Below are 54,184 nucleotides of genomic sequence, written 5' to 3'. Positions count from 1 at the left end.
CTGGGTGATGCGCAACACGCTGCACGAGCCGCAAGCGTTCGCGCGGCGCGCGACGCAGCCGAAGTCCAACGCGTTCCGCATGCTCGTCGCCGACGGCCGCACCGCGCGCACGAGCGTCGGCATTGCGATCCTGTGTTCGGTCCAGAATTTCGGCTACTACGGAATCATGATCTGGCTGCCGACCTTCCTGTCGAAGCAGATGGGTTTCTCGCTGACGAAATCGGGCGTGTGGACGGCGGCGACCGTCGTCGGGATGATGATCGGCGTCTGGGTGTTCGGCCAACTGGCCGACCGCATCGGTCGCAAGCCGACGTTCCTGCTGTACCAGCTCGGCTCGGTCGTGACGGTCATCGCGTATGCGCGGCTGTCGGACCCGACGGCGATGCTGTGGGCCGGCGCGCTGATGGGGATGTTCGTCAACGGGATGGTCGGCGGCTACGGGACGCTGATGTCGGAAGGCTATCCGACGGCCGCACGCGCGACCGCGCAGAACGTGCTGTGGAACATCGGCCGCGCGGTCGGCGGCTTCGGCCCCGTCGCGGTCGGCGCGCTCGCCGCGCACTACTCGTTCCAGACGGCCATCGCGCTGCTCGCCGGCCTCTACGTGCTCGACATGGTCGCGACGGTGTTCCTGATTCCCGAGCTCAAGGGCGTCGAGCTCGAATGAGCGCGGGACGCGCGCATGCCGCCACGATTTCACCGGAAACCACGATGCAACGGAACAACAGGACGATCGGCGTGATGGGCTCGGGCAAGGAGCCGTGGCTCGCGTTTTCGGAACCGCTCGGCGCGTGGCTCGCGCAGGCCGGGTTCAACCTGCTGACGGGCGGCGGGCAGGGCGTGATGCTGGCGGTCGCGCGCGCGTTCGCCGGCGTGCCCGGTCGGGCCGGCCGATCGATCGGCATCCTGCCGACACGGGCCGATCCGGTCGCGGGCTTCGTGCCGCTCGACGGCTATCCGCATCCGTTCGTCGACGTTCCGATCCTCACGCCGCTGCCGCGGCGCGAACCGGGCGCCGCGCCGGACGCGATCAATCGCAACTATGTGAACGTGCTGAGCAGCGACCTGATCGTCGCGCTGCCGGGCGGGCACGGGACGGCCGAGGAGATCGCGCTCGCGCAGCGCTGGCGCAAGCCGCTCGTCTGCTTCGGGCCGGATGGCGCGTTTCGGTCGCTTGCCCCGGACGCCACGTGCACGTCGTCGCTCGACGACGTGATCCGGTTCATCGACGATGCGTTCGCGGCGGAGCACGCGCTGCGATAGGGCGATCGATCCATTCGGCGACCGTCGGCGGCAACGTACGTCGGCTCGAACCGCCGCAGGCACGGTTCAGCTCCGTCGCCCTCCGTTCGACGCACTGTCTTCACCGCGCCAACAGCCGGTTCCGATTGGCGAATCCCGGTCGGCATCGGCTTACAGCAGCGTCACGTTGCTCGATGCCTCGTCGGATGGATACGCCGATGGACCGCGCGCGTTCGCCGCGTCGTGTCCCCGTTCTGTAGCGGGCGTCATGAAGTCCGCCGGATCGACGACGGTCCATTGAACCTCAGCCGCCCGCCGGCCCCGGCCCCGGTCCCGGCCGGCTGAAGCGCTGCTCGACCACCTCCGTCCCCCACTGCGTGCCCGCGGATTCGCTCGTCAGCGCGAAGCCGAACGACTCGTACAGATGGCGCGCGGCATCGAGCCCCTTGAACGTCCACAGGTACGTCTCGCGAAACCGGTGTGCGTCGACGAATTGCATCGCGAGCGTCATCAACCGGCGCCCGACGCCCGAGCCGCGCAACGCGTCGTTGACGATGAACCAGCGCAGGTGCGCGACGCCCGTTGCCGGGTCGCCGTCGATCGCGAGCGACGCGAGCGTGCGCCCGTCTTCCTGGCACAGCCACAGCGCCTTGCCGTCGGCAGGCAGCGCGCCCGCGAAGGCGGCCAGCTCGGTCGCCACGCGCTGTTCGAAGAAGGCGCCGAACCCCCAGTGTTCCGCGTAGAAGCGCGCATGCAGGCTCGCGATGTCGCCGATGCAGCCCGGCTGATAGCCGTCGCGAATCGAAGGCGCCTCGGCGGGTGCAACGGGCGCCCTGGCCGCATTGTCCTGGGCGAGCGCATCGGCATACAGCGCGAGCGAACGCAGCAGCGCCTGCTGGTCGGCCGGCATCATCCGGCGCAGCGCGTTCGACACTTGATCGGTCGCGAACGTGTCGATTCGTTTGCGGAGTTTCTTGCCTTCGGAGGTCAGGTACAGCTCGATCGCGCGCGCGTCCTCGCTCGACACGCGCCGCTCCACGACCCCGGCCGCTTCGAGCCGCGCGAGTTGCCGGCTCGTGTTCGACTTGTCGAGCCGGAGGATCGCGCCGAGATCCTTCGCGTTGATGCCGGGCGTCATCCCGATCTCGAGGATCGCGTGCACGGCCGACGGCGCCCAGTCGCTGTCGGCCAGCGTCGCACGCATGAAGCCGAGCTCGCGCACCAGCTTGCGCGAGAAGTCGCGCAGCTCGAGGATGGTCGCGTCGCGCGGCTTGGCCGGCACGTCGATGAGGTCCATGGTTTGTCCGTGGAAAGTTGCGGATCGCAATCAACAATAGTTGCGGGTCGCAACTTATGCAAGGCGGATTTTTCACGCGGATCGGTTGTTTCGCAGGCGCCGCCGCCGTGCGACCCGGCGGTCAGGCGGATCGACGCGCGAGGACCAGCGCGGCACGGCGGGGTACCAAAGCCGATGGCCCGGCGTGCGGAAGTGGCCGCATACTGGCGGAGCGGGCCGACTTGCGAGCCGGAGCGTCGACCGACCCCCGATCGACGACCGCGGACCACGGAGATCACGATGAACAAGCTGTTGCCGATGACGATCGCGTTGCTTGCCGGCAGTGGCATCGGCGCGGCGCCGCTTCATGCCGCCGGCGCGATGGACGCGCCGCCGTGCAGCGCCGCGCATGCGGCGGATCGGGGCGGCGGAAACGCCGCGATGGCGGGCGCGTCGGTCCGCAGCTTTTCGACGGCCGGTTGTTCGGGCGCGGTATTGCAGGGCGACAGCGCCGTCGCGACGGTCAACGGCGACCGGGTCGAGTTGCACGACGGCGTCGTCTACGTCAACGGCCGATCCTATGGCGCGGTCGCGCCCGCGCAGACGGTCGAGTACGAGGTCGCGCGCGACCGGCGCACGTTGAAGGTCGACGGGAAAATCCGCACGCCGCCGCGCTGACGCGTGCCGCCCCGGTACGCCGCCGCGCCGCGGGCATGGGGTTCCCGATCAGCGTGCGGCGCGAACCGTTTCGCGCGACGGGCATTGCCGGCCGGTGTTCGTGCCGATTTCGTCCGCGCTGCTCGAATGCGACAGCCGCGGCGTGACCGGCTCGGACTTCGGGCCGTTCCGCTACGAGCGGCTCGCGCGGCCGGTGTATCCGCACGACGACATCGTCGAGTGGCCGTCGGGCACGCGACGCACGGATTGACGGAACGGAACCGGGAACGAGACGCCGGGCGCGCGTGCTTTCGGGCATCATCCGATAGCGCCGGCCCGTCGGGCAGCAGGGTCGGGCAATTCATTGCGTCCGCAACCGATCCGGAGAACCGACCGCCATGCATTCGAATCCTTTCCGCCCGCGCGGCGCGCGCCTGCTCGCCGCGCTGACCCTCGCCACGACGGCCGTCGCCGCGCACGCCGCCGACTGGATCGTGTCCGGCAACGACGGCAAGTACCAGCGTGTCGAGGGCCGCGACACCTTTCTGCCGTCCCCGCCCGCCGACACGCTGACGCTGCTCGACGCCAGCACGTTCCCGCCGAAGGTCGCGGCGCAGATCGACGTCGAGAACGGCATCCAGGGGCCGCCGCAGGCCGTCGCGATCACGCCGGACGCGAAGCTCGCGCTGGTCGGCGCGCCGACGCGCTATGACACGGCCGCGAAGCAGCTCGTGTTCGACACGTTCCTGCAGATCGTGAATCTCGACACCGCGCCGCCCGCGATCACGCGCGTCGAGCTCGGCACGCATCCGCAAGGGATCGCGATCGACCGCTCGGGCCGGCTCGCGCTCGTCGCGAACGTCGACGGCAGCGTGTCGATCCTGCGCATCGACGGCACGCAGGTGACGCTCGACGGCACCCTGAAAATCGGCAAGAAGCGGCTGGCCGGAATCAGCTTCACGCACGACGGCAAGCATGCGCTCGTGTCGCTGCGCGACGAGCAGGGCATCGCGGTGCTGAACGTCGACGACGGCAAGGTGACCGACAGCGGCACGCGGCTGAGCACGGGCGTCGCGCCTTACACGATCGACGTGTCGAGCGACAACCGCTGGGCCGTCGTCAGCAACGTCGGGCTCGCCGGGCTGCCCGGTTACACCGGCACGCTCGCGGGCGATGCCGATTCGGTCGCGCTGATCGACGTGTCGCGCGTGCCGTTTCGCACGGTGCAGTACCTGACGGTGCCGTCGCTGCCGGAAGGCGTCGCGATTTCGCCGAACGGGAGGTGGATCGCGGTGCAGGCGATGGACGGCTCGAACCTGACGGCCGACAACCCCGGCCGCCGCAAGCTCGGCAAGGTGCTGCTGTTCGAGATCCGCGACGGGCAGGCCGTGAAGGTGAGCGAGGTGCCGGGCGGCGAAGCGGCGCAGGGCATCGTGTTTACCGCCGACAGCCGGCACGTGATCGTGCAGTTCAACGTCGAACGGCAGCTTGCGCTGTATGCGGTCGAAGGCGGCAAGCTGCGCGATACGGGCAAACGGATCGCGCTGACGGGCGGGCCGTCTTCGTTGAGGACGTTGCCGCGCTGAACGGGCTTTGTTCACGGCTCGTGGCGACGGAGCCTGAGCGGGCCGTTCGGCCGTGAACGGCACGCGCCCCTTCAACGGATGAAGGAGCGGGCGAACCGGCGACGCGCACGCGAGGATGCGTGCGGAAAGAAGCGCCCGATGCGCTTGCACCGGACGGTACGGCCGTGCCGTTACGGACGCAGCAGATCGAACCCGCCGAATACCACGACACCGCTGAGCACGATCATCGCGACCGAGTGCTGGCCGAAGTAGAGAATCGCGGCGGCGAGCCACGTCGTGATGCAGAAGGCGCCGATGCGGGCCATCGTGTGTTCCTCGAATGCGTGATGAGGTGAATGCGTGCCGCACGGCGTTCGCCGCTCGGGCGGTGAGCGGGGCACGCGTGCAGGCGGACGGAAAAGGCAACCCGGGAAGCCGCGAGGGCGTCGTCGGCGACGTTGCGTGCCGCGCCTCGACAGGCCGGAGTCGAAGCCGGCGGCATCGCGCGATCGGCCCGAACGAGCGTCCGACGTGCGTCTCCAGCCGGCGAAGCGGCGATTTTACCAGCGACGCCATGCCGCGAATCTGGCCCTTTCGCGATCAATTTCGGTCATCGTGCAGTAATCCACCCGACCCCCGATATTCAAGTTTCGTGTGACGAATGCCGTAAACGAACTGGAAGGCGATTTCCGCCATGTCACTTCGTCAACCGACACACGGACCGACACGATGCAGATCGATTTCTCCACGACCGCGCGATCCCCGCTCGCGGACAGCGCCATGACCGCGAACCCGCCCGCCGCGAGATCGTTGACCGGCGGCGCGACGGATGCCGCGAGTACGACGGGCGCAACGGGCGCGACAGGTTCCGCCGCAGCGAGTGACACGTCGAGCACCGCCGCGACGAAGGATGCCACCGGCGCCGCCGGCGAAACGCCCGGCGCGGCCGGTGCATCGTCGGAAGACCCGGCGGTCGCCCAGTTGAAGGCGCTGATCGAGCGGCTGCAGAAGCAACTCGCGACATTGGAGCGGCAGATGGCCGCCGCGGCGCAGCGGGCGAAGGACGACCCGTCCGCGGCCGTCGAACAGCAGTCGCTGAGCGCGGAAGCCAGCACGATCTCGGCCGCGCTCGCGACGGCGATCGCGCAACTTGCCGCGGCGCTCGCGAAATCCGGCGGCTCGCAGGCGGGCGGGCTGGTGTCGACGCAGGCCTGAGCGGCCACGGCGGCATCGGCCGCACGCATTACAATCGCAAGCGCGTCTCCTTCTCAAGGACGGCTGAACGATGAATGCGGAACTCGACGACGACGAACTCGTCCGCTTCGACGCGCACGGCGGCACGCCGCTGCCGGCGGCCGATGCCGAAGGATGGCTCGACCACGACGGCGCGCGCATCTGGCACGCGTCGTACGGCCAGGGGCCGGCGGTCGTGCTGCTGCACGGCGGCCTCGGCCACGGCGGCAACTGGGGCAACCAGGTGCCGGCGCTGCTCGCGGCCGGCTACCGCGCGATCGTGATCGACAGCCGCGGCCACGGCCGCAGCACGCGCGACGACGGCCCCTATTCGTACGAACGCATGGCATCGGACGTGCTGGCCGTGCTCGACGCGCTACGCGTCGACCGTGCACGCTTCGTCGGCTGGAGCGACGGCGCATGCATCGCGCTCGTGCTGGCCGCTCGCGCACCGGAACGCGCGGCCGGCGTGTTCTTCTTCGCGTGCAACATGGATCCGGGCGGCACGAAGGAGATGGCGCCGAGCCCGCTGATCGACCGCTGTTTCGCGCGGCATCGCAAGGACTATGTGCGATTGTCGGCGACACCGGATCAGTTCGACGCGTTCGTCGCGGCCGTCAGTGAAATGATGCGCACGCAACCGGATTACACCGCGCAGGATCTCGCGGCGATCGCCGTGCCGGTTGCGATCGTGCAGGGCGAGCACGACGAATTCATCCGGCCCGAGCATGCGGCGTACTTGGCGCACACGATCCCGGGCGCGACGCTGACGATCCTGCCCGGCGTGAGCCATTTCGCGCCGCTGCAGCGGCCCGCGCGGTTCAATGCGGCGATGCTCGCGTTTCTCGACCGGCTGCCGGGGTGATCTGCAGGCGCGGCGCGCGGCCCGCTGCCGGGCGCGTTCAAACCATCAAGCTGTCGGCGGAATCCACGGCACGCGCTGCATGATTTGCCACGTGGGCAGGTCCGCCCGCAGGCCGAGTTCGACCTCGATCCGGGCGGGTGAATCAATCGCACGGCAGGCCAGCGCTTGCAGATCTGACGAGGCTTATCTCTTTTCCGTCGATTTTCGACAAGGTGCCATTCGCCGTACCTCATAAGTTTTTCTTTCGGCTCGCGCAACATATCGTCGATTGTTGGCGGCCGGGCGATAACGGATAGTCCTGCTTCGACAGGCCGGTGGCGCCGCCCTCTATGCGCGGCGCCGCCGTATCCGTTGCTCATGCAACCATCGGAAATCGAAAGGAACCGCACTCATGCGATTCAACGCGACACGCTTCGCCGCGACCCTGTTCGTCGCCGCATGCGCGACCGCCACCGCCGGTCGCGCGGCCGCCGTCACGCAGGACGACCTCCACGACACCGTCACGCGCCATATCGCGCCGCTGATGAAGCAGTACGCGATTCCCGGCATGGCGATCGGCGTCGTCGCCGACGGCAAGCCCTACGTGTTCGACTACGGCGTGATGTCGAAGCAGACCGGCAAGCCGGTGACGGGCGACACGCTGTTCGAGATCGGCTCGGTCAGCAAGACGCTGACCGCGACGCTCGCCGCGGACGCGCAGGAGAGCGGCGAACTGTCGCTCGCGGACCCCGCGGCCAGGTATCTGCCCGAGCTGCAGGGCAAGCCGTTCGGCGTCGTGACGCTGCTTCAGCTCGGCACGCACACGCCCGGCGGAACGCCGCTGCAGGTGCCGGACAGCATTCGCGACGACGCGGGCCTGATCCGCTATCTCCGCGCATGGCGGCCCGAGTATGCGCCGGGCACGCACCGCAAGTATTCGAACGTCTCGATCGGCATGCTCGGCTGGCTCACCGCGAAGGCGATGCACCAGGATTTCGCGACGCTGATGGAGCAGCGGCTCTTTCCCGCGCTCGGGATGACGCACACATACATCGACGTGCCCGCCGCGCGGATGGCCGACTATGCGCAGGGCTACACGAAGGACGGCAAGCCCGTGCGGATGACGGAGGGCATGCTGTGGCAGCCGGCGTACGGCGTGCGGACCACGGCGGCCGACCTGCTGCGTTTCGTGCAGGCGAACATGGGAATGATCCAGACCGCGCCGCGCCTGCAGCGCGCGATCGACCGCACGCACACCGGCTATTTCCGCGCGGGGCTGCTGACGCAGGATCTGATCTGGGAACAGTATCCGTACCCGGTCACGCTGCCGACGCTGCTCGCGGGCAATGCGCCGAAGATGCTGTTCGACGCGGTGCCGGCCAGCGCGATCCAGCCGCCGCTCGCCCCGAGCGCCGCGACGTGGATCAACAAGACGGGCTCGACCGCGGGCTTCAGCACGTACGTCGCGTTCGTTCCCGCGAAGCGGATCGCGATCGTGATGCTCGCGAACGGGAACGTGCCGATCGAGGATCGCGTGAAGGTTGCCTACCGGATCCTCGGGGCGCTCGGCGACAGGCGGTAACCCTCCCGCTTCACGCCGATTGTCCGGACACTATTCGGCGGGAATTATTGAATCGAAATCAACTGTCATTCGCGCGTGCGCCCGCTTATCAAACGGGTGCGTGGGCACTATCGTGACGGTCCCTGATACCGCTGACGAGTGCCGACCATGAAGACGACCCTCGACGAGATGCTCGCGTTCGTGACCATCGCCGATACCGGTTCGTTGACGGGGGCGGCCGACAAACTGCACCAGCCGACCTCGGTGATGAGCCGGATCCTGCGGCGCCTCGAGGAAAAGCTCGACACCACGCTGATTCGCCGCACGACGCGCCGCCTCGAACTGACCGAGGAGGGCAAGCTCTTTCTCGACTACGTGCGCGAGATCATCGCGTCGGTCGAATTCGCCGAGGAACAGATCGTCAGCCAGCGCGAGGCACCGGCCGGGCGGTTGCGGATCAATGCGGCGATGCCGTTCATGCAGCACGTGATCGCGCCGATGATGCCGGGCTTTCGCGAAGCGTATCCGGCGATCGAGGTCGAACTCCATACGAGCGATGAAATCATCGACCTGCTCGAACAGCGCACCGACGTCGCGATCCGGATCGGCGAGCTGCGCGATTCGACGCTGCATGCGCGCCGGCTCGGCAGCAGCCGGCTGCGCATTCTGGCGAGCCCGGCCTATCTGGAGAAAGCCGGCGTGCCGGCGAGCGTCGCCGATCTCGTGAGCCATACGCTGCTCGGTTTCGTGCAGCCGGAAACGCTGAACCAATGGCCGCTGCGCGCCGCGGACGGTAGCGTGTACCGCATTCATCCGGCGCTGCAGGCGTCGAGCGGCGAGACGCTGCTGACGCTCGCGCTTGCCGGCGGGGGCATCGTGTGCCTCGCCGACTACATGACGGGCACGCATCGCCGCGACGGCAGCCTCGTCGAACTGCTCGTCGACGACACGGTCGAGTTCCGCCAGCCGATTCACGCGGTGTTTTATCGCAATGCGACGCTGTCGTCGCGCATCGTCAGCTTTCTCGACTATGTGGGCGCGCAATTGAAGGCAGGCGGCGACATCGACTGAACCGGCACGGCACGTCACCGGCCATGCAGTGAACAGGGCGACGGGTTCGAATGACATCGAACCCGTCGCCCTTCGCGCATCGGTCGAACCCGAACCGCGCGCCTACTCTCCCAGCGCGCTCATCAGCCTGACCTGGCTCAGCATTTCATCGGTGCGTGCCTGCGCGAGCGAATCCTCGGCCGCGAGGCGCGCCATCTCGGCCTTCACTTCGGCGCGGGTCAGCGGGTGGTCGGCCGGTTGCGCGAACGACAGCGCCGGTGCGGAAAGGATCAGTGCGGCAAGCGTGGAAGTAACGAGCGTTTTCATCATGGGTACCTGTCTGGTCGAGTGAACCGCAACCAACGTCGACGACGTCGATGTCGTTGCGTGTGCAGCCAATATAGGTACGGCGGCGTCGCGGAAAAACGACTGTCGGGCTAAATCATTTTTGATCCCGAGTCACGAATCGAACGTGAATTCGGTCGACAGCGTTGCCGGCCGGGCGTCTCGCCCGAACAGGCGCCGCGGCTCGCGATCGAAACGCGCCGCGAATCGGCCTATCAGACCTTGAGCGACTCAACCGTGTCGAATTCCGTCTTGGACAGACTTAACCCGCTTCCCTAGACTGAACCCGCTTTCCCTCGTTCCCTGGAGAAAATCATGAGTCTCGCGCTGCCCGGCAACAAGATCCTCGGTTTCGGTACCGCCCCGCTCGGCAACATGTTCCGCAACATCCCCGACGCGGAAGCCGCGGCCACCGTCGAAGCCGCGTGGCAACACGGCATCCGCTATTTCGATTCGGCCCCGTTCTACGGCGCCGGCCTCGCGGAAATCCGCCTCGGCGACGCGCTGGCGAACCATCCGCGCGACGAATACGTGCTGAGCACGAAGGTCGGCCGCGTGATTCTCGACGAAATCGAAGACGTGTCGGCGCGCGACCTCGGCGAAAAGGGCGGCCTGTTCGAACACGGCCGGCCGAACCGCATCGTCAACGACTACTCGGCTGACGCGACGCTGCGCTCGATCGAGGACAGCCTGAAACGCCTGCGCACCGACCGCCTCGATATCGTGTGGGTGCACGACATCGCGCAGGACTTCTACGGCGACGAATGGCTCGCGCAATTCGAAGTGGCGCGCAAGGGCGCATTCCGCGTGCTGAGCAAGCTGCGCGAAGAAGGCGTGATCAACGCATGGGGCCTCGGCGTGAACCGCGTCGAACCGATCGAGCTGGTGCTCGACCTCGCCGAGCCGCAACCGGACGGCATGCTGCTGGCTGGCCGCTACACGCTGCTCGATCACGAGCGCGCGCTGCAGCGCGTGATGCCGGCGGCGGCCGCGCGCGGCGTCGGGATCGTCGTCGGCGGCCCGTACAGCTCGGGCGTGCTCGCGGGCGGCACGCACTTCGAATACCAGAAGGCTTCGCCGGAAATCCTCGCGAAGGTGGAGCGGATCAAGGCGATCGCCGCGCGCTACGACGTGCCGATCAAGGCCGCCGCGCTGCAGTTCTCGATGTCGCATCCGGCCACCGTCGCGGTGATCCCGGGCGCGAGCCGCCCGGAACGGATCGCGGAAGACCAGGCGGCGCTGAACGCGGCGATTCCGGCCGACTTCTGGCGCGAGATGCGCGAACAAGGTCTGATCGCGGCCAATGCGCCGCTGCCAGCCGATCGTCGATCCTGAAAGGCGATGACCGGAAGCGGAAGCCGCGAGGCGCGAGGAAGGTCAGGGTTGCGAAGCGATCGCGACACTCGCGACAGGCGCGTAAGGCGCCGTGATGCAACGACGCCCCGCGCGTTCGCGCATTTATTTCGCCGCTGTCTCGACGACTTCCTCGCCGGTCAAGATCTCGCGGAAGATTCCGACCAGCGGCCGCAGATTGACCTTGTGCCATGCGGCCCACAGCGGCGTGCGGTAGCTGAACCACGGCAGCGCGCGCAGCACGACGCCTTCCGGCACCTGGTGACGCAGGCTCTGCTGGATCATCGTCACGCCGAGCCCGGCCGCGACGAGGCCGAGCGCGGCGAGCGGCTCGGTCGCTTCCACTGAAATGTCCGGCGAAAAACCGGCCTTCGCACAGGCCGCGACGAACGCGCCGTGACGCGGCGCACTGTCCTGCTGCGTGACGCCGATCCACGCCTGCGCGGCGAGATCGTCGGCGACGAGCGTCTTTTTCTTCGCGAGCGGATGCCCGTCGGGCATCGCGAGCAGCATCGGATCGTCCAGCACCTTCGTCGAATCGAGTTCGGGATCGTCCGGCGCGGGCGGCTCGGTGACGAGCGCGATGTCGAGGCTGCGCTCGCGCAAGCCTTCGAGCTGCGCGGCCGATTGATAGTTGTACAAAGCGATGTGAACGGACGGGCGCCCGGCGCGCAGCGTTTTCAACGCGCGCGGCAGCACGCCCGAGTGCGTGGCCGTTTCGAGGTAGCCGATGCAGAGGCCGCCTTCGTCGCCGCGACCGAGCCGGCGCGCGAGCGATTCGAGCCGGTTCGCATGGCGCAGGAACGCGCGCGTTTCGCCGAGAAACGTGCGCCCGTCGCGCGTCAGACGAATGCGCTGCTGGCTGCGTTCGAACAGCGTGAGGCCGAGCTTTTCCTCCAACTGCGCGATCTGGCGGCTGAGCGGTGATTGCGAGATGTGCAGGCGCTCGGCGGCGCGGCCGACGTGTTCCTCTTCCGCGACCGCGATGAAATATTGAAGCTGGCGGATGTCGAGCATGTCAGACCTTATCGGACTCAAGATTGGAAGATTGTGTCCTAAAGGGACTGGTCCATGCAATCCGGACCGGATCCACTTGCCTGCGCACGACGCGGCGCGCGCACGCGTGTCGTCAATTCCCGTACATGTCGAAGTCGAAATATTTCGACTGGATCGTGTCGTAGGTGCCGTCGCTGCGAATCTGCGCGATCGCGCGGTTCAGCGCGTCGCGCAGGTCGGTGTCGGCCTTGCGCACGCCGGCCGCATCGCCGTTGCCCATGATCTTCGCGTCGTACACCACGCCGCCCGCGAACGAGAAGCCCTTGCCGCGCGGCGTCGCCAGGAATCCGAGCTGGCCTTGCACCGCATCCATCAGCACGCCGTCGACGCGCCCGGTGACGAGATCCGCGTACGCCTGGTCGTAGCTCGGATACGGCACGACCTCGACCTTCGCGGCCGCCCACTTCTCGCGCGCATAGGTTTCCTGGACCGTGCCCTGCTCGACCGCGACGCGCTTGCCGGCGAGCTTCGCCGCGTCCGGCAGCAGCCCCGACCCGGTACGCGCGATCAGCCGCGTCTGGTTGCGGTACAGGCGGTCGGTGAAGTCGATCTGCCGGCGCCGCTGTTCGGTCGCGGCCATCGACGACAGGATCACGTCGAACTTGCGCGCCTGGAGCCCCGGAATCAGCCCGTCGAAACTGCTCGACACCCACACGCATTTCGCCTTCAGCTTCGCGCACAGCGCGTTGCCGAGATCGATGTCGAAGCCCTTCACGCTACCGTCGGCCGCGGTCGATTCGAACGGCGGGTAGGTTGGATCGACGCCGATGCGGATGGTCGTCCATTCCTTCGCCGACGCCAGCGACGCGACGGCCATCGCGGCGACGGAAAGGAGAATCGTGATGCGCGTCTTCATGGTCAGGCTCCGTTCGTGTGGGGAAGAGTAGGCGGGCGCGTCAGCTCGGAAATTCGCCGCGCTGAAAATCGTTCGACAGTTCGAGGGCGTCGGCCATCTCGGCGACGGTGACCGGCTTGATCGGCGCGCGGATCCGGTAGTGACCGACGTCGCCGACGCTGCGCTGCTGCACGTCGGCGATCAGCTCGCCGACCGTCGTGCCGCACCAGCGCCCCTGGCACGGACCCATCCCGCAGCGCGTAAACGCCTTCATCTGGTTCGGCCCCTGGCAGCCGAGCGCCGCGAGCTGGCGGATCTCGCCGGCCGTGACTTCCTCGCAGCGGCACACGATCGTGTCGTCGTCGGGGCGGCGCAGCACGGCGGGCGGCGTGTACAGCGCATCGAGCAGCGGGCGCACCGCGAGATGGCGACGCAATGCGTGCAGCACCGGGCGTTCGCGTGCGGCCTGCCGTTGCGCATCGAGCGCACCGAGTTGCACGGCGATGTCGAGCGCTGATATTTCGCCGGCCAGTGCCGCCGCCCGCGCGCCGCCGATGCCGGCGCCGTCGCCCGCGATCCACACGTGCGGTACGCTGCTGCGGCCGCGCGCGTCGCACCGCGGCCGCCAGCATGCCGACGACTCGTCCCATTCATGGGCACAGCCGAGCGAGCGCGCGAGCTGCGTCGACGGAACGACGCCCTGATGCAGCAGCACGAGCGACGTGTCGAGCGCATGCGCGACGCCATCGTCGTCGCGAAAGCGAATGCGTTCGGCGCGGCCGTCGCCGTCGATGCGGATATCGGTCGCGCCGCGATACACCGGAATCCCCGCGTGGCGCACCGCGCGCAACATGCGCCAGCCCTTGAGCAGATAGTCGGCGCCGCGTAGCGCCGGCAGCGCATGCGGGAGCGCGCGGCGCCACACGTTACGCGGTGTCGTATCGACCAGCGCGCGCACGCGCCGGCCGGCATTCAGCAATTGCGCGGCGAACAACCACAGCAGCGGGCCGCTGCCCGCGAGCACGGCGTCGGCCGACGGCGCGAGGCCCGATGCTTTCAGCAGCGTCTGCGCGGCGCCGACGCCCATCACGCCGGGCAACGTCCAGCCGGGCACTGGCCACGGCCGCTCCTGCGCGCCGGTCGCGATCAGCACCGCGCGCGCGCCGATTTCAAGCGTGCCGCGCGACGGGCCGCTTTGCGTGAGCATCGCGACGGGCGCCGGCTCGAACGCGATTTGCCACACGACGCTGCGCGGCAGGTAATGCGCGCCGCTGGCGAGCAGGCTGTCGACGAGCGGGCGGCCGGCCGTGTAGTCGGCGCCGAGCCATTGCGCGAGCGGCGCCGGCGCATCGGCCACGTTGCGGTAGATCTGGCCGCCGGGCGCGCGGCCCTCGTCCGCGACGACCACCGACAAGCCGGCCGCGCGCGCGGCAGTTGCCGCCGCCATTCCGGCCGGCCCGGCGCCGACGATCAGCAGGTCGCACTGGCGGCGCGTCATGCGAGCCTCGCCTTGCCGTGCATCGTGCGCACCTGCATGCCGTCGGCGACGAGCGTCATGCAGCCTTGCACGTTCGGCACGCCGTCGATTTCGACGAGGCAGTCGAAGCACACGCCCATCATGCAGAACGGGCCGCGTGGCGCGCCGCTCACGGCGCTCGTGCGGCACGCGGCCGAACCGGCGGCGAGCATCGCGGCCGCGACGCTGTCGTGCGCGGGCACGTCGTGCGGCGTGCCGTCGATATGGATGCGCACGCGGTCGAGCATCGCGGCGGCGGGAATGAGGGATTCAAACATGCCGGGCTTCCGTTGGCGCGGCGAAGCGCGCGGTGGTAAAGGCGGACAGGTCGGCCGGCGCGGCGCCGCCGGCGATCCACGGCGCGACGAGATCGGCGTGGGCCGCCGCGAGCGTCACGCCGCTGTGGCAGATCGCGATGAATGCGCCGGGATACGTGGCCGACGCTTCGTAGACGGGCAAGCCGTCGGGCGTCATGATGCGCAGCGCACCCCACGCGCGCACGATGCGCGCATGGGCCAGCGCCGGGAACGCGGTGCGGGCGCGGCGCGCGATGTCGACCATCGCCGGGCGCGTCTGGCCGTCGTCGAAGCCGACGTCTTCGGCGGAGTCGCCGAGCAACACCGACCCTTCCGAGGTCTGCCGGACGACGAGCGTCGGATAGTCGAGAAACGGCGCGAGGCGCTCGGTGACCATGATCTGGCCGCGCAACGGCGAGATCGGCGCGCGCAGGTCGACCATCGGCGCGAGCCGCGCGTTGTCGAGGCCGGCCGCGAGCACCACGCGCGCGGCTTCGAGCCGCGCATCGCGTGTGTCGATCTCGAAGCGCCCGGCGCGCGGGCGGATCTCGGCGACTTCGCTGCGCGGCAGATAGATGCCGCCGCACTGCTGGAACGCCTGCAGCATCGCGCGCAGCGTGGCGAGCGGATTCGCGTGACCGTCGTTCGGCGACCAGAGCGCGCCCGCGAGCGACGGCGATGCCGCGGGAACGAGACGGCGCAGCGCCGCCGGATCGAGTACTTCGTACGACAGCGCGGCTTCCTGCCGGCGCAGCGATTCGAGCAGGTCGGTCGCGCTGTCCAGTTCCGCGCGATGTTCGAACAGCTCGATGCCGCCCGGGCGCTCGAACGCGCAGTCCACGCCCGTTTCGCGCTGCAACTGCGCGGCGAACGCATGCCAGCGCTCGGACGATTCGCGTGACCAGCGCGCATACGGCAGGCAGCGGCCGCCTTTGCCCTGCACCCACACGAGCCCGAAATTGCCGCGCGCCGCGCGAAACGCGATGTCGTCGCCGTCGCACACCGCGACGCGTTGGCCGAGACGCGCGAGTCCCCACGCGATGGCCATGCCGACGAGGCCGCCGCCGGCCACGACGACGTCGAAGCGGCGCGCGGTCATGCGCGGCTCCGTTGTCGCGGGTCAGGCGGTTGCGTGTTATATCCCATGGCGGCGCGGCTCCTTGCTTTCGGTACGTTGCGGAACCGATGTTCGGACAGGCAAAATGGGCTGTCCAATACAGCTTGATCAACGATCCATAATCCAATGTTATGACCACGCCCTCGCTCAGGATTCGCCAGATCGAAGCGTTTCGTGCGGTGATGCAGCGTCATACCGTCACGCGCGCGGCGCGCGAGCTCCATATCTCGCAGCCGGCCGTGAGCCGGCTGATCGCCGATCTCGAGGCGCGGATCGGCTTCGTGCTGTTCGAGCGGCAGCAGGGCCGCTTCACGCCGACCGCGCAGGCGCGCGTGCTGTACGAGGAAGTCGAGCGCGCGTTCGTCGGCCTCGATCGCGTCGCGCAGGCTGCCGAGCAGATCCGCGCGATGCGGCGCGGCACGCTGCGCGTGGCCGGCTCGCCCGCCGTCGCGCTCGATCTGCTGCCGGAGCTCGTCACGCGTTTCTCGCACGCGCATCCGGGCGTCGACATCACGCTGCTCGCGCACAGTGCGTCGACCGTCGTCGACAAGGTCGCGTCGGGGCAGTGCGATGTCGGGCTGATCGCCGAGCCCGTTCCGCATCCGGCCGTGCGCGGCGAGCGGCTCGCGGAAAGCGCGATGCGCTGCATCGTGCCGCGCGGGCACCGGCTCGCGCGCAAGCGCGTCGTGCGGCCGGCCGATCTGCGCGGCGAACCGTTCATCTCGTTTCCGCCGAGTTTCGAGGCGCGCAGCGCGATCGACCGCGTTTTCGTGGAAGCCGGCGTGGCGCGCGTGCTGTCGATCGAGGCGCAACTGTCACGGACGATCGTCGCGTTCGTCGCGAACGGCGCGGGCGTCGCGCTGATCGATCCGGTGACGGCCGCGTATGCGGGCGAGCGCGTGGCCGTCAAGCCGTTCGAGCCGGCCGTGCCCGATCACTTCTACCTGGTGACGTCCGCGTCGCAGCCGCTGTCGATGATCGGCGATGCGTTCTGCGCGGATTTGCGCGACGCGTTCGCGCGGATGCGGATGCGGACGCCGCGCGACGCGTGAGCGGGGAAGGGGGACGAAACGTGTGTCGAGCACGCCGGACGCCGGCGGGCGTGCCGGCGTGTTGCCGTGTCGGCCGGGGTTCCGGCTCAGGCGAGCGCGCTGTCCGTTGCGCGTGGGGCGGGCGCGCCGGACGCGGACGACATGGTTGCGCCCGCATCCTTCGCGCCCGCCAGCCGCCGATAACGCGCGAGTGCCCACAGCGGGAAGTACGCGGTATAGCCGTGATACTTCAGATAGAAAATGCGCGGAAAGCCCGGCGCATTGTGCGAGCGGTGCCACCAGAAGCCGTCTTCCTGCTGCACCGACAGCAGATACGCGATGCCGCGCCGCACCGAATCGGATTCGCAGTCGCCGAACGCCATCTGCGCGAGCAGCGCCCACGCGGTGCAGTTCGACGTGCTCTCGCCGCCATTCGTGCCGGCCAGTTTCGGGTCGATGTAACTATCGTTCGTCTCGCCCCAGCCGCCGTCCGCATGCTGCCGCGCGCGCAGCCAGTCGAGCGCGCGTGCGATATAGGGCTGTGACTTGTCCTCGCCGGCGAGCGCGAGGCCGGCCAGCACGCTCCACGTGCCGTACAGGTAGTTCGTGCCCCAGCGGCCCCACCAGCTGCCGTCGGGCTGCTGCGTGCGCTTCACGTAGTCGATGCAGCGCGCGAGCGACGCGCGGTCTGCCGCGCGCTTCGTCACGCCGAAGCACAGCAGCACGCGGCCCGATACGTCCTCGGTCGGCGGATCGAGCAGCGCGCCGTGATCGGCGAACGGGATCGCGTTCAGATACATGCGGTCGCAGTCGGCGTCGAACGCCGCGAAGCCGCCGTTGCGCGATTGCAGCCCGCGCATCCAGTCGAGCGCGCGCGCGACGCGCGACGCGTACGGATTCGTGCCGTCCGCGTGGCGATGCGTGCGGCCGCGGCGATCGAGCATCGCGGTGACGACCGCCGTATCGTCGATGTCCGGGTAGTACGGGTTCGCGTACTGGAACGCCCATCCGCCCGGTTCGACGCCGGCCGGTACGTTCTCGATCCAGTCGCCGCGCAGGTCGTTCACCTGCCGCCCGGCCAGCCAGTTGTACGCGCGAGCAATGCGTGCATCGAGCTCGCGCAGCGCGCCGGCCGATTCGCCGGTTTCCGGCGCCGCGACGCCGCGCGCCTGTTCGAGCGCCATCGTGCTCCACGCGGTGTCCCACACCGGCGACAGGCACGGCTGGCAATACATGCTGCCGTCCGGCCGCGTGACCAGCAGCTTCTCCAGCGCGTTCTCGCAGTCGCGCCGCAGCGGATGGTCGTCCGGGTAGCCGAGCACCTGCATCATCTGATAGCTGTAGACGATCGGCGGGAAGATGCCGCCGAGCCCGTCCTCGCCGTTCATCCGTTGCGCGCACCACGCTTCCGCGTGCCGGATCGCGCGCTGCCGCAAGCGCTTCGGCAGCAGCGGCTCGATAGGGCGGACGGCGCGGTCGAGCGCGAGGAACAACCGGCGCATGCCGCGCGCGGGCGGGAAGTACTGGCGCTCTTGCTCCGGCGGCGTGACGAACAGCTCGCGGATCGACACGTTGCGCGGATTGCGCGCACGCGCCTTCAGCGAGCACAGCACCAGCAGCGGCACCATCGTCGTGCGCGCCCAGTACGCGACCTTGTACATCGAGATCGGCACCCACTTCGGGAACAGCACGAATTCGACCGGCATGAACGGCGTCGCCCGCCACGGCACCTGGCCGAACGTCGCGAGCAGGATGCGCGTGAACACGTTCGCGCGCGCCGCGCCGCCGAGCTTCAGGATCGCGTCGCGCGCGCGGATCATGTGCGGCGCCCGTTCGCTGTCGCCGGCCGCCTTCAGCGCGAAGTACGCCTTCACGCTGCACGACACGTCCGGCGCGCCGTCGACGTACAGATCCCATGCGCCATGCGTGTCGAGCCGCTGGTTCGCGCGCAGGTAGCGCGCCATCTTCTCCTGGCGCACGTCGTCGATCTTGTCCATGAAATGCATCATCAGGATGTATTCCGCGGTGATCGTCGCGTCGGATTCGAGTTCGAAACACCAGCTGCCGTCGGGCTGCTGAAGGCGCACGAGTGCGTCGCGTCCGCGGGCGATGGCCGTGTCGAGCGCGGACCAGGGGGAGGGGGCCGATTTGTTCATGCGGCGGATCATACCATCCAGCAGGAATGTTTATATCGAGACGCGCGGTGCTACCATCCGCGTCATGAAAAAACGCCTCGAACCCACGCCGCGCGACGTGTCCGCGCCTGTCGAACCGGCTGGAACGCCCGGTGCACGCGCGCCTGTAGGATCATCGGCGCCGCCGGCTACCGCTGTGGCCGGCGTGCGGCGAAAAAAAGCGCCCGACCAGGTGCGCGCGCAATTGCTGGCGGCCGCGTCGGAGATCGCGACGCATCACGGCGTGGCCGCATTGACGCTCGATGCGGTGGCCGAGCGTGCCGGCGTGACGAAAGGCGCGCTGCAATATCACTTCGCGAACAAGCAGGGGCTGCTGGATGCGCTGTTCGGGCAGGCGACCGAACGGTTCGGCGCGCAACTGGCCGCGCGGATGGCGGCCGATTCCCGCGGCGACGGCGCGGCGGCGCGCGCGTATCTGCACGCGGTGCTCGATGCCGCCAATCCGGCTGCGAGTATCGACGTGCTGCGCGTGCTGGTCGCGTCGATGATCACCGAGCAGGACACACGCGCGCGCTGGTCGGTGCCGATGCGCGAATGGACGCGGCCCGACCCGGTGCCGCTCGAGCGGGCCGCGACGCTGATGATCTGCCGGCTCGCCGCCGACGGGTTGTGGATTTCCGAACTGCTCGACAGCGTCGAGCTGTCGGCCGACTTGCGCGCGGAGATCGTTCGACAGCTCGATGCGATGAGCAAGGGTGTGCTTCCGAAGTGATGCGCGGCGCGGGAATCGGTCGTCGAATTCGGAGAAGCCTGGCGTCAGTCGCCGCGTGACTGGCCGGCACGAAGCTGGCCGGCAATCATCGCGACGCGTGCGCCATAGCGGCGGGCCGTTTCGAGATCGCCCGGCGACATTTCTTCAGGCGACGCATCGGCCGGCGTCTGCGCCATCGGCGCAATCTTTCGCCGCGCGTGCGGGCTTTCATGGACTGGATCGGGGGTGTGTTGGAGCCCTATCTGGATTAGCGGAGGGGAGCGGCGGTTCGAAGTACCGGCGGATGCGATCGCTTTGCGTCACGCAAACTTGCCGAAATCCACGGGTTCCTTGATGAATCTTCCAGTCGCCAGCAGCGCCCGCTCGATGTCCGCGACGATGACCCGGTTGTTCACCGGCGCGGTGGCACACCAGCCCCAGATATCGTCGTCGATTTCATAGTCGCCGCGATCATACGCCCAATAGCTGAAATAGCGGTCCTGCGACAAGGCGACGTGCGGGTCGTCGAGGCCGTCCGGATGCGCGAGCCGGACGGCATGCAGCGCATCCCGGAGGATCGCGGCGATATCCGGAAAGTCGGCTGCGCGGTGGTCATCGAGTATTTCGACCAGCAGATCGCTACCGTGATAAACAGGCCGAACCCGGAATCGAATCAGGTGCGTCATCGCGCGTTTTTCCGTTGCGAAAGCGCAGGATGACCCAGGCCGCCGCCATTCGACTCCCGAACGAATGCCGAAATGGCTTCCACCACACCGTTTGTCAAAGGAAGATCCGGGTTCGAATACGCGGCAAGGTTGTCGTCCAGCGTGTCCGTGTGAACGGTCTTGAGCACGTGATTGGCGTTCGCGACAATTGCCAGCCGGGCGCGTGGATTGGCGTCTTTCAACCATTGCGCGTCCTGCACGCCCACCTGAATATCGCGCGCGCCCTGCACGATCAGCACCGGCTTCGTATAGCCAGTGAGAAGGGCGGCCGGATCGATGGCCAATTCGCTCATCAGGAACCGCTGAACCTGCGGCCTGAACAACGGCATCAGCGCGGGATCGATGTCGGCCGCGTCGACCGTCTTCCCGGCTTCGAGCGATTCGAGTATCGACATCGCGTTGCTCAGTACACCGGCATTCGCGGGGTTCGACTGCAGCTGCTGCGCCAATACCTGTCCGAGCGGCCGTCCCGGTGTTGACACGAGGATCAGACCGCAAATATCGGCGGTCTGCCGCGCCGCTGACAACGCGACCCATCCTCCCTCGCTATGCCCGAGCACCCATACGCGGCGCGCACCGGTCCGCGTCCGGATGGCGGCCACCCACGCGCGGACGTCTGCTGCGTAGTCGTCGATCGTGACGTCGTCCGCATCCGCGATCGCCGAAGCGCTACCGTACATGCCGCGCTTGTCGATGCGAACCGACGCGATGCCTCGATCGAGCAGTCCTTCGGCTAGCAAACGATAGGTCGATGCCCGAATGCCGTAGGGATTGTTGCCGTTCCGGTCAGTCGGGCCCGATCCCGGCACGATCAGCACCACCGGAACATCGCCCGTCCCAGGAGACAACAGCGTGCCGCGCAGCGGGCCGGCGGGCCCCGGGGCTTCGATATCGGTCTGCATCATCCGTAAAGAGCTTTCCTGATCCGTGTCGCGATGAACGTCGGGCGCGGCATCAACGCACCAACCCTCGCGCCTCGCCCAGCACCCACTCCGCAAACGCCCGCACCGGCGCCGCGCTCAATTCGATCGGCTCGGGCAGCACGAGGCAGAAGTGCTTGGTAATCGCGTTGCCGTCGGGCCAGGGCGCGACCAGCCGCCCTTGTTCAAGTTCGGACCCGACGTAAAGGCGCGGCACCAGGGCGACGCCCAGCCCGGCCAGCGCGGCCTCGATCAGCATCGAATGGAGATCGTATCGTGGGCCGACCGCCGAATTGGTCAGCTCGATGCCGGTTTCCTGCGCATAGATTTGCCACGCGTCGGGATTCTGCCGCCGGTGAAGGCGCGGCAGCGCATCCAGCGACGGGTGCGCGCCGACGCCTTCGAGAAGCGCCGGACTGCAGACGGGTACCAGCACCTCTTCCAGCAGCGGATGCAGATGCATGCCGGCCCAGGCCGGATGTTCGAAATGAATGGCCGCGTCGAATCCGCTGCCGGCCAGGAGGAAGGGCTCCATCCGTTCGGCGATATGCACGGTGACGTTCGGATGGCGATCCTGAAAGCGCTTGAGCCGCGGGATCAGCCAGCGGGTCGCGAAGGTCGGAATCGCGGCGATGTCGAGGCTCGCGCCTTCGACGGGCTGCCCCATCAGATACAGGCTGTCCCGTTCGAGCCGATCCAGAATCTCGCGCACCTGTACCGCGTATCGCGTGCCGTTGGGCGCGAGCCGCACCCGGTTGCCGACGCGTTCGAACAGCGTCACGCCGAGGAATGCCTCCAGCCGGCCGATCTGGCGACTGACGGCGCCCTCGGTGCGCGCCAGCTCGTCGGCGGCGCGGGCGAAGCTGCCGTGTCGGGCCGCCGCCTCGAAGGCCAGGAGCGCGGAATTGCTCGGGATCTTGCGTCGCATCGGAGTCTCGCCGGTCGGAGCGCGTTCGACCGTCAGCTTGATCAAATATCACTGAAGGCTGACTTTAAGTCGATATCTACGCGGAAAACAGCAGATTAGCATTACGTCACTGCACTGAATATCCCGCATTCGAAGCGCAGGATGCCGATCCGTCACACAGGACAATCCGATGATCTACACCGTGGAATGCACCTTCGCCGACCCTGCCGGCGAAGCCGAATGGAACGACTTCTACAGCCTCGAAAAGCTGCCGGCCCTCATCTCGGTCAGCGGCTTTCACACGTCGCAGCGTTTCAAGGCGATCGGCGCCGGCTGCCCCGTTTATCTGGCCGTTCACACGATCGATGGTCTCGGCGTGCTGACCGGCGATGAATATCGGCGCAAAGGCGGCGGCAATTTCGCGCGCTGGCAGCAACACATCACCGACTGGCACCGCAATCTCTACAGCGATATCGGTCGTGCGCCGGCGGTCGATGCCGACGAACTGCTCGCGCTGAGCGCCAGCGGACCCGACCCGTTGATCGGATTGGGCCTGAAGCCGCTGGCCATGCAGGCCGTGGCGCTGGAGCGGTATCCGGCGCGCCGCTGGCTCGCGGTCCTGCCGCGGAGCGATGCCCCTGTCGCCGGGAACGTGCCGGCCGGCCTCGACCTGTACGCGCCGATCACGGAGCAACTCGCAAAAGGGGCCCGCGATGCCTAACGTGACTTTCCATATCGATGCACGGCGCATGCCGCCTGACGCACGCCTTGACGAACTTTCCGGCGACTGCATCGAACTCTGTACGGATGTTCTTCAGGCAGAGCCGCGGAACGTCCACGTCATCTACGTGGCGGTTCGGCACGGATGCGGGCATCCCGTTTTCGCGGAAATCCGGTATCGCGAGGCGTCGCTTCGCTCGCCCGCGGTCATGCATGCATTCATGGAGGCGCTGGATCGCGCCGTCGTGCGCCGCACGGGCCTGACGGCACGCATCCGTTGTTTCGGTCATGCCGAGCCGAACCTTCACGCCCGAAACTAGCCACTCCGGAGAAGCATGGTGTCCAACATGACGTTTCCCGGCCGGCGTGTCGGGGATTTCACGATCACCGCGATCAGCGACGGCTACCTCACGGCCGGCCTCGATGTCCTGTCGAATATCGACGTGGCCGACGCTGCCGGGATGCAGCGTGCGGCCGGCCAGCAGCAGCCGTCCGCCGTGCATATCAATTGCTACGTGGTGCGCGGCGCGGGCCGCACGATTCTCGTCGACGCAGGGGCTGGCGGCATCAAACAATGGGGTGGCCGCCTGAAGGACAATTTGCGGCTCGCCGGTATCGATCCTGCCGCGATCGACAGCGTCCTGCTCACGCACGCCCATCCCGATCACATCGGCGGGCTCGTGAATGCGGCCGGACAGGTTGCGTTTCCGAATGCGGAGCTGGTCGCGCATCGGCGCGAGGTCGAATTCTGGCGGGACGATGGCAACCTGAGCCGCGCCAGCGAGCGCGCCCGCGGCAATTTCCGGATCGCGCGTCAGGTATTCGACGCTTACGGCGACGCGCTTCGGGTCTTCGATGCAGGCGAGGTGCTGCCGGGGATCGCGGCCCTACCGCTGCCGGGGCATACCGACGGACATACCGGATACGTGCTCGAATCCGGCGATCAGGGCCTGCTCGTGTGGGGCGATATCGTGCATTTTCCGCACATCCAGATCAAGCGGCCGGACGTGTCGATTGCGTTCGACCACGATGCGTTGCAGGCGGTGGCGACGCGTTCGCGGCTGCTCGACCGGGTCAGCTCGGAACGGCTGCTGATCGCCGGCATGCATTTGGGAGAAGCGGGGTTCGCGCGAATCAGGAGAACGAACGGCGAATACGGCCTGTTTTACGAGACCGACGCGTGACGCGATGCCGGCGACCGGCGACCGGCGGGCGATGGTGAAGGACGCGTGGGAAAACGTTTGGCGGACCGCCGCGCACCCGCGCGACGCGTCGGCCGACGAGATTCGTTCGAGGTCCGGCGACGGCCGGTAGCCGCGCTGCTTCCGGCTCTCTCTGTCGCAATCGTCCAGATTCGCGTCGCGTGCGGATAAAAGCCGCCCGTTTCCCGCGCCGTTAACGTGTTCGCAGCCCCGCGCCGCGCATTGCGCGATGGCGCGCGTCGTTCGTGTTCCGGAATTCACCTCCGCCGCTGGCCGTGCCGGGCCGGCTCAAGGGAACGTCATGCGAAAACAACTCACTATCCGTGGTGGCCTCCTCGCGACCATCGCCGGCTATACCGTGCTGCTCGTGCTGGTGGTCGGCGCCTGCATCGCGGCCCTCTACATGGGCAACGGCTCGCTCGAGGCGATGTATCGCGACGATACCGCGTCGCTGCTGCACCTGAAGACCAGCTCCGAGCGCATGCTCGTGCTGCGCGAACGCATGAGCGACGTTGCGCAGATCATCAGCGCCGGCCAGCCCGCGAAGGCTGAAGTCGCGCAACTCCACACGCTGCTCAGGCAGAGCAACGACGAACTGGACGCGTACGCGCGTCTGCACGCGCGCGACGCCGGCGAACAGGCGCTGTTCGACACGCTGCAGACCCATCGTCGCGCGCTGCTCGACCGCGTGTTTCTGAAGGCGCTGTCGCAGCTCGACGGCGACGACGCATTCAACTTTCTCGACACGCAGCGCACCGCGCCGCCTGCGCTGTTCGCGGCCTACCAGGCGGCGATCGACGCGCTCGAATCGTTCCAGGTCACGCGCCAGAAGGCGCGCTACGATGCGGCCGGCGTCAATTTCCACCGAATCGTGTGGGGGATGGGCGCGGTCGCGGTGCTGGCGCTCGTCGTCGGCTTCGTTGCGCAGCGCGTGCTTGCGAAAGCGATCATCGAGCCGATCAACCTCGCGGTCGATCAGTTCGAGAAAATCTCGAAAGGCGACCTGACCGGCGCGGTCGTCGTGCCGGGCGAGAACGAGATGGCGTATCTGCTGAACGCGCTGAAGCGGATGCAGGACGGCCTCGTCGATACCGTGAGCCAGGTGCGCGCGAGCACCGAGACGATCGTCGGCGACGTGCGCACGATCGCGAGCGGCAACGTCGACCTGTCCGCGCGCACCGAGCAGCAGGCCGTATCGCTGCAGCAGGCGGCCGCGAGCGTCGAGCAACTGACGGCGGCCGTGCGCCAGAACGCGGACAACGCGCGCGATGCGCGCACGTACGTCGAGGGCGCGGCCGGCATCGCGTCGCGCGGCGGCGAGGCGATGCAGCGCGTCGTCGAGACGATGTCCGAAATCTCGCAGAGCTCCACGCGCATCTCCGGCATCGTCGGCGTGATCGAGAGCATTGCGTTTCAGACGAACATTCTCGCGTTGAACGCCGCCGTCGAAGCCGCGCGCGCGGGCGAGCAGGGGCGCGGGTTCGCGGTCGTCGCGACCGAGGTGCGCGGGCTCGCGCAGCGCTGTGCCGCCGCGGCGAAGGAAATTCGCGAGCTGATCGGCCATTCCGCGCGACGCGTCGAAGACGGCAGCGGCCTCGTCGCGCTGGCCGGCTCGGCGATGGCCGAGCTCGTCGCGGCGGTCGAGCGCGTCAACGCGATCATGGGCGAAACCAGCCAGGCATTCGACGAGCAGTCGTCGGGCATCGAGCAGGTGAACGCCGCGGTGATCCAGATGGAGCAGACGATGCAGCGCAATGCCGCGCTGGTCGAGGAGGCGGCGGCCGCGGCGCTGTCGCTCGACGAACAGGGCGCGCGGCTGAGTGCGGCGGTCGCGCAGTTCCGTCTGCGCGAAGCGGCGCTCGCGTGACGGGCCGCCCCGGACTCAAAGCGACCGCGCCTTCGTCTCCGGCAGCAGCAGCACAGCCAGCACCACCACGCCATAGGCCGCGCCGGCGAAGATCGCGATCGCCGACGCGAGCCCCAGCGAATGGCTCAGCATGCCGACGAGGCTCGGAAACAGCGCGCCGATGCCGCGGCCGAAGTTGTACGTGAAGCTCTGCGCATTGCCGCGTACGGTCGACGGATACAGTTCCGTCAGGTATGCGCCGACCCCGCTGAAGATCCCGCAGGACGAGAAGCCCAGCGGAAAGCCAAGCCACAGCATCTGCGCATTCGAAAGCGGAAGCGTCAGGTACAGGTACACCGACGCGAGCGACAGCACCGAGAACAGCATGAAGTTGCGTCGGCGCCCCCACCAGTCGGACAGATACGCGCCGACGACATAGCCGCAGAACGACCCGACGACGATCACGAACAGATACGCGCCGGTGTCGAGCACGGACAGGTGCCGCTCGATCTTCAGGAAGGCCGGCAGCCACGTGGACATCGCATAGAAACCACCCTGGATGCCGGTGCACAGCAGCGCGGCCAGCACGGTGCGGCGCGCGTGCGAACGCGAGAAGATCGTCCACACCGACGGCTGGCCCGCGCCTTGCCGGCGCGCGGCGTCGGCCTGCACGAACGCTTCCGGTTCCGCCACGTGCTTGCGCACATACAGCACGAGCAGCGCCGGCACGATGCCGACCCAGAACAGGCTGCGCCACGCGAGCGACTCGGGCAGCACCGAGAACGCGATGCCGTAGAGCACCGCCGCGCAGCCCCAGCCGACGGCCCAGCCGCTCTGCACGAGGCCGACCGCCTTGCCGCGATGGGCCGGTGCGACGGTCTCGCCGATCAGCACGGCGCCCACCGCCCATTCGCCGCCGAAGCCGAGTCCTTGCAGCGCGCGCAGCACGAAAATCTGTTCGAAGTCCTGCGCGAAGCCGATCGCGAGCGTGCAGACCGAGAACCACAGGATCGTGCCTTGCAACACCTTGACGCGCCCGTAGCGGTCCGCGAGGATGCCGGCGATCCACCCGCCCACCGACGAGAAGATCAGCGTCACGGTGCTCAACAGCCCGGCCTTGCCGCGATCGAGGCCCCACAGGTCGATCAGCGAGGCCAGCACGAAACTGAACACCATGAAATCGAACGCATCGGTCGCCCAGCCGGCGAATGCGGCCTTGAAGGCGCGCTTGCCGGCCGGATCGAGTTCCGCGTACCAGGACGAGCGCCGTGCGGCGCCCAGCGATGCTTGATCGGCTTGTCTCGTTGTCGTCATCGTTCTTGTTCGCCAGGTAGGAACGCCGCTATCGAAGCGCGGCAACCGAGGTGCGGGCGGCGAGCGCGCGCAGCACGACGTCCGGCGTGGCGGGGGCTTCGCGGATGCGCACGCCGGTTGCATGATGAATCGCATTCAGGACGGCCGCCGCCGTCGGAACCAGCGCCGGCTCGCCGATGCCTTTCGCGCCGTACGGGCCGATGGCCGTCGGCGCCTCGATGAAGATCGACTGCACGTCGGGCATGTCGTGCACCGTCGGAATCACGTAGTCGTGCAGATTGTTGCCCTCGCCGGGGCGGTACTTCTCCATCAGCGCCATGCCGATGCCTTGCGCGACCGCGCCTTCGATCTGGCCTTCGAGCAGTGTCGGATTCACCATCCTGCCGACGTCGTGCGCGGCCACGACCTTCACCACGCGCACGCGCCCGCTGTCGCAATCAACCGCGACTTCCGCCATTTGCGCGCCGAACGCGTAGGTCGCGTACGGCGTGCCTTGCCCCGCCGCATCGAGCGACGTGGTCGGCGGATCGAAGCTTTCCTCGGCCGCGATCGCGTAGCCATGCGCGTCAACCGGCAGCGCACGCAGATCGAGCGGACGGCCGTCGACGGCGATGCCGCACGCATCGGCCGAAATGCGCGCATCGGAAGCCGCGCCGGCGAACGCGAGCAGCCGGCGGCGCAGCATCGTGCCGGCGAGAAAGGCGGCGCGACCGGTGACGAGGGTCTGGCGCGACGCCGACGTGCGGCCGCAATCCGGCGACAGCGCGGTGTCCGGCCCGATGAAGTGCAGGCGGTCGACCGGCACGCCGAGCGCATCGGCGGCGATTTGCGGAATGACGGTGTTCGCGCCCTGGCCGGCGTCCACCGCGCCCTGGTGCAGGACGATCGTGCCGTCGGGCCGGATGCCGAAGCGCACGGTCGACGGGTTCGGCAACGCGGTGTTGCCGCAGCCGTAGAAGAAGGCGGCCACGCCGACGCCGTGGCGCAGATGCCCCGGCGACGCCGCATTGAGCGTCGCGAGCCGCGCGTGTGCGTCGCGCCACGCGGGGCGCAGCGCATCGAGGCACGCGACGAGCCCCACGCTGTCGTCGAGCACCTGGCCCGTCGGCAGCGCGTCGCCGGGCCGCAGCGCGTTCATCGCGCGGAATTCGAGCGGATCGATGCCGGTCGCGAACGCGAGCTCGTCGATCAGCTGTTCCTGCGACATCGTCGTCTGCGGCACGCCGAAGCCGCGAAAGGCGCCGGCCGGCGTGACGTGGGTATGAATCGCGCGCGAGCGCGCCGTGTAGTGGGGAATCACGTACGGCCCGCCGGCATGCACGGGCACGCGGTTCGCGACGGCCGTTCCCCACGACGCGAACGCGCCGGTGTTGTAGTCGCCGTCGAACGTCACCGCGCGCAGCCGGCCGTCGGCATCGGCCGCCATGCTGGACGTGATGCGCGCCGGATGGCGCTTGGTCGACGTGGCCATCGATTCCTCGCGCGAGAACACCATCGCGACGGGCCGCCCGAGATGCCACGCCGCGATCGCGAGCAGCGGCTGGACCGTCATGTCCAGCTTGCCGCCGAAGCCGCCGCCGACCGCGGTCGCGACGACGCGCACCTGTTCGGGCGGGATCGCGAGAATGCGCGCGAGATCGGCGCGATGCGGATGCGGCGCTTGCGTCGACGAATGAATCTCGACGGTGTCGCCCACGCGCCTCGCCCAGCCGGCCTCCGGTTCGAGATACGCATGCTCGACGAAACTCGATGCGAACGTGGCCGTGACGACGTGGCGGGCGTCCCGTAACGCGCGCTCGGCATCGCCGCGGCGCACGAGTCCCTCGATCAGCACGTTGCCGGGGCGATCGGCGTGCAGTTGCGGGCTGTCGTCACGCCTCGCATCGTCGACGGCGAGGACCGGCTGCAGCGGTTCCCACCGCACCGGAAAGCGATCGAGGTCGAGCGCGGCGATCGCCGCGCGCTCGCCGACCACCAGCGCGACCGCTTCGAGATGGTGGCGCGCCTCGTGCTCCGCCAGCACGGGCTGGTCCGCATACGGGGTCGCGACGCCATGCACGTTGAGGCCGGGCACGTCGGCGTGCGTGAGGATGCGATGCACGCCCGGATGCGCGTCGACGAATGCGGCGAGGTCGCCGAACGTGAAACGCGCGCGGTGATGCGGACAACGCACGGCGCGCAGGAACAGGCTGTCGGCCGGATACGCATCCGCGCCGAAGCGCTGGCTGCCGTCGACTTTCCCGGGGCCGTCGAGGCGCGTGAGCGGGACGCCGACGGACGGCCCTTCGGCCGGCGCGGGCGTCCGGCCGCGCGCGGCCGCCCCGCAGCCGACCTCGGTCACGGCATCGACGATCTTCTGGTAACCCGTGCAGCGGCACAGCACGCCGTCGATCGCGGCCCGCGCGCTCGCACGGCCGGTGACTTCGCCGGCGTCGATCGCGGCCGCCGCCGCGGTGAGCATGCCCGGCGTGCAAAAACCGCATTGCACCGCCTGATGGGCGAGCAACGCGTCCTGCAGGCGGCTGCCGCACCGCGTGCCGTCGGCCAGGCCTTCGACCGTGACGATGCGGCGCCCCGCGACCTGCGCGACGGGAATCAGGCACGCGTAGCGCGCCTCGCCGTCGACGATCACCGTGCAACTGCCGCAATCGCCCTGACGGCACCCTTCCTTGGTGCCGAACTGGCGCAGGTCGGCGCGCAGGTGGTCGATCAGCCGCTGCGCGCGGTCTGCCGGCAGGCCGCGCCGCGTACCGTTGAGTTCGAACCAGTCCGGCTCGGGGCGAGCCGGAGCGCTGTCGTCCGCTGTCGTATCGCGTACGTCGGCAAGCGGGTCAGGCGGGGAGTGGGCCACGGGCGTTCTCCTCGATGCAGCATGTGAAGGCGCGCGACACGGCCAGCCGCGCGAGATGAAGGCGATGCACTGCCGTCGCGCGGCAGTCGTCGACCGGCGTCAGCTCCGCGAGCGGCGCCGCTGCGATCGTGTCGGTAAGGTCGTCGCACCGGCGGCCGGCCAGCGCGGCCTCGAGCGCCCGCATCCGGCGCGCGACGCCGGATGCGCCGCCCACGGCGACGGCCGCTGCCGCTATCGTGCCGGCGGCATCGACGCGCAGCCGCGCGGCAGCCGATACGACGGCGATCGCCGGGCCGTCGCGATTCGTGTATTTGATGAACGACGTGCGATCGTGCACGGGCGGTTGTACGAACAGCACGGCAACCAGCAGTTCGTCCGCATCGCGCGCGACCACGCGGTTGCCGAGCAGGAATTCGGCCAACGGCAAGCACCGCACGCCGCGCACGCTCGCCAGTTCGACGTGCGCGTCGAGCGCGAGCAGCGCGGGGATGCCGTCCGCGACCGGCGACGCGTGGCACACGTTTCCGCCGATCGTTCCCTGCGCCCGGATCTGCCGCGGCCCGATGGTGGCGGCGGCTTCCGTGAGTGCCGTCGGCAGCCATGCCGTGCGCGCGATCGCGGCCCACGTGCTGGCCGCGCCGATCCGGACGACGTCGTCGCGCAGCGCGATGCCGTGCAGCGCGTCGATGCGGCTGACGTCCAGCCATGACGACCGGGCAGGCACGAGCGCGAGCTCCGCGAAGAGGTCCGTGGCCCCGCACACGATGCGCGGCCGCGGTTCGGCGGCGAGCGCGCCGAGTACTTCGTCGAGGGTGTGGGCGCGAAGATAGTTCATCACGACGGTGTGGGAATCTTCATGATTACGCGCGCCGATCTCGGCACGCAACGCATTCAATCGCCGGTCGATGCATCCTTGCGGACGACCCGCAGCACGCTGTCGATCACGAACGCTTCCCAGCGGCGCATGGCATCCGGCGCGTTCAGTTCCTCGCCGAGGAATGCGGACAGCGTATAACGGTTCGACGTATAAAAATACGCGGCCGAAATGATCAGCAGGAATACGTCGCGCGCGTTCAACCCGCTGCGGAACAACCCCTGTTCGACACCGCTGTCGAGAATCCGTGTGACGATCTGCACCGCGTGCGACGAATATTCGCCGCGCCGCTCGAGCTTCGACAAGTGCTTGCCCTGGTGCAGGTTCTCGGTATTGAGCAGCGTGATGAAATCGGGATTGCGCCAATAGTAGTCCAGTTTGAAGCGGATCACGGACTTCAGCGCTTCGACGGGATCGGAAGGGTCGGGCGCCATCCTGAGCTCCGCCTCGTCCATCCGCCGGTAGATGCCCTCGAGCACCGCGACGAACAGCCCCTCCTTGCTCCCGTAGTAGTAGTAGATCATCCGGTCATAGGACTTCGCCAGCCTGGAAATCCGCTCCACGCTGCCGCCTTCGTAGCCGTAGCGCGCGAACACCTTGGTCGCCGCGCGCAGGATCTTGTCGCGGGTTTCCTGTGCCGCTGCCTCCCGGACACCGGTTCCGCGCACCGCCTTGCCTTTTGCTGCCTGAGTCATACCGTTCCTACACCGGCACGGCCGCATGGCCATGCCGCATGAAAATACCCGAGATGGCGGCATTCCTTGAATTTGATACAGGGAACGCTACATGAATGTGAGGATTCTACTGATCTCGCGAGCGGTGCGCAACAAAAGATAAATATCGATATAAATCAATGCTTTATCGTTGTGGTTTGGGGGTGGTTGGCCGCCGGACAACGCACCGTAAACGTATCTTCACATTTTTATTTCGAGAAAGTGCTGCTAACATTCGTTTGTGGAGTACTCACTACATGAAACGTAGAATTCAGGTCGGACGAGGCCGAAATCCGGTACGCGGGAGATAGACGCATGAACAACGAACTCGACGATTCCTGCAGCGCTTTCGCTGCGCGGACGGTGTGGAAATCGGCCGCCGACGCGGCCGGTCCCGACATGAGCCCGGTCCTCGACGAACTGATGGGTCGATCGCTGCTCGCGCCGGACATGCACGTGTTGCGTCACGTGTCGCGCGCGATGGCCGACGAGGTGCCGCCGGCGGCGCGCATCGGCGCGCTGCTCGATGCCGCGATGCACGGCGCGGCGGCCACGTGGGGGGCGATCGCGGTCCTGCGTGAAGGCGGCTGGGAGCGGGCCGCCGACGCGACCGCGCCGAATGCGCCGCGCCGGGAGCGACCGCCGGCCGATCGACTGCCGGTTCCGATCGTCGCCGCCGCCGTGCACCTGCGCAACGGACTCGTGCTGCGCGACGCCTGCGCGGCCGACCAATGGCGCACCGACGACTACGTGCGCCGGCGCAAGCCGCGCGCGGTGATCTGCGTGCCGATCCGATGCAACGGCGCATTGCTCGGTGCGCTGTATCTCGAACACGGCGACTTGCCGGGCATCTTCACGCCGGCGAAGGTCGCGCTCGTGGAGATGATCGCGCTGCACGCGGGGTTCGTCCTGGAGAACCTGCGGTTGCGCGACGAGCTTGCCGCGCAGCACGCGCGGCTGTCCACGATGGAAGCGGCGATGCGCGACGCACAGTCCGAGATGGATCGCGTCGGCCGGCTCACCGCGTACGGCGAGCTGGCGGCGTCGATCGTGCACGAGGTCGCGCAGCCGGTCACGGCGATCGACACGTCTGCGCGCGCCGGGCTGAACTGGCTCGATCGCGGCGTGCCGAATATCGACGCGGCCCGCGAGATGCTCGCGCACATCTGCGCATGCGCGGTGCGTGCGCGGACCATCATCAGCGCGTTGCGCGCGAAGGCGCGGCAGGCGGCGCCGGTGTTCGCCGAGTTCGATCTCGCGGATGCACTGCGCGAGACGGCCGACATCCTGGAAAGCACGCTCGACGCGATGAAGGTGCGTTTGCGGATCGACGGATGCGCGGCGCCGCTGCCGATGCGCGGCGAACGCACGCAGTTGCAGCAGGCGATCATCAGCCTGCTGATGAACGGCGCCGAGTCCATGCTTCGCACGCCCGAGCACGAGCGTGTCATCGTACTGACGTGCGAGTCGGACCGGAACCGGGTGTGCGTCCGGATCGACGATCGCGGCGACGGCTTCGATCCGCAGCTGGCCGCGCGTCTCTTCGAGCCGCTGTTCACCACGAAGCCGCACGGAATGGGCATGGGATTGTCGATCTGCAAATCCATCGTCGACGCGCATCACGGTCAGCTCGCGCTGACGCCGCGGCCGGACGGCGGAACGCGGGCAACGGTGACGCTTCCGCTGTTTCCGATGTGAGCGCGCCTGGTTCGACGGCGAGCGGTGCGCGGTGCGCCGCGATCGTGACGGATCGAGCGAGCGGATGCGCATGAACGGACCGGATGCCTATACCAACGTATGCGATACCTCATGCCGATGCATCACCCCGAACACCTGCAGATGCTATGGAGCGCGTCGACGCATCCCCTTATGCTGGATCCACCGGTACACGGATCGCAACGACGACGGTTTCGCGGCATGCGTCGCGCCTGATGCGCGAAGCTGCGCACGCGCGATCCGTTCGCATCGTGACGATGCAGGTCACCGGCACATGCGTAGTGGTCGACTCGATACCAGACATCCAAGGAATCCATCATGAAACTCCGACACATCGTCGTAACCGGCGGCCTGGCCGTCGTCCTGATCGCAGGCGTCAACCTGCGCGCGTTCGCCGACGAGCGGCTCGATACCGCCGGCGCGAACGCCGCGGTCACGTCCACGCCGGCGGCCGGCACGTCGAAGAAGGCGGTACGGGCAGCCAACCGCACGTTCTCGCGCACGGTCGAGAAGGCGTTGTACCGGACGAAGGGGCTGGAAGGCATGCCGATCGCGGTGTTCGGCAACGCGGCGACCGGACGCGTCACGCTGTCGGGCCAGATCACGAGCGAAGACCAGGATCGTCTGGCGGTCGAGGCGGCGCGCAAGGTGCGCGGCGTCACGTCGGTCAACAGCCGGCTCACGCTGCGCGAGGAAGGCGGCGCCTGAGCGACGCGCGGGCGCATCGCCGGCGGCATGCGTGCGCCCGCTTTCATACGACTGACCCGATCGGTGGGAGAAAGGGTGATGGCGACACTGCCTGAAGCAGACATCATGATTCGCACGTTGATCAATGTCCTCCATCCTTCGCTGGAGCAACGCGACGTGTGCCTGCAGGCGCAGCGCACGCGATACAAGTCGCGTCGCCTCGGCTTGCGCCTGGACGACGACGATCGCGCATTCGCGCGAGACGAGCCGCTTTCCGCGATCGCGGTGATCGAGCGCCTTTCGTCGTCGTTGATCAGCGTGTCATGGAGCGATGCGCGTTCGGGGCGATACACCGAGCAGATCTGGTGCAGGAGCCGCGCACGCGCGCCGGCGGTCTGCGCGTTGACGGGGCGCACGATCGAGCGCGGTGACCGCGTGTTTCGTCCGCGCGCCAGCGATGTCTGCCTGAGTGCCAATCGGCAGCGCATGATCCTCGCCGCGACCATTGCGCCATGCAGCGACGCACCGGTGCACGACGCGGTCGAGCGGGTCGAGGCGGCCGCGTGACGGGCCTACGCCGCATCGACCGTCACGACGATCAGGGATACGCCGCGAAGGCGCTCGGCCAGATCGAAATGGACGGGGCGCCCGCGCCACCAGCGCGCGATTCCGCTGCGGGCCCGGTGCCCGACGACGACCAGGTCGGCGCGCGTCGTCATCGCATGCGCGGCGACGGCATCGGCCGCACGTCCGAAGCGCACGAAGCCGCGCGCGACGATGCCGTCGTCGGCGAGCGTGCCGAGCGCGCGTTGCAGTTCGTCCCGGGCGAACTCCTCGAGACGACGGTGCGCGAGATCGCTGAGCAGCCCGGCCGACTGCGCGTTCGCGGTTGCCGGGTCGACCACGGCCACGACGTCGACCGCCGCGGACAGCGCGCGCGACAGCGCCGAACATCGCGCAAGCGCGGCCTGAGCCTCATCGGTTCCGTCATAGACGAGTAGCATCCTGGAAAGCGCTGACATGTGGGTTTCGAGTCGTGAAGGGCCGGGTGCCTCCGTCGTCGCGGAGGCGCTTGCCTACACTGAACACGCGACGCGCGCGGTTTATTCCGCGGCCGGTCGTGCAAGCCGCGCGTGCGCCGTGCCGGATGCATCGAGCGCGACGCGAATCGCTTTGCGCGCCCGCGATATCCGGCTCATGATGGTGCCGACCGGGACGTCCAGTGCGGCGGCGGCTTGCCGATAGCTGAGTCCGTCGATGCTCACGAGCAGCAGCGCGCTGCGCTGCGATGCCGGCAACCGCTCGACGGCGGCGAGGATCTGGCCGACGGCGACGCGCGTCTCGGATGCGGCGCGCGGATCGGCGACCGTCTCCGCCGCTGCGTGGCTCCATTCGAGCAGCAGGCGATCGCGATGATTGCGCCGGCGCAGTTCGTTGAGCCAGATCGAATGGATGATCGAGAAGACCCAGCTGACGGGCGATGTGCCGGCCCGCAACTGATGCGCGCGTTCGAGGGCGCGAAGGCAGGCGCGCTGCACGAGCTCGTCCGCGTCGTGTCGATTCGCGGTCAACCGCATCGCGAACGACCGCAGGCGCGGCAGCAGGTCGGGAAGCATCGTTGCAAGTTCGGTTCGCTTCATGGGAAGGCGGCGTGCCCGAAGTCGCGGGGGCAACGCGGTGACGGCGCGGATGCCGGCGGTGCGCGCCGGTACCCGGCCGGTTGGCAGGACGGGCGATCAATGCCCGGAATAGAGCTTCCTGAGCGCGTCGAGCTCGCCGTTCTGACGCGCGAGCGCGAGCTCGTGGCGGACTTCCGAGCGGGTCTTCGGCATCGCGGCGACGGGCGCCCATTGCGTGGCAGCCGGTGCGTCGTAGCCGGCGGCGGCCGATTCGGCGGGGGACGCCGCGTACACCGATGCGGTGGTTGCAAGGGCGGCGAGCACGAAGGTGATTTTCGAGGCATTCATGTGAATCTCCTGGAGCGGGATGGATCGGAACGGAGTCGCGGCACCCGATGGCGACGCCCGCATGGGGCCGCCGCGTCGTGGTTGGCGTCAGGTGCCGCCGTGTGTGTATTGAGCGCCTGGCAGATATCTCGCATGTGTCCGGTGCGCGCCGTTTTGCAAGGTCATGTATCGATGCGAAAACCCGATACATGCGGATACAGATGCGCGCGACGGCGGGCGCAAGCGGAGCGGGTCGGGCAGGCGACGTTCGCGTTCGTCTGCGCGCCGGCGCCGCCGTACGCGCGAGTGCCGCGCGCGTGACGAAGTCGAGGCGGGGCATGAACCGCGGGTGCGCGGCCCGCGGTTGCCGCGGCGGAGGGCGGCTGGAATAATCCGCGGGGGGGGGGCGTGTTTTCAAGGGTGCCGCGCGCCGCGCGGCGTGCGTCGCGATGCCGTCGAACCGACCGCGGCCGCTCCAGCACATTCACAAGCGAAGAATTGCAATGCCCGAGATCAGAATGCCAAACGTGGCGCCTTCATCCGAAGACCAAAGCGGCCGTGTCGTCTACGTCGTCGACGACGACGAATTCGTGCGGGCCGCGTTGACCGGCCTGCTGCGCTCGATCGACCTGGAGGTGCACGCATTTGCGTCGACCGAAGCATTTCTCGCGGCGCCGAAGGGCAGCGGCCCGTCGTGCCTCGTGCTCGACGTGCGGTTGCGCGGGCAAAGCGGGATCGCGTTCCAGAAGTCGCTGGTCGAGAACGGCGGTCCGCAGATGCCGATCATCTTCATGACGGGGCACGGCGACATCGCGATGACGGTGAAGGCGATGAAGGCGGGCGCGGTGGATTTCCTGACCAAGCCGTTTCACGACCAGGAAATGATCGATGCAGTGGTGGCGGCGCTTGAGCGCGACGCGAAGCGCCTGGAGGCCAGCCAGTCGCTGCTCGACCTGCGCGCATGCTGGGAATCGCTGACGCCGCGCGAACGCGAGGTGTTGCAACACGTCGCGACGGGGCTGATGAACAAGCAGGTGGCGGGGAACATGGGCATTGCGGAGATCACGGCGAAGATCCATCGCGGCCAGGCGATGCGCAAGATGAAATGCCGTTCGGTCGCCGAACTGGTGCGCAAGATGAGTGCGCTCGGCATCGAGCTGCCCGCCGGCGATTAGCGTGAACCGGCCCGGGCCGAGCGCGGTCGGCGCAAGGTCGACCCATACGTAGATATGGTGGCGGCGCGGCAGCGCGCGGGTATGCTGGCGATCTGGATCGCAGTATGTGGGACGGGCCGGTCCGTTCCCCTCGCCATCAGCACGGATGCCTCTTTCACTCTCAGCCACCGATCTCGTAGCGATTGTCGACGACGACCCGTTCGTGCGCGCCGCCGTGAGAAGCCTCGTGCGGTCGCTGGGCGGGAACGCGTGCGAGTTCGCGTCGGGAGCGGCATTCCTCGCGTCGGACGTGTCGCGCCGCGCGGGTTGCCTGATCTGCGACGTCCAGATGCCGGCGATGGACGGCATCGACCTGCTGGCGCGGATCGACGCGCTGGGCCTGCGAATTCCCACGCTGTTCGTCACGGCGTTCGCGACGGCGCGCGAACGCGAGCGCGTGCGCGCGAGCACCGCGCTGTGCCTGCTGGAAAAGCCGCTCGATGCGCGGGAGCTCGAAACGTGGCTCGCGCGTGCGCTCGGTTACGTCTGATCGGCGGCCGTGCCGCGCTGCCAACCTAAACCTTCGTAGGGGATGAATGGCCGCTTGTTTGATGGTGCGCGGCCCCGCTGCGTGTTTTCATCTGTCTCGTACCGTCCGCGGCGACGGCGACAGGAGAACCAAGATGGCGAACTTTCCGACTTTATCGTCAGGAGCCTTGTTTGAGTCCAGGCTCACGCGCGCGCTGCGCACCCTCGTTCGCACGATCTTCGCGCATGCGCGCGAGTTCGTCGTCTGGCCGGTGCGCTTCATGCTCGCAGCCGGTGTGCTGCTGGTCGCGGCGGCGATGTACGACGTGCGCGCGATGCTCGCGCGCGCGTGGCAGACGGCGGCGACGCACGAGCTGCTGATCGCCGCTGCATTCGCGGGCCTGGTGGCACTGGTCGCGGCGGTACTGGGGCTGAAGCTGTTCCGCCTGATGAGACTGGACGCGACCGTCGGCCGCCTGGCCGATGCGATCGGGGACAACGGCATCGAATCGCTGCCCGACACGTTGAGCCAGCGCGGTGCGCCGTCGGTGGCGAAACTCGCGCGCGCGATCGACGGCGCGCACCGCCAGCACGCCGAGCGCATGACGGAATTGCTGCATGTGCTGGCCGCCTATGCGCATGATCTGCGTACGCCGCTCACGCGGTTGATGCTGCGCAGCGGGATGCTGGAGGACGGCGCGTTGCGCGACGCGATCGAGCGCGATCTGGCGGAGATGAATGAGCTCGTCGAGGCGAGCCTTGTGTGCGCACGGCTGCAATGCAGCGTGCCGGAGCCGCCGCGCCGCGTCGACGCCGATGCGCTGCTCGGTGCGCTGGTCGGCAACTATCGCGACGCCGGCCAGCGCATCGGCCTCGACGGACGCGTGGGCCTTCCGCTCGTGACCTTCCCGCATGCGCTGCGCCGTGTGCTCGTCAACCTGATCGACAACGCATTGCGTTATGGGGACGACGTTCGCGTATGCGTGCGGGTCGACGCGCGGCGCGTGATGCTGACGGTCGTGGATTCCGGGCCGGGCATCGTGCCGGCTGAGCTCGAGGCGGTGTTCAAGCCGTGGTACCGCGCGCCGCAGACGGCCGCGCGTGCGCCGGGCTCGGGGCTCGGGCTCGCGATCGCGCGTCGGTTGACGCAGGCGATGCAGGGCGAACTGCAATTGAACAATCGCAGCACCGGTGGCCTCGAGGCGACAGTGACGCTGCCGCTTGCGGTCGCGTGAGCCGATACGGCATGTCGAAACGAACAGGGGGCGTGATGGCCGGTGCGGATGCGATGTCCCCGCGCGTCGCGTCGTTCGTGCTGCTCGGCGCGCTGCTGACCGCGTGCGGATACGGCGCGACGTTCCTGCTGTCGATGCATTTCCGTTCGGCGGGCGGGGGCGAGATCGATACCGGCATCGCGCTCGTCCAGGCGCTGGTCGGTGCGCTGCTCGGCCTGCCGCTCGTCGCGTGGCTGGCCCGCTGGATCGGCACGGCCCGCACCACCGCGCTGGCCGCGCTCATCGTCGGCGCGGGCGTCGTCGGCTTCGCGCTGATCGGGCGCACCGGCTCGTTGAGCGCCGTGCCCGGGCTGCTCGTCGGAGTCGGCTGGGGCGGCTTCTACCTGGCCGCGCCGATGATGCTCGCCGAGCGCACCACCGATCACGAGCGCGAGCGCTGGTTCCTGCGGTTCGGGTCGTTCCAGATGGCCGGCGTCGGCGGCGGGCCGGCGGTTGCGGCGCTCGCGATACGCAACTGGCACTGGACGACCGGCACCGTGTTTTGCGCCGTCGGCGGCTTGTGCGCGATGGCCGCGCTGATGCTCGAGTATTTCGGCCGCCTGTCGCCGGCGTCGCCGCCGGCCGCACGGCCGGCGCGCGACCGGTGGGTTCGCGAGATGGCGGCGATTGTCCGCACGAACGCGATCTATCCGATCGCCATCATCGCGCTCGGCTCGAGCGTGTTCTCGGGGCTGATGACGTTCCAGATGTCGATGGCGACGGAAACCGGCGTGAAGGCCGGAACGTTCTTCGGCCTGTATTCGGCGACGGTCGTCATCATTCGCTGGCTGCTCGGCGCGCTCGTGATCCGGATGCGCGTCGACGCGACCACGCAGATCCTCCTCGGCTTCATGATCCTGAGCGTCGCGGTGACGTTCGCGGTGCCGCACAACGCGCTGCTTCACTCGGCCAGCGCCGTGCTGCTCGGCACCGGCTACGGCCTGATCTATCCGATCGTGCAGGCGCAAGCCGTCAACAGCGCGCACACGCGGCACCGGCACGCGGTGCTCACGTGGTTCGTCGCGTCCTATTTCGTCGGCGTGTTCGGCTTCCCGGCGCTCGGCAGCCTGGTGCTGGTCAACCTGGGCCGGACGATGCTGCTCACGCTCATCGCCGCATGCGGATTGGCGGCGCTGGTACTTTCCATCGTCGAACACCGGAAGCGGATGGCGCCGGCGGCGTGCTGAGCCCCGTGCGCTATCGCGCCGCTGCCGGAGGTTGCGAGGCGGAGGGGGCGGGTTTCGCGTCGTCGGGGTTGTACGTGGCGTAGAGCTTGGTATAGCCGGGCGTGTCGAAATGCCCGGTCCATCCCTTCGGCAGCGTGACCGCTTCGCCGGTCTTCACGACCATCACCGAACCGTCGGACGACGTCAGTTTCACGCTGCCGGACAGGAAGTACAGGAATTCGTTGTACGGCAGCCCCTGCGGACCGGCGATTTCCTCGTGCGAGGGCCCGGATCGGTACACGCCGGTCTGGAAGGCCGTGTCGGTGGACGTGAACGTCACGGCATCCGCGTCGTGCCCGGGAGCGGCATCCTGCTTCGCCGCGTCGCCGCGCGCGAAGATGGCGCCGACCAGGTCGGAGGCCGACGCCTTGATCGGCTTGATGGTCTGCGCGCACGCTGCATTCGAGATCGCGATGCCGGTGAAGACCAGCGTGGCGAGTGCATGTCGGTACATCGGTAGTCTCTCCGTGGAAGTTGTCCTGGACGATCACGCGAAAGGGTGCTCGCCGTTGCGGCGCCATTCTCCTGGAAAAACCCGCGCGTGGGCGAGCCCGTGTCGGCCGCGTGCCGACCGATTTGTATCGTATTGCGTACGTGCGCGGCATGGATACATCGTGATGCAGATGGAATATCCGGGCCGTCCAGCTGTTTACGGGCTGGAGGGGCGCTGCCCGGTCAATTTCGCCAACACCCATGCACACACGTCAGATACTGCAGTCGATCAACGCCGGCCCGGCGAAACCGCGGGGGGGGCTCGACGTCGATGACCGCCGCCGAACTGTCCGCGATGCTCCCCGCAATGCTGCCGCGGCTGTGGATTTTCGCGCTGCGCCTCGCCGGCGATCGGCACGATGCCGAGGATCTCGTGCAGTGTGCGTGCGTGCGCGCACTCGAACGCGCCCATCAGTTGCAGCCGGAAACCGCGCCGCTCAGCTGGATGTTCTCCATCGTCCAGTCCACGTGGCTCAACGAGCTTCGCGCGCGCAGCGTGCGGCGGCGCGCGGGCATGGACTGGGACGATGAACTGCTGGAAACCGTGGCCGATCCCGCGGCGTCAACCTTCGAGCAGCAGGCGCTCGATGCACAGATCGTCCGGGCGGTGCAGCAGTTGCCGGAAGCGCAGCGCGTCGTCATGTTGCTGGTCGGCGTCGAGGGTTTCACGTACAGGGAAGCGGCCAACGTACTCGACGTACCGCTCGGCACGGTCATGAGCCGGTTGTCGCGTGCACGCCAGGCGATCGGTGCGCTGTTCGGCGAGCAAGGCGCACCGCGTGCAACGCGCGCGGCGAATGCCGAAGACCAGGGGGCATGAAAATGGACGACATCCTGCTCATGGCATACGTGGATGGCGAACTTGCGCCGCATGAACGCGCCGAAGTCGACAGGGCGATCGAAACGTCGGCAGAGATCGCCGCGCGCGTTGCGTTGTTCGAAGCGTCGGTGTTGCCGTATCGGCGTGCGTTCGAGCGACAGCCGGTGCCGCCCGTGCCGCCGCGCCTCGTCCGCGAGGTCGACGGGCTCGCGCACGCGCATGCCGCGCCGGCGGCGCCGTTCGCGAACGCAGACGATCGGCGCGCCGCGGTGCCAGCCTCGCCGCCCGAGCGCTCACCCATGCGCGCGATGGTGCCGTGGCTCGCGGTGGCCTTCGTCGCCGGCGCGTTCAGTTGCGGCGCCATCCTGCGCTACGCCCCGGATACGGCTGTGCGCGATGTCGCGGCACAGCGCGAATCCGTGGCCGCGCAGGCGACGATGTCGCCATGGATCACGGCGGCCGTGAACTACCAGCAGCTTTACACGCGCGATACGGTGGCGTCCGACGCATCGAATCTCGCTGCCGTCGCGCGTACGGTCGACAGCGTTCACCGTGTCGACGGGCTGCCGATCCGGATTCCTGACTTGCGCGCGGCCGGTCTGACGTTCAAGCGCATCCAGCGCCTGAACTTCAACCGCAAGCCGCTCGTGCAGATCGTCTATCTGCCCGAGAAGGGCCTGCCCGTCGCGCTGTGCGTGATGAAGGACGAACGACCCGATACCGCGCCCGGCCGTCGGCAGGTCGGCAACATGGATGTCGTGACCTGGCGCCGGGCCAGCCTGGCCTACGCGCTGATCGCGGCGTCCGGCGAGACGGACCTCGGCGCGCTCGGCGAGCGGATCGCCGCCGATGAACGATCGTAAGCAACACGAAGGGGCACGCCGAGGTTGTCGGCACCGCGATGTCGCGATGAGGCGATCCCGTGCGGCGCGCGACGCCGCCGCTACGGCTTCACCGCATCGCGGGTGCGTGCCGGCATGGTCCGAACAGGCGTGACGGCGCGGCGCGTACAAACGGATACACGCCAGACAAATCCCGGATACATCGCCCGTTTCTAATCGATGCATGGATCGGCCGACGGCCGTCCTCACGACGCGCGATACCTGAACCCGTGGCGGGATGCGCGCGACCGACGAATCGAAACCGCAGACGGTTGGGGGAAACTGGACATGTCAGAGAATCGGGTTCCGCGCGAACTTGCGCATGCGAACGGCGCACCAGTCAGCAACAACGTGAACATCCAGACGGCCGGCCCGCGCGGCCCCGCGTTGCTGCAGGACGTCTGGCTGATCGAGAAGCTCGCGCACTTCGATCGCGAAGTGATCCCGGAGCGCCGGATGCATGCGAAGGGTGCCGGCGCATACGGCACCTTCACCGTGACGCACGACATTTCGCGGTATACGAAGGCGAAACTGTTCTCCGGGATCGGCAAGCAGACGCCGATGTTCGTCCGCTTCTCGACGGTGGCCGGCGAGCGCGGCGCGGCCGATGCGGAGCGCGACATCCGCGGCTTCGCGCTGAAGTTCTACACCGAGGAAGGGAATTGGGATATCGTCGGCAACAATACGCCGGTGTTCTTCTTTCGCGATCCGCTGCGCTTTCCCGATCTCAACCATGCCGTCAAGCGCGACCCGCGCACGGGCATGCGCAGCGCGGAAAACAACTGGGATTTCTGGACGCTGCTTCCCGAGGCGCTGCACCAGGTGACGATCGTCATGAGCGAGCGCGGCATTCCGCGCTCGTACCGGCACATGCACGGCTTCGGCAGCCATACCTACAGCATGATCAATGCGTCGAACGAACGGACGTGGGTGAAATTCCACTACCGCTCGCAGCAAGGCATCGAGAACCTGACCGATGCGCAGGCCGAGGCGCTGATCGCGAAGGACCGCGAAACCCATCAGCGCGATCTGTACGACAGCATCGAGGCCGGCAATTTCCCGCGCTGGACGCTGTACATTCAGGTGATGACTGATGCGCAGGCGAAAGCGTTCCGGTTCAACCCGTTCGACCTGACCAAGGTATGGCCGAAGGCCGAATTTCCGCTGATCGAGGTCGGCGAATTCGAACTGAACCGCAATCCGGACAATTTCTTCGCCGAAACGGAGCAGGCCGCGTTCTCGCCCGCGAACGTCGTGCCGGGCATCGGCTATTCGCCCGACCGGATGTTGCAGGCGCGCCTCTTTTCCTACGGCGATGCGCAGCGATACCGGCTCGGCGTGAACTTCGCGCATATTCCGGTGAACGCGCCGAAGTGCCCGTTCCACAGCTATCACCGCGACGGCGCGATGCGCACCGACGGTAATCTCGGCGGCGCGCCCGCGTACTGGCCGAACAGCAGCGGCGCGTGGTCGGACCGGCCGCAACTGGACGAACCGCCGCTCGAACTCGACGGCGCGGCCGCGCACTGGGACCATCGCGTCGATGACGACCATTACCAGCAGCCCGGCGATTTGTTCCGGCTGATGGACGCACGGCAGCGGCAGCGTTTGTTCGACACCACCGCGCGGCAGATTGCCGGCGTGTCGCCGGCGGTGCGGCAGCGTCACATCGACAACTGCTCGCGGGCGGACCCGGCGTACGGTGCAGGCATCGCCGCCGCGCTCGAGCGATTGTTCGCCGAACGGGAATGACCGGCGGTATCCGGCGCTGCGCAACGGCAAACGCCGCGACCCGGTGACGAAGCGGGCTGACCGGGGAGCGGTGCGGCGAACCTGCACGGCGCAAGCGCGTTTGCATCGACCGCCGCCCGTCACGCGCGGGCGGCGGCCTTCGCTTCGAGCATCTTCACGAGCAGATGGAGCGTCCGGTTGACCGGCGTATCGATGCCCGCGGCCAGCCCGCGCCGCACGATCGCGCCATTCAGGTGGTCGATCTCGCACGGTTTGCCACGAGCGAGATCCTGCGCGGTGGACGAATACTGGCCGGCGGGAATCGTCGCTTCGATTTGCGCGACGATCTCCGCCGGCCCTTCGGTGAAATGGACGCCTTCGGCGGCCGCCACGGCGAGACACTCGGCGACGGCCGCGCCCATCGTCGCGCGCAGCGCGTCGCGATGCGGCATCTCGCCGAGCGGCAGATGCACGATTGCGGAAATTGCGTTGTACGCGCAATTCAGCATGAACTTGCGCCAGAGCGTCGCGCGCACGTCGTCGTCGATCCGGGTCGGAATGCCCGCTTCGCGCAGCACGTGCGCGAGCCGTTCGCTGGACGGCGACGCCTCGATCGCGAGATCGCCGCGGCCATGGTGCAGCAAATAGCCCGGGCCGGCCATCTCGCTCGCCACGTAGACGGCAGCCGAAATGACGGGGCGGTCGAGCTCGGCGCGCAGCAGCGCGGCGTTGTCCACGCCGTTCTGCAGACTGACCACGATCGCGTGCGGGGCCAGCACGTCGCGCAACGCGCGTGCCACGTCGGCGGTATCGCCGGACTTCACGCAGACGAGGACGACCTCGGCCGATCGGGCCGCGTCGGTCTGGATCGATGCGTCGACCGGCACGCGCTGGTCGAACGTGCGCGTATGCAGGCGCAGGCCGTGGGCGCGGATCGCGTCGACGTGAAGCGGCCGGCCAATGAACACGACATCGTGGCCGTGCAGCGCGAGCATGCCGCCGAAGTAGCAGCCGACCGCGCCGGCGCCGAGAACCGCAAACCGCATGATTGCTCCAGAGGGGAAACCGTCGACGTGTCATGCATGCGGTATCCGCATGTGACGGGCCGGGCCAACGGGCCCACCCATTGGTATAGAACACGCGAGTCGCGCCAACTATTCCCGATGGGGCGGCGACCGGTCTCGAACCGTGTGCCGAATCATCGTCACGCAATGGAATGACCGCTACTGCTCAGGTGTTGTTAGCCAGTAGCACGCCGTCGGCGTCACCCGCTTCCCCTTCCTCCGGACCTTTTCAGAAGATGAATTCCACCCATCCGCTTTCGCTTCCGGCCGTACCGAACCGCCCGCTGACCGGCAGCGATCACCGAACGCTCGTGCTCGCGGCGCTGGGCGGCGCGCTCGAGTTCTACGACTTCGTGATTTACGTGTTCTTCGCGGCCGTCATCGGCCAGCTGTTCTTTCCGCCCGCGATTCCCGACTGGCTGCGCCAGCTGCAGACCTTCGGCATTTTTGCCGCCGGCTATCTCGCGCGGCCGCTCGGCGGCGTGGTGCTGGCCCACTTCGGCGATCTCGTCGGCCGCAAGCGGATGTTCACGCTGAGCGTGATGCTGATGGCGCTGCCGACGCTCGCGATGGGCCTGCTGCCGACCTACGCGTCCCTCGGGATCGCCGCGCCCGTGCTGCTGCTGGTGTGCCGGCTGTTGCAGGGGGCGGCGGTGGGCGGCGAAGTGCCTGGCGCGTGGGTGTTCGTGGCCGAGCACGTGCCGCCGCGCCATGTCGGCTACGCGTGCGGGCTGCTCACGGGCGGCCTGACGCTCGGCATCCTGCTCGGCTCGCTGATCGCGTCCGCGATCAACCATCACTATTCGCCGGCCGCGATCGACGCGTATGCGTGGCGGCTGCCGTTCGTCGTCGGCGGGCTGTTCGGCGTGCTGTCGGCGCTGTTGCGGCGCTGGCTCGACGAAACGCCCGTATTCGTCGAAATGAAGCGGAACCGGGCGCTCGTCGCCGAGGCGCCGTTGAAGACGGTACTGCGCGACCACGGCCGCGCGGTGATCGCGTCGATGATTCTCACCTGGACGCTCACCGCGGCGATCGTCGTCGTGATCCTGATGACGCCGACGCTCGTCGCCAAGCGCTTCCATATCACGCCCGCGCTCGCGCTGCAGGCCAATTCGGCCGCGACGTTCTGCCTGACGATCGGATGCGTCGTCGCCGGGTCGATCGCGGGGCGAATCGGCGCGGCGCGCACGATCTTCGTCGGCTGCCTGTTGCTGGGCGCATCGTTCTGGTTGATGGCCGCGCGGCTCGCCGTCGATGCGTCGCTGCTGCTGCCGCTTTACGCGGCGTGCGGCTTCTTCGTCGGTGCGGTCGCGGCCATTCCGGTCGCGATGGTGCGCGCGTTTCCGCCGGCCGTACGCTTTTCCGGCATCTCGTTTTCGTACAACGTCGCGTATGCGCTGTTTGGCGGCCTTACGCCGGTGTTCGTGTCGTTGATGCTGAAGACGAATCCGCACGCGCCGGAATTGTACGTAGGCGTGCTCTGTGTCGCCGGCGCGCTGACGGGTTTCGCGTTGCGTCCCGCGCGGTAGCACCGCGGCCGCGCCACGCACGGCGCGCGGCCTTCCGCATGTGCCGGCGCCGCGGCCCGTGGGCGTTCATGCAGGCGTGACACCGTGACGATGGCGGCGCTTGCCGGCGCCCGTGCGGGCCGCCGTCTCGTCCAGAATCGTCGCGGCGAATTCGACGGCCGCCGGCATCCGCGGGTCGTGCATCATCACGAATTCCATATCGGGCAGCCGCGGCAAGCCCTCGGGCGGCCCCAGTTCCCGCAGCGTGTCGTCGATCGCGCTGCGCGGCATCGGCGCGATCGCGATGCCGGCCCGTGCGAACGCCAGCACGCCGGCCACGCTCGGGCTTTCGCACGCGATCCGGTAGCGCATGCCGGCCAGCGCGAGCGCCTTGATCGCGGCGCCGCGGTATGGGCACGGATCGGGGAAGCACGCGAGCGGCACGTCGCCTTCCGGAAGCGGCTCGTGGCGCGCGAATGCCCAGGCGAGCGGCTCTTGCCACAACGTCGTGCCGTGGCCCGCGTGCGAGCAGCGGCTCCCGATCACGACATCGAATTCGCCGCGTGCGTGCCGGCGAAACAGGCTGTCGCCGATATCGACGGCGAGATCCAGCCGCAGGCCGCGCCGCGCGGCGCCATGGCGGCGCATCAGGGCGGGCAGCCAGCCGCCCGCGAAGTCCTCCGATACGCCGATCCGCAGCTTGACGTCGGCCGCTTGACCCGTTCCGAGCCTTGCCCGCGCTTCCTCGCTCAGGTTGAGCATCGCGCGCGCGTAGGCGAGCAGCGTTTCGCCATGCCCGGTCAGCGTGACGCTGCGCGTATTGCGCACGAGCAGCGCCTGCCCGACCTGTTCTTCGAGACGAACGATCTGCGCGCTGACCGCGGACTGGCTGAGATTCAGCCGGCGCCCGGCGCCGGTGAAGCTGCGCACGTCGGCGACCGCGACGAACGTATGAAGGAGCGCCGTGTCGAGGGGAGGATTCATTCATCACCCATCCGGGTTAATTCGATCAATTAATATCGTTTCCAGATTATAGGGCGACCCGCTAGGCTGCGAAGCACGGTGGGCGAGCGCGCATGGGGCGCGCCGCCGTCACTCCTGACAAGGACCGGCTCCATGACACGCATGCTCTATATCGAAGGCTCACCCAACAAGGCCTATTCGGCATCCATCGAGGTGTGCGATGCATTTCTCGATACCTACCGGCAGGCTCATCCCGATCACGAGATCCGGAAGCTCGACATCTGGGATCTGCCGATGCCCGAATTCGACGGGGCCGCGCTTGCCGCGAAATATGCGGGATTGAGCGGCACGGCGTTGACGCCGGAGCAGGCGGCCGCGTGGCGGCAGATCGAACGGCTCGCGGCGCCGTTCCACGAAGCGGACAGGTTTTTGTTCGGCGTGCCGCTGTGGAATTTCAGCATTCCGTACAAGCTCAAGCATCTGATCGACGTGATCTCGCAGAAGGACGTGTTGTTCACGTTCGACGAAACGGGTTTTACCGGCAAGCTGGCCGGAAAAAAGGCGGCGGTGGTCTACGCGCGCGGGCTTGCCTATCAGTCGCCGGGGTCGTTTACGCCGGCCGCCGAGTTCGATCTGCAGCGCCCTTACATGGAAACGTGGCTCAAGTTCGTGGGCGTGACGGACATCACCGGGATCGTCGTCGAGCGCACGTTGTTCGGCCCGGACGGGAAGGTCGATCGGAGCCGGGCGATCGACGAAGCACGGGCGATCGCGCGTACGTTTTGACGTTGTCGGCGCCGTGCATGCGCGCGTCGGGCAATCGGCGCCGCGCATGCGCCGCGGGTCGAGCGTCAGCGCCCGCCACGTGCGATGGCGAGCGCGATGCCGAAGCCCACCAGCAGGCATCCGAACGTGCGGTCGATCCAGTGCCGCAGCGACAGCAGGCGATCGCGAACACGCGTGGCCGAGAAACAGATCGCCACGAGGCTGAACCAGCCGGCGTGTGCACCCACGATGAATGCGCCGTAGCCGATCTGCACGATCAACGGCGTGTCGGGCCGGACGGCCTGCATGAACAGGCTGACGATGAATACCGTGGTTTTGGGGTTCAGCGCATTGGTCAGGAAGCCCGTGCGCAGCGCGGCGAGATCGGACAGCGGCGCGACGGCGGCGTCGGCTTGCGCATCGCCGGCTTTCGTCATGAGCATTCTTGCGCCGAGGTAGATCAGATAGATCGCGCCGATCAGCTTGACGGCATTGAAGAGCCACAGCGACTGACGGATCAGGAGCCCGACGCCCAGCAGCGTGTAGCTCACGTGGACGATCACGCCGAGCCCGATCCCGCATGCGGTGAGCACGCCGGCACGACGCGACAGCATCAGGCTGTTGCGCGTGACCATCGCGAAGTCCGGGCCGGGGCTGATGACGGCCAGCAGCGTAATGGTGACTACGACTATCAACTCGGTCATGGCGTCGCTCCCGCGATCGATGTCTTGGTGGCACAATCCTACCCACCGTGATTCATCGGGAAAAACGATGCTTTCTGACCGGAATGGTGAGTCTGAATCACAATCTATCCGTACCAGCCTGCCGTCGCTGATGGCGCTGCGTTGTTTCGAGGCGGCGGCGCGCCACGAGAATTTCACGCGCGCGGCCGACGAGCTGTGCCTGACCCACGGCGCGGTCAGCCGCGCGGTACGTCTGCTCGAGGACGATCTGGGCGTGGCGCTGTTCGAGCGGCGCAGTCGTCGCGTGTTCCTGACCGAGGCGGGCCGCACGCTCGCCCAGGCCGTCCACGATGGCCTGGGCCTGATGCGTCACGCCGCCCACACGTTGCGCGCCGAGGCCGCCCGTCCGCGGCGGTCGGTCCTGTCGTGCGAGCCGACGCTGCTGATGCGCTGGCTGATTCCGCGCTGGCCAGATTTCCAGGCGCGGCATGCAGGCGTCGACATCCATCTGGCCGCCGCGGGCGGGCCGTTCTCGTTCGACGGCGGTATCGACATGGCGATTCGTCGCAACGATTTCGCGTGGCCGGCGGCGTATCACGCCGAGCATCTGTTCGCCGAACGGGTGGGGCCGGTTTGCCGGCCGGACAAGGTCGGCGCATGGTTTGCGTCGCGTCGCGGCGCCCGTGCGCTGAAGCACGACGCAGTGCTGCTGCATGCGCGGACGCGGCCGGACGCGTGGAATGCATGGGCGGTGGCCGCGAATCAGCCGGCCGCGGGCCGGCGCGGGCAGCGGTTCGATCACTTCTACTTCAGTTTGCAGGCGGCCGTCGCGGGGCTCGGGGTGGCGATCGGGCCGTGGCACCTGGTGCGCGACGATATCGAAAGCGGTGTACTGGTTGCCCCGATGGGATTTGTCGAGGATGGATCGGATTACTACCTGTTGACGCCGGCGCCGGTGGCGGACGGGAGTGCGCAGGCGGCGTTGCTGGGGTGGTTGAGGGGGATGGTCTGACGCGAGCCGCCGGGCGGGATTTCAAACGACCGGCGAAGCGCGTGCCCGGATGCGCGACGCGCCAATCGATGCCGGGCGCCGCGAGGGCCGGCACTTCGTTGGCGCCCGTATCGATATCGACGGCCCGGACAATATCGTCGCTGATCGAACAAACGCAACCGCGAATCGAAATAAAGAATGAATGTCGGGCCGATGCTTGCTCATGCCGGGCAGCGAACGGAAAATGCGTCGATCGACACACGTTCGCAAGCCCGTTATTCGCGTGAACAGCCCAGGCCCGACGCTGCGCAGGCCGGCCGGAGGTCGGCCCGCTTTAACCGAAATGGCCCGTGGTGACATGCACGTCGCTAAAAGAATGCCGGTGCGTGCTTTATCGCTGCAACGAATGAGTGCCGGTGAAATCGCCGTCATTCTTCATCTTTTTGACGCGGCTTTTAACGACATTCGTGCAAACCCGGGCGACGTCAGCGTGCAGCGGACATTTCCGGTCGCCTTTAAACCCGCATCCTTTACCCGACAGTCAACGACGAGACGAAGCCATGCCACTTCAAACCGGTAATTTATTCAGCGTCGAAGGGCGGCGCGGCGGCGACGAGCGAATCGACATGCTCGTCACGGGCGCGCGCGTGAATGTCGAGCGAATCGTATCGATGGGGCACGCGAGCCCGGACGGATTCTGGTATGACGACCCGCGGGCCGAATGGGTCGTGCTGCTGTCCGGTGCGGCCGTGCTCGAATTCGAAGAAAATGCAACGCGGCTCGACATGCACGCCGGAGATTACGTGCTGATCGAGCCGCATTGCCGCCATCGTGTCGCGTGGACGCATGACGAAGTGCCAACCGTCTGGCTTGCCGTCTATTACGAACGCTGAAGAAAGGATTGGCGTGCGGCACGCGTGGTCGATAGACCGGCGCGCGACATGCCGATCGGGCAAAACCTCGTCTACCGGTGCGGCCTTGGAATACCGCCGGTATCGATGCCCCAATCAATGCCGCAATCGCCGGACAGCGCGTTGAATCGCGCGCCGGCACAGGGCGGGAATCTTATTCCTGGATCAGGAATCGATTGCGATTCTTCGCATCCTTGATCCATGCGGGCGCGCGACCGCGGCCCGACCAGGTCGCCCCGGTCTTCGGATCGCGATACTTCGCCTGCACGGGGGCGCCCGCCTGTTTGGACGGCCGACCGCGGCGCGTACCGAAAATGTCTTTTTCGGTAATGCCGTATTCCGCGACTTTGGTGCGGATGTCGTCGACGATCGCCTGGAATTCCGCGACGCGCGCTGCTTCGGCTTTTTCGGCCAAAGCATCCATTTGGGCTTTCAGTTCCTTGTAAGTTGCCATATATCACTCTTCAGGTTGTGTCCATACATGATAGCGGTTTCAGCCCGAATGATGAAGAAAATTGCGCCGACTACGAATTCCATTGTCGATATGGCAATGCGCGACTGCTTCGAACACCTGAGAAGTGGTTCGATTGGATCGTTTGCGTCCGATCCTCTCATGCGGGACAAGCTTCGGAGACTCAATTATTCTTTATCTCTTTTCAGAAGGATTGGGGAATTCACTGATGAACAGAGATGACAGACTGAAACAGGTCGCCGCCGATTTCGGATTCGATCCGGACGAAACGATCCGCATTGGCGGAAAGTACACGCCGGTTCTGGTCGATGGCAGGACGGCCTACATTGCCGGCCAGATTCCGCGAATCGGGGAAGTCGTGCATTTCGTCGGTATCGTGGGCGAATCCGTTTCGCTGGACGACGGCCGCCGCGCGGCCGGTATCTCGGCGCTGCGTGCGCTGTCGCTGATCCGCAACCGGTGCGGCACGCTCGATGCGATCGCGACGGTGCCGCGCATGACCGTGTACGTGCGAAGCGCACCGGGCTTCACGATGCAAAGCGAAGTGGCCGACGGCGCGTCGGACGTGTTGTACGCGGTGCTCGGCGACGCCGGTGTCCATACGCGCTCGTCGGTCGGCGTGCTGCAATTGCCGAAGGGCGCGGCGGTCGAAGCCGATTTCATCTTCGGGCTGAATCGCGGCGCCGCTGCCGGTTGATCCGGAGTGGCCGGGCCGACGGAACGAGCCGCTTTGCGGCGATCTTCCATCCTTCGCGCCCGGCAACCGTCTTCGAATACGAACCGGGTTGACGGGGCAGCGACGAACCGGTGTTCCCAGGTTGCTTCGGTGAACACACCATCGGACGTCGCCGCGAGATAGGCGTTGTCGCCGGAGATCGCGGCGCAACTGCTGGTCGGCACTTGCCGGCGCTCCATTCGTCAGATGTGAAACCCGCGCGATTCGCCGCAACGCGCGCCATCGTGTTGCCGGGAAACGATCCGTCGCGCCGTGACGCACGCGCCGTCTTCCGCCGTTTTTCCACCCCGTCATTTCCGGAAGCCGTTCCCGGCCCATATCGGCCGGCATCCCCACTTTTGGGGATGCCGGCGCCGAGCGGTACGCCTACGATGGTCAACAAGGCACCGGAGACCGGATATCACCAGAACAATCGAGCAGGCCTGCCGTTTCGCGTCGATCGCCGTGAGCGTCCGCACGGTCGATCGACACGGTTGCCGCGTACGCCGATGCGCAACGTGTTTCGTGCGTGGTTGGCGCCGCGGGCGATCTCGCGTGGATGGCGGAAGGCCTGATGTCGCATTTCGGGGAATTTCAATCACTATGCTCGCACGAGACTATGTGGAACGAGAGCTCTCTCACATCCAGAGAATGGTGGCGCTGCTGGACAGCGAGCCGAACGTCGGCGACGTGTCGATGTCGGGCCCGGGTCGCGTCAGGCATCCGCGCTACTGGCGCGGGCGTATCGAGGAACTGCTGTCGACGCCCAACGTGCCGCGTCACGTCAGAAAGCTGAGCGAAGCCGTGCTCGCGAAGATCGACGCGATGGAAGCACGCTTCGCGGCGATGAAGTAAGTACATGGTCGGGCCGGGCGGCGAAACGTGTTCCATCGCGTGGGCTGCGTCGTTTCACCCGGGCGCCGCCCGCCATCCCGCGCCGCCTGCGTCAACACGGATTTTTGCGCCCTGTCGAAAAATAACGATTTCGTTTGACAAGAAGCAGTAACCAGCGTGGTATTTCGACCAAACCCGCATCGCCGATTTGAACAATCAGACCGATTGAGTAAGATTCGCGAACGGCGTTCGACATAAACGCACGGCGCGGGGTGGTCAGATGCAGACGAACGGGTTGATTCCATCGGCATGGATCGATGACGTCTACGCCGCGGCGTTGGGCGATCAACGATGGGAAGCGGTGCTGGACGGGCTGCGTTTGTCGGTCGGCGTACGCATGGCGACGCTGCTGTCGTTCGACGATGCGGCGCGGGTGCCCGCGATCGAGCGGGCGGCCGGCGACGATTCGTCATGGGTGGCCGCGTGCCACCGCAGCTACAACACCGAGTTCTACCTGTACGACCCGGTCGTGCCGGTTGCCGCCGACTGGCCGGCAGGGCGCTGGTTCGAGGACGTCAAGCACCTGTCGGTGCGGCAGCGCACACATGGCGTGTTCTATCGGGAATTCCTGCAGCCGTTCGGGCTCGGCAGCATCTCGGGCCTGTACATCCACCGCGGCGAGCGCGCCGGCGCGTTCCTGAGCGTACAGAGCGGGCCCGACGCGCAGGGCCCGTCCGACGACCAGCGCCGCACCATCGAAATCATGGGCGCGCACATCAGCCGGGCGCTGCGGATCCACGCACGCATCGGCGAGCTCGAGGCGCGCGTGGCCGCCGCGGAATCCGCGCTCGACGCGGTGCCGGTGCCGGTGTTCCTGCTCGGCGCGCG

The 54,184-nt window shown here is 67.7% G+C and carries 56 protein-coding genes and 4 pseudogenes (2 of these 60 only partly in view); 35 read left to right on the top strand and 25 right to left on the bottom strand.

Features of this window, described 5'->3' with window-relative positions:
• Both LGN10_RS17425 and LGN10_RS17420 read left to right on the top strand, forming a co-directional pair.
• Nucleotides 1-667: the 3' portion of an MFS transporter gene (locus LGN10_RS17425; protein WP_226224430.1), read on the top strand. Its footprint begins 581 nt before the window's first position; only the last 667 of its 1,248 coding nucleotides appear in the window; its start codon lies off the left edge, out of view; it ends in the stop codon at nucleotides 665-667.
• 44 nt (nucleotides 668-711) lie between these two features.
• Entirely contained in the window at nucleotides 712-1,263 is a 552-nt protein-coding gene (locus tag LGN10_RS17420; protein WP_413227149.1) for a DNA-binding protein, read from the top strand.
• 283 nt (nucleotides 1,264-1,546) lie between these two features.
• Here LGN10_RS17420 and LGN10_RS17415 read toward each other — a convergent pair whose 3' ends face one another.
• Entirely contained in the window at nucleotides 1,547-2,539 is a 993-nt protein-coding gene (locus tag LGN10_RS17415; RefSeq protein ID WP_226224428.1) for a helix-turn-helix domain-containing GNAT family N-acetyltransferase, read from the bottom strand.
• Between the two features lie 279 nt (nucleotides 2,540-2,818).
• Here LGN10_RS17415 and LGN10_RS17410 point away from each other — a divergent pair, with 279 nt between their 5' ends.
• From LGN10_RS17410 to LGN10_RS17400, 3 genes and pseudogenes are all read left to right on the top strand, one after another.
• A complete protein-coding gene (locus LGN10_RS17410; RefSeq protein WP_226224427.1) occupies nucleotides 2,819-3,196 on the top strand; it encodes a S26 family signal peptidase in 378 nt (125 codons plus the stop codon).
• A gap of 82 nt (nucleotides 3,197-3,278) precedes the next feature.
• Nucleotides 3,279-3,446, top strand: a pseudogene (locus tag LGN10_RS17405) (microcystinase MlrC family protease); the annotation flags it as partial.
• 127 nt (nucleotides 3,447-3,573) lie between these two features.
• A complete protein-coding gene (locus LGN10_RS17400; protein WP_226224426.1) occupies nucleotides 3,574-4,761 on the top strand; it encodes a beta-propeller fold lactonase family protein in 1,188 nt (395 codons plus the stop codon).
• Between the two features lie 170 nt (nucleotides 4,762-4,931).
• Here LGN10_RS17400 and LGN10_RS33550 read toward each other — a convergent pair whose 3' ends face one another.
• The gene (locus tag LGN10_RS33550) at nucleotides 4,932-5,066 is read right to left on the bottom strand and encodes a hypothetical protein (RefSeq protein WP_006767081.1); all 135 of its coding nucleotides are present in this window, start codon (nucleotides 5,064-5,066) and stop codon (nucleotides 4,932-4,934) included.
• A 403-nt stretch (nucleotides 5,067-5,469) separates the two neighbouring features.
• On the opposite strand from LGN10_RS33550, the gene LGN10_RS17395 reads away from it, so the two are divergent.
• The 4 genes from LGN10_RS17395 to LGN10_RS17380 all read left to right on the top strand — a co-directional run bounded on the left by LGN10_RS17395 (nucleotide 5,470) and on the right by LGN10_RS17380 (nucleotide 9,449).
• Complete coding sequence (locus tag LGN10_RS17395; RefSeq protein ID WP_089466024.1) at nucleotides 5,470-5,955, top strand: hypothetical protein; 486 nt, start codon at nucleotides 5,470-5,472, stop codon at nucleotides 5,953-5,955.
• Nucleotides 5,956-6,025: 70 nt separating this feature from the next.
• Entirely contained in the window at nucleotides 6,026-6,838 is an 813-nt protein-coding gene (locus LGN10_RS17390; RefSeq protein ID WP_226224425.1) for an alpha/beta fold hydrolase, read from the top strand.
• A 391-nt stretch (nucleotides 6,839-7,229) separates the two neighbouring features.
• On the top strand, nucleotides 7,230-8,399 hold the full coding sequence (gene ampC / locus LGN10_RS17385) for a class C beta-lactamase (protein WP_226224424.1): 1,170 nt from the start codon (nucleotides 7,230-7,232) through the stop codon (nucleotides 8,397-8,399).
• Nucleotides 8,400-8,546: 147 nt separating this feature from the next.
• Nucleotides 8,547-9,449 carry a LysR substrate-binding domain-containing protein gene (locus tag LGN10_RS17380; RefSeq protein WP_226224423.1) on the top strand — a complete coding sequence of 301 codons (903 nt, stop codon included), beginning with the start codon at nucleotides 8,547-8,549 and terminating at the stop codon, nucleotides 9,447-9,449.
• Between the two features lie 177 nt (nucleotides 9,450-9,626).
• Here LGN10_RS17380 and LGN10_RS33705 read toward each other — a convergent pair.
• A pseudogene (locus tag LGN10_RS33705) lies at nucleotides 9,627-9,791 on the bottom strand (DUF4148 domain-containing protein); the annotation flags it as partial.
• A 297-nt stretch (nucleotides 9,792-10,088) separates the two neighbouring features.
• On the opposite strand from LGN10_RS33705, the gene LGN10_RS17370 reads away from it, so the two are divergent.
• Nucleotides 10,089-11,108, top strand: coding sequence for an aldo/keto reductase (locus tag LGN10_RS17370; protein WP_226224421.1), 1,020 nt, complete (start codon nucleotides 10,089-10,091; stop codon nucleotides 11,106-11,108).
• A 123-nt stretch (nucleotides 11,109-11,231) separates the two neighbouring features.
• Here the strand turns inward: LGN10_RS17370 and LGN10_RS17365 are convergent, their stop codons facing one another.
• From LGN10_RS17365 to LGN10_RS17345, 5 genes are all read right to left on the bottom strand, one after another.
• On the bottom strand, nucleotides 11,232-12,143 hold the full coding sequence (locus LGN10_RS17365) for a LysR family transcriptional regulator (RefSeq protein ID WP_226224419.1): 912 nt from the start codon (nucleotides 12,141-12,143) through the stop codon (nucleotides 11,232-11,234).
• A gap of 112 nt (nucleotides 12,144-12,255) precedes the next feature.
• Complete coding sequence (locus tag LGN10_RS17360) at nucleotides 12,256-13,038, bottom strand: ABC transporter substrate-binding protein (RefSeq protein ID WP_226224418.1); 783 nt, start codon at nucleotides 13,036-13,038, stop codon at nucleotides 12,256-12,258.
• A 40-nt stretch (nucleotides 13,039-13,078) separates the two neighbouring features.
• Nucleotides 13,079-14,515 (bottom strand): NAD(P)/FAD-dependent oxidoreductase, encoded by a 1,437-nt coding sequence (locus LGN10_RS17355; protein ID WP_226224416.1) that lies wholly within the window; start codon nucleotides 14,513-14,515, stop codon nucleotides 13,079-13,081.
• The gene (locus LGN10_RS17350) at nucleotides 14,512-14,811 is read right to left on the bottom strand and encodes a (2Fe-2S)-binding protein (protein ID WP_226224414.1); all 300 of its coding nucleotides are present in this window, start codon (nucleotides 14,809-14,811) and stop codon (nucleotides 14,512-14,514) included. The genes LGN10_RS17355 and LGN10_RS17350 overlap by 4 nt, the downstream gene beginning before the upstream one ends.
• Nucleotides 14,804-15,928: an NAD(P)/FAD-dependent oxidoreductase gene (locus LGN10_RS17345; protein WP_226224412.1), complete on the bottom strand. Its 1,125-nt coding sequence runs from the start codon at nucleotides 15,926-15,928 to the stop codon at nucleotides 14,804-14,806. The genes LGN10_RS17350 and LGN10_RS17345 overlap by 8 nt, the downstream gene beginning before the upstream one ends.
• A 149-nt stretch (nucleotides 15,929-16,077) precedes the next feature.
• On the opposite strand from LGN10_RS17345, the gene LGN10_RS17340 reads away from it, so the two are divergent.
• Nucleotides 16,078-16,998 carry a LysR substrate-binding domain-containing protein gene (locus LGN10_RS17340; RefSeq protein ID WP_226224410.1) on the top strand — a complete coding sequence of 307 codons (921 nt, stop codon included), beginning with the start codon at nucleotides 16,078-16,080 and terminating at the stop codon, nucleotides 16,996-16,998.
• 86 nt (nucleotides 16,999-17,084) lie between these two features.
• On the opposite strand, the gene shc is transcribed toward LGN10_RS17340, so the two are convergent.
• Nucleotides 17,085-19,145, bottom strand: a complete 2,061-nt coding sequence (shc, locus tag LGN10_RS17335) for a squalene--hopene cyclase (RefSeq protein ID WP_226224408.1) — start codon at nucleotides 19,143-19,145, stop codon at nucleotides 17,085-17,087.
• 52 nt (nucleotides 19,146-19,197) lie between these two features.
• Between shc and LGN10_RS17330 the strand changes: the two genes are divergently transcribed.
• Nucleotides 19,198-19,884, top strand: a complete 687-nt coding sequence (locus LGN10_RS17330; RefSeq protein ID WP_226224406.1) for a TetR/AcrR family transcriptional regulator — start codon at nucleotides 19,198-19,200, stop codon at nucleotides 19,882-19,884.
• Between the two features lie 44 nt (nucleotides 19,885-19,928).
• On the opposite strand, the pseudogene LGN10_RS17325 reads toward LGN10_RS17330, so the two are convergent.
• Nucleotides 19,929-20,069: pseudogene (locus LGN10_RS17325) on the bottom strand (NADPH-dependent FMN reductase); the annotation flags it as partial.
• On the opposite strand from LGN10_RS17325, the pseudogene LGN10_RS17320 reads away from it, so the two are divergent.
• A pseudogene (locus LGN10_RS17320) lies at nucleotides 20,058-20,135 on the top strand (transcriptional regulator); the annotation flags it as partial. The pseudogenes LGN10_RS17325 and LGN10_RS17320 overlap by 12 nt on opposite strands.
• Before the next feature lie 48 nt (nucleotides 20,136-20,183).
• On the opposite strand, the gene LGN10_RS17315 reads toward LGN10_RS17320, so the two are convergent.
• Genes LGN10_RS17315 through LGN10_RS17305 form a run of 3 tightly spaced genes read right to left on the bottom strand, consistent with a single transcriptional unit; the run spans nucleotide 20,184 to nucleotide 22,436 of the window.
• Complete coding sequence (locus LGN10_RS17315) at nucleotides 20,184-20,549, bottom strand: hypothetical protein (RefSeq protein WP_226224404.1); 366 nt, start codon at nucleotides 20,547-20,549, stop codon at nucleotides 20,184-20,186.
• Entirely contained in the window at nucleotides 20,546-21,493 is a 948-nt protein-coding gene (locus LGN10_RS17310) for an alpha/beta hydrolase (protein ID WP_226224403.1), read from the bottom strand. The genes LGN10_RS17315 and LGN10_RS17310 overlap by 4 nt, the downstream gene beginning before the upstream one ends.
• A gap of 49 nt (nucleotides 21,494-21,542) precedes the next feature.
• Nucleotides 21,543-22,436 (bottom strand): LysR substrate-binding domain-containing protein, encoded by an 894-nt coding sequence (locus LGN10_RS17305; protein WP_226224402.1) that lies wholly within the window; start codon nucleotides 22,434-22,436, stop codon nucleotides 21,543-21,545.
• 169 nt (nucleotides 22,437-22,605) lie between these two features.
• Here LGN10_RS17305 and LGN10_RS17300 point away from each other — a divergent pair, with 169 nt between their 5' ends.
• From LGN10_RS17300 to LGN10_RS17285, 4 genes are all read left to right on the top strand, one after another.
• Nucleotides 22,606-23,136 carry a sugar ABC transporter gene (locus tag LGN10_RS17300; protein WP_226224401.1) on the top strand — a complete coding sequence of 177 codons (531 nt, stop codon included), beginning with the start codon at nucleotides 22,606-22,608 and terminating at the stop codon, nucleotides 23,134-23,136.
• Complete coding sequence (locus tag LGN10_RS17295; protein ID WP_059579280.1) at nucleotides 23,129-23,455, top strand: hypothetical protein; 327 nt, start codon at nucleotides 23,129-23,131, stop codon at nucleotides 23,453-23,455. Before LGN10_RS17300 ends, LGN10_RS17295 begins: the two co-directional genes overlap by 8 nt.
• 18 nt (nucleotides 23,456-23,473) lie before the next feature.
• Nucleotides 23,474-24,319, top strand: coding sequence for an MBL fold metallo-hydrolase (locus LGN10_RS17290; RefSeq protein ID WP_226224484.1), 846 nt, complete (start codon nucleotides 23,474-23,476; stop codon nucleotides 24,317-24,319).
• Nucleotides 24,320-24,638: 319 nt separating this feature from the next.
• Nucleotides 24,639-26,204 carry a methyl-accepting chemotaxis protein gene (locus LGN10_RS17285; protein WP_060309963.1) on the top strand — a complete coding sequence of 522 codons (1,566 nt, stop codon included), beginning with the start codon at nucleotides 24,639-24,641 and terminating at the stop codon, nucleotides 26,202-26,204.
• Nucleotides 26,205-26,219: 15 nt separating this feature from the next.
• Here the strand turns inward: LGN10_RS17285 and LGN10_RS17280 are convergent, their stop codons facing one another.
• The 4 genes from LGN10_RS17280 to LGN10_RS17265 are packed head-to-tail and all read right to left on the bottom strand — an operon-like array spanning nucleotide 26,220 to nucleotide 31,917.
• Nucleotides 26,220-27,497 carry an MFS transporter gene (locus LGN10_RS17280; protein ID WP_226224400.1) on the bottom strand — a complete coding sequence of 426 codons (1,278 nt, stop codon included), beginning with the start codon at nucleotides 27,495-27,497 and terminating at the stop codon, nucleotides 26,220-26,222.
• Nucleotides 27,498-27,525: 28 nt separating this feature from the next.
• The gene (locus LGN10_RS33700) at nucleotides 27,526-30,348 is read right to left on the bottom strand and encodes a molybdopterin-dependent oxidoreductase (RefSeq protein ID WP_226224399.1); all 2,823 of its coding nucleotides are present in this window, start codon (nucleotides 30,346-30,348) and stop codon (nucleotides 27,526-27,528) included.
• On the bottom strand, nucleotides 30,329-31,183 hold the full coding sequence (locus LGN10_RS17270) for an FAD binding domain-containing protein (RefSeq protein ID WP_124861412.1): 855 nt from the start codon (nucleotides 31,181-31,183) through the stop codon (nucleotides 30,329-30,331). The genes LGN10_RS33700 and LGN10_RS17270 overlap by 20 nt, the downstream gene beginning before the upstream one ends.
• 56 nt (nucleotides 31,184-31,239) lie before the next feature.
• Nucleotides 31,240-31,917, bottom strand: coding sequence for a TetR family transcriptional regulator (locus LGN10_RS17265; RefSeq protein ID WP_059579268.1), 678 nt, complete (start codon nucleotides 31,915-31,917; stop codon nucleotides 31,240-31,242).
• Nucleotides 31,918-32,250: 333 nt separating this feature from the next.
• On the opposite strand from LGN10_RS17265, the gene LGN10_RS17260 reads away from it, so the two are divergent.
• From LGN10_RS17260 to LGN10_RS17250, 3 genes are all read left to right on the top strand, one after another.
• Nucleotides 32,251-33,633: a sensor histidine kinase gene (locus LGN10_RS17260; RefSeq protein ID WP_226224398.1), complete on the top strand. Its 1,383-nt coding sequence runs from the start codon at nucleotides 32,251-32,253 to the stop codon at nucleotides 33,631-33,633.
• Nucleotides 33,634-33,969: 336 nt separating this feature from the next.
• Nucleotides 33,970-34,359, top strand: coding sequence for a BON domain-containing protein (locus LGN10_RS17255; RefSeq protein WP_059579260.1), 390 nt, complete (start codon nucleotides 33,970-33,972; stop codon nucleotides 34,357-34,359).
• Nucleotides 34,360-34,386: 27 nt separating this feature from the next.
• Entirely contained in the window at nucleotides 34,387-34,905 is a 519-nt protein-coding gene (locus LGN10_RS17250) for a DUF3331 domain-containing protein (protein ID WP_226224397.1), read from the top strand.
• Between the two features lie 5 nt (nucleotides 34,906-34,910).
• Here LGN10_RS17250 and LGN10_RS17245 read toward each other — a convergent pair whose 3' ends face one another.
• The 3 genes from LGN10_RS17245 to LGN10_RS17235 all read right to left on the bottom strand — a co-directional run bounded on the left by LGN10_RS17245 (nucleotide 34,911) and on the right by LGN10_RS17235 (nucleotide 36,305).
• On the bottom strand, nucleotides 34,911-35,360 hold the full coding sequence (locus LGN10_RS17245; protein ID WP_226094162.1) for a universal stress protein: 450 nt from the start codon (nucleotides 35,358-35,360) through the stop codon (nucleotides 34,911-34,913).
• 81 nt (nucleotides 35,361-35,441) lie between these two features.
• Complete coding sequence (locus tag LGN10_RS17240; protein WP_059579252.1) at nucleotides 35,442-35,978, bottom strand: RNA polymerase sigma factor; 537 nt, start codon at nucleotides 35,976-35,978, stop codon at nucleotides 35,442-35,444.
• A 96-nt stretch (nucleotides 35,979-36,074) separates the two neighbouring features.
• The gene (locus LGN10_RS17235; protein WP_226224395.1) at nucleotides 36,075-36,305 is read right to left on the bottom strand and encodes a DUF4148 domain-containing protein; all 231 of its coding nucleotides are present in this window, start codon (nucleotides 36,303-36,305) and stop codon (nucleotides 36,075-36,077) included.
• A gap of 482 nt (nucleotides 36,306-36,787) precedes the next feature.
• On the opposite strand from LGN10_RS17235, the gene LGN10_RS17230 reads away from it, so the two are divergent.
• From LGN10_RS17230 to LGN10_RS17215, 4 genes are all read left to right on the top strand, one after another.
• Nucleotides 36,788-37,459, top strand: coding sequence for a response regulator transcription factor (locus tag LGN10_RS17230; RefSeq protein ID WP_059638998.1), 672 nt, complete (start codon nucleotides 36,788-36,790; stop codon nucleotides 37,457-37,459).
• 145 nt (nucleotides 37,460-37,604) lie between these two features.
• Nucleotides 37,605-37,988, top strand: coding sequence for a response regulator transcription factor (locus LGN10_RS17225; protein ID WP_059579247.1), 384 nt, complete (start codon nucleotides 37,605-37,607; stop codon nucleotides 37,986-37,988).
• A gap of 133 nt (nucleotides 37,989-38,121) precedes the next feature.
• A complete protein-coding gene (locus tag LGN10_RS17220; RefSeq protein ID WP_226224393.1) occupies nucleotides 38,122-39,201 on the top strand; it encodes a sensor histidine kinase in 1,080 nt (359 codons plus the stop codon).
• A gap of 11 nt (nucleotides 39,202-39,212) precedes the next feature.
• The gene (locus LGN10_RS17215; RefSeq protein ID WP_226224392.1) at nucleotides 39,213-40,427 is read left to right on the top strand and encodes an MFS transporter; all 1,215 of its coding nucleotides are present in this window, start codon (nucleotides 39,213-39,215) and stop codon (nucleotides 40,425-40,427) included.
• A gap of 10 nt (nucleotides 40,428-40,437) precedes the next feature.
• Here LGN10_RS17215 and LGN10_RS17210 read toward each other — a convergent pair whose 3' ends face one another.
• Complete coding sequence (locus LGN10_RS17210; protein WP_226224390.1) at nucleotides 40,438-40,920, bottom strand: cupin domain-containing protein; 483 nt, start codon at nucleotides 40,918-40,920, stop codon at nucleotides 40,438-40,440.
• A 309-nt stretch (nucleotides 40,921-41,229) separates the two neighbouring features.
• On the opposite strand from LGN10_RS17210, the gene LGN10_RS17205 reads away from it, so the two are divergent.
• From LGN10_RS17205 to LGN10_RS17195, 3 genes are all read left to right on the top strand, one after another.
• Nucleotides 41,230-41,778 (top strand): RNA polymerase sigma factor, encoded by a 549-nt coding sequence (locus LGN10_RS17205; protein WP_059639001.1) that lies wholly within the window; start codon nucleotides 41,230-41,232, stop codon nucleotides 41,776-41,778.
• Between the two features lie 20 nt (nucleotides 41,779-41,798).
• Complete coding sequence (locus tag LGN10_RS17200) at nucleotides 41,799-42,641, top strand: anti-sigma factor (RefSeq protein WP_226224388.1); 843 nt, start codon at nucleotides 41,799-41,801, stop codon at nucleotides 42,639-42,641.
• A gap of 306 nt (nucleotides 42,642-42,947) precedes the next feature.
• Nucleotides 42,948-44,411 (top strand): catalase, encoded by a 1,464-nt coding sequence (locus LGN10_RS17195; protein WP_059639003.1) that lies wholly within the window; start codon nucleotides 42,948-42,950, stop codon nucleotides 44,409-44,411.
• 119 nt (nucleotides 44,412-44,530) lie between these two features.
• Here the strand turns inward: LGN10_RS17195 and LGN10_RS17190 are convergent, their stop codons facing one another.
• Entirely contained in the window at nucleotides 44,531-45,436 is a 906-nt protein-coding gene (locus tag LGN10_RS17190) for a ketopantoate reductase family protein (protein WP_059579231.1), read from the bottom strand.
• A gap of 254 nt (nucleotides 45,437-45,690) precedes the next feature.
• On the opposite strand from LGN10_RS17190, the gene LGN10_RS17185 reads away from it, so the two are divergent.
• Entirely contained in the window at nucleotides 45,691-46,983 is a 1,293-nt protein-coding gene (locus LGN10_RS17185; RefSeq protein WP_226224386.1) for an MFS transporter, read from the top strand.
• A 66-nt stretch (nucleotides 46,984-47,049) separates the two neighbouring features.
• Here LGN10_RS17185 and LGN10_RS17180 read toward each other — a convergent pair whose 3' ends face one another.
• Nucleotides 47,050-47,946: a LysR substrate-binding domain-containing protein gene (locus LGN10_RS17180; protein WP_226224384.1), complete on the bottom strand. Its 897-nt coding sequence runs from the start codon at nucleotides 47,944-47,946 to the stop codon at nucleotides 47,050-47,052.
• 132 nt (nucleotides 47,947-48,078) lie between these two features.
• On the opposite strand from LGN10_RS17180, the gene LGN10_RS17175 reads away from it, so the two are divergent.
• Nucleotides 48,079-48,711, top strand: a complete 633-nt coding sequence (locus LGN10_RS17175; RefSeq protein WP_124658577.1) for an FMN-dependent NADH-azoreductase — start codon at nucleotides 48,079-48,081, stop codon at nucleotides 48,709-48,711.
• 65 nt (nucleotides 48,712-48,776) lie between these two features.
• Here the strand turns inward: LGN10_RS17175 and LGN10_RS17170 are convergent, their stop codons facing one another.
• On the bottom strand, nucleotides 48,777-49,394 hold the full coding sequence (locus LGN10_RS17170) for a LysE family translocator (RefSeq protein WP_226224382.1): 618 nt from the start codon (nucleotides 49,392-49,394) through the stop codon (nucleotides 48,777-48,779).
• Nucleotides 49,395-49,461: 67 nt separating this feature from the next.
• On the opposite strand from LGN10_RS17170, the gene LGN10_RS17165 reads away from it, so the two are divergent.
• The 3 genes from LGN10_RS17165 to LGN10_RS17155 all read left to right on the top strand — a co-directional run bounded on the left by LGN10_RS17165 (nucleotide 49,462) and on the right by LGN10_RS17155 (nucleotide 51,257).
• Nucleotides 49,462-50,385: a LysR family transcriptional regulator gene (locus tag LGN10_RS17165; protein ID WP_226224482.1), complete on the top strand. Its 924-nt coding sequence runs from the start codon at nucleotides 49,462-49,464 to the stop codon at nucleotides 50,383-50,385.
• A 202-nt stretch (nucleotides 50,386-50,587) separates the two neighbouring features.
• Complete coding sequence (locus LGN10_RS17160) at nucleotides 50,588-50,944, top strand: hypothetical protein (protein WP_226224380.1); 357 nt, start codon at nucleotides 50,588-50,590, stop codon at nucleotides 50,942-50,944.
• Nucleotides 50,925-51,257 carry a cupin domain-containing protein gene (locus LGN10_RS17155; protein ID WP_089465936.1) on the top strand — a complete coding sequence of 111 codons (333 nt, stop codon included), beginning with the start codon at nucleotides 50,925-50,927 and terminating at the stop codon, nucleotides 51,255-51,257. Before LGN10_RS17160 ends, LGN10_RS17155 begins: the two co-directional genes overlap by 20 nt.
• A 172-nt stretch (nucleotides 51,258-51,429) precedes the next feature.
• On the opposite strand, the gene LGN10_RS17150 is transcribed toward LGN10_RS17155, so the two are convergent.
• On the bottom strand, nucleotides 51,430-51,729 hold the full coding sequence (locus LGN10_RS17150; protein WP_059579211.1) for an H-NS family nucleoid-associated regulatory protein: 300 nt from the start codon (nucleotides 51,727-51,729) through the stop codon (nucleotides 51,430-51,432).
• Nucleotides 51,730-51,955: 226 nt separating this feature from the next.
• Between LGN10_RS17150 and LGN10_RS17145 the strand changes: the two genes are divergently transcribed.
• The 3 genes from LGN10_RS17145 to LGN10_RS17135 form a co-directional block, all read left to right on the top strand.
• Entirely contained in the window at nucleotides 51,956-52,444 is a 489-nt protein-coding gene (locus tag LGN10_RS17145) for a RidA family protein (protein ID WP_089465935.1), read from the top strand.
• Nucleotides 52,445-53,065: 621 nt separating this feature from the next.
• Nucleotides 53,066-53,317: a hypothetical protein gene (locus LGN10_RS17140; RefSeq protein WP_059579205.1), complete on the top strand. Its 252-nt coding sequence runs from the start codon at nucleotides 53,066-53,068 to the stop codon at nucleotides 53,315-53,317.
• 316 nt (nucleotides 53,318-53,633) lie between these two features.
• On the top strand, nucleotides 53,634-54,184 hold the 5' portion of the coding sequence (locus LGN10_RS17135) for a helix-turn-helix transcriptional regulator (RefSeq protein WP_226224378.1). Its footprint extends 484 nt past the window's final position; 551 of the gene's 1,035 nt are visible here — the first part of the coding sequence; it begins with the start codon at nucleotides 53,634-53,636; its stop codon lies beyond the right edge, outside the window.

Origin of the sequence: Burkholderia sp. AU32262 (assembly GCF_020419985.1) — a bacterium.
Taxonomy (GTDB): Bacteria; Pseudomonadota; Gammaproteobacteria; order Burkholderiales; family Burkholderiaceae; genus Burkholderia; species Burkholderia semiarida.
Note: the sequence above shows the minus strand (reverse complement) of the source record. Positions and strands in the feature narration are given on the sequence as shown.

Coding starts and splice junctions, on each gene's coding strand:
- LGN10_RS17295 (WP_059579280.1), top strand. CDS start 23,129: ATGCCTAACGTGACTTTCCATATCGATGCACGGCGCATGCCGCCTGAC.
- LGN10_RS17200 (WP_226224388.1), top strand. CDS start 41,799: ATGGCATACGTGGATGGCGAACTTGCGCCGCATGAACGCGCCGAAGTC.
- LGN10_RS17310 (WP_226224403.1), bottom strand. CDS start 21,493: ATGATGCAGACCGATATCGAAGCCCCGGGGCCCGCCGGCCCGCTGCGC.
- LGN10_RS17180 (WP_226224384.1), bottom strand. CDS start 47,946: ATGAATCCTCCCCTCGACACGGCGCTCCTTCATACGTTCGTCGCGGTC.
- LGN10_RS17305 (WP_226224402.1), bottom strand. CDS start 22,436: ATGCGACGCAAGATCCCGAGCAATTCCGCGCTCCTGGCCTTCGAGGCG.
- LGN10_RS17395 (WP_089466024.1), top strand. CDS start 5,470: ATGCAGATCGATTTCTCCACGACCGCGCGATCCCCGCTCGCGGACAGC.
- LGN10_RS17280 (WP_226224400.1), bottom strand. CDS start 27,497: ATGACGACAACGAGACAAGCCGATCAAGCATCGCTGGGCGCCGCACGG.
- LGN10_RS17415 (WP_226224428.1), bottom strand. CDS start 2,539: ATGGACCTCATCGACGTGCCGGCCAAGCCGCGCGACGCGACCATCCTC.
- LGN10_RS17365 (WP_226224419.1), bottom strand. CDS start 12,143: ATGCTCGACATCCGCCAGCTTCAATATTTCATCGCGGTCGCGGAAGAG.
- LGN10_RS17300 (WP_226224401.1), top strand. CDS start 22,606: ATGATCTACACCGTGGAATGCACCTTCGCCGACCCTGCCGGCGAAGCC.
- LGN10_RS17420 (WP_413227149.1), top strand. CDS start 712: ATGCAACGGAACAACAGGACGATCGGCGTGATGGGCTCGGGCAAGGAG.
- ampC (WP_226224424.1), top strand. CDS start 7,230: ATGCGATTCAACGCGACACGCTTCGCCGCGACCCTGTTCGTCGCCGCA.
- LGN10_RS17230 (WP_059638998.1), top strand. CDS start 36,788: ATGCCCGAGATCAGAATGCCAAACGTGGCGCCTTCATCCGAAGACCAA.
- LGN10_RS17215 (WP_226224392.1), top strand. CDS start 39,213: ATGTCGAAACGAACAGGGGGCGTGATGGCCGGTGCGGATGCGATGTCC.
- LGN10_RS17350 (WP_226224414.1), bottom strand. CDS start 14,811: ATGTTTGAATCCCTCATTCCCGCCGCCGCGATGCTCGACCGCGTGCGC.
- LGN10_RS17285 (WP_060309963.1), top strand. CDS start 24,639: ATGCGAAAACAACTCACTATCCGTGGTGGCCTCCTCGCGACCATCGCC.
- LGN10_RS17175 (WP_124658577.1), top strand. CDS start 48,079: ATGACACGCATGCTCTATATCGAAGGCTCACCCAACAAGGCCTATTCG.
- LGN10_RS17190 (WP_059579231.1), bottom strand. CDS start 45,436: ATGCGGTTTGCGGTTCTCGGCGCCGGCGCGGTCGGCTGCTACTTCGGC.
- LGN10_RS17195 (WP_059639003.1), top strand. CDS start 42,948: ATGTCAGAGAATCGGGTTCCGCGCGAACTTGCGCATGCGAACGGCGCA.
- LGN10_RS17145 (WP_089465935.1), top strand. CDS start 51,956: ATGAACAGAGATGACAGACTGAAACAGGTCGCCGCCGATTTCGGATTC.
- LGN10_RS17150 (WP_059579211.1), bottom strand. CDS start 51,729: ATGGCAACTTACAAGGAACTGAAAGCCCAAATGGATGCTTTGGCCGAA.
- LGN10_RS17345 (WP_226224412.1), bottom strand. CDS start 15,928: ATGACCGCGCGCCGCTTCGACGTCGTCGTGGCCGGCGGCGGCCTCGTC.
- LGN10_RS17400 (WP_226224426.1), top strand. CDS start 3,574: ATGCATTCGAATCCTTTCCGCCCGCGCGGCGCGCGCCTGCTCGCCGCG.
- LGN10_RS17355 (WP_226224416.1), bottom strand. CDS start 14,515: ATGACGCGCCGCCAGTGCGACCTGCTGATCGTCGGCGCCGGGCCGGCC.
- LGN10_RS17380 (WP_226224423.1), top strand. CDS start 8,547: ATGAAGACGACCCTCGACGAGATGCTCGCGTTCGTGACCATCGCCGAT.
- LGN10_RS17155 (WP_089465936.1), top strand. CDS start 50,925: ATGCCACTTCAAACCGGTAATTTATTCAGCGTCGAAGGGCGGCGCGGC.
- LGN10_RS17240 (WP_059579252.1), bottom strand. CDS start 35,978: ATGAAGCGAACCGAACTTGCAACGATGCTTCCCGACCTGCTGCCGCGC.
- LGN10_RS17205 (WP_059639001.1), top strand. CDS start 41,230: ATGACCGCCGCCGAACTGTCCGCGATGCTCCCCGCAATGCTGCCGCGG.
- LGN10_RS17225 (WP_059579247.1), top strand. CDS start 37,605: ATGCCTCTTTCACTCTCAGCCACCGATCTCGTAGCGATTGTCGACGAC.
- LGN10_RS17260 (WP_226224398.1), top strand. CDS start 32,251: ATGAACAACGAACTCGACGATTCCTGCAGCGCTTTCGCTGCGCGGACG.
- LGN10_RS17140 (WP_059579205.1), top strand. CDS start 53,066: ATGCTCGCACGAGACTATGTGGAACGAGAGCTCTCTCACATCCAGAGA.
- LGN10_RS17245 (WP_226094162.1), bottom strand. CDS start 35,360: ATGTCAGCGCTTTCCAGGATGCTACTCGTCTATGACGGAACCGATGAG.
- LGN10_RS17235 (WP_226224395.1), bottom strand. CDS start 36,305: ATGAATGCCTCGAAAATCACCTTCGTGCTCGCCGCCCTTGCAACCACC.
- LGN10_RS17210 (WP_226224390.1), bottom strand. CDS start 40,920: ATGTACCGACATGCACTCGCCACGCTGGTCTTCACCGGCATCGCGATC.
- LGN10_RS17160 (WP_226224380.1), top strand. CDS start 50,588: ATGCCGGGCAGCGAACGGAAAATGCGTCGATCGACACACGTTCGCAAG.
- LGN10_RS17370 (WP_226224421.1), top strand. CDS start 10,089: ATGAGTCTCGCGCTGCCCGGCAACAAGATCCTCGGTTTCGGTACCGCC.
- LGN10_RS17410 (WP_226224427.1), top strand. CDS start 2,819: ATGAACAAGCTGTTGCCGATGACGATCGCGTTGCTTGCCGGCAGTGGC.
- LGN10_RS17390 (WP_226224425.1), top strand. CDS start 6,026: ATGAATGCGGAACTCGACGACGACGAACTCGTCCGCTTCGACGCGCAC.
- LGN10_RS17265 (WP_059579268.1), bottom strand. CDS start 31,917: ATGACTCAGGCAGCAAAAGGCAAGGCGGTGCGCGGAACCGGTGTCCGG.
- LGN10_RS17330 (WP_226224406.1), top strand. CDS start 19,198: ATGAAAAAACGCCTCGAACCCACGCCGCGCGACGTGTCCGCGCCTGTC.
- LGN10_RS17360 (WP_226224418.1), bottom strand. CDS start 13,038: ATGAAGACGCGCATCACGATTCTCCTTTCCGTCGCCGCGATGGCCGTC.
- LGN10_RS17315 (WP_226224404.1), bottom strand. CDS start 20,549: ATGACGCACCTGATTCGATTCCGGGTTCGGCCTGTTTATCACGGTAGC.
- LGN10_RS17340 (WP_226224410.1), top strand. CDS start 16,078: ATGACCACGCCCTCGCTCAGGATTCGCCAGATCGAAGCGTTTCGTGCG.
- LGN10_RS17170 (WP_226224382.1), bottom strand. CDS start 49,394: ATGACCGAGTTGATAGTCGTAGTCACCATTACGCTGCTGGCCGTCATC.
- shc (WP_226224408.1), bottom strand. CDS start 19,145: ATGATCCGCCGCATGAACAAATCGGCCCCCTCCCCCTGGTCCGCGCTC.
- LGN10_RS17165 (WP_226224482.1), top strand. CDS start 49,462: ATGCTTTCTGACCGGAATGGTGAGTCTGAATCACAATCTATCCGTACC.
- LGN10_RS33550 (WP_006767081.1), bottom strand. CDS start 5,066: ATGGCCCGCATCGGCGCCTTCTGCATCACGACGTGGCTCGCCGCCGCG.
- LGN10_RS17255 (WP_059579260.1), top strand. CDS start 33,970: ATGAAACTCCGACACATCGTCGTAACCGGCGGCCTGGCCGTCGTCCTG.
- LGN10_RS17185 (WP_226224386.1), top strand. CDS start 45,691: ATGAATTCCACCCATCCGCTTTCGCTTCCGGCCGTACCGAACCGCCCG.
- LGN10_RS17250 (WP_226224397.1), top strand. CDS start 34,387: ATGCGTGCGCCCGCTTTCATACGACTGACCCGATCGGTGGGAGAAAGG.
- LGN10_RS17270 (WP_124861412.1), bottom strand. CDS start 31,183: ATGAACTATCTTCGCGCCCACACCCTCGACGAAGTACTCGGCGCGCTC.
- LGN10_RS17220 (WP_226224393.1), top strand. CDS start 38,122: ATGGCGAACTTTCCGACTTTATCGTCAGGAGCCTTGTTTGAGTCCAGG.